The organism is Nocardia sp. CNS-044, from assembly GCF_059570515.1.
Genome location: NZ_JCANSX010000012.1, coordinates 283229 through 340899 on the forward strand (window position 1 = coordinate 283229; position 57671 = coordinate 340899).

53 protein-coding genes and 1 riboswitch (2 of these 54 running past the window's edge) are annotated in these 57671 nt (G+C 68.9%); of the genes, 26 read left to right on the top strand and 27 right to left on the bottom strand.

The annotated features are described in order from the left end of the window. The 3 genes in view from kdpA to T333_RS31825 are tightly spaced (at most 1 nt apart) and all read left to right on the top strand, a layout consistent with a single transcriptional unit that may run on beyond the window. On the top strand, positions 1-438 hold the 3' end of the coding sequence (kdpA, locus tag T333_RS31815) for a potassium-transporting ATPase subunit KdpA (protein ID WP_496426792.1). The gene continues 1233 nt to the left of window position 1, outside the view; the window shows 438 of its 1671 coding nt (coding positions 1234-1671); the start codon falls outside the window, past its left edge; it ends in the stop codon at positions 436-438. Between the two features lies 1 nt (position 439). Further along, positions 440-2593 (top strand): potassium-transporting ATPase subunit KdpB, encoded by a 2154-nt coding sequence (kdpB, locus tag T333_RS31820; RefSeq protein WP_357253774.1) that lies wholly within the window; start codon positions 440-442, stop codon positions 2591-2593. Between the two features lies 1 nt (position 2594). Next, the gene (locus T333_RS31825) at positions 2595-3479 is read left to right on the top strand and encodes a potassium-transporting ATPase subunit C (RefSeq protein ID WP_496426793.1); all 885 of its coding nucleotides are present in this window, start codon (positions 2595-2597) and stop codon (positions 3477-3479) included. Positions 3480-3575: 96 nt separating this feature from the next. Here T333_RS31825 and T333_RS31830 read toward each other — a convergent pair whose 3' ends face one another. Next, positions 3576-4097: a hypothetical protein gene (locus T333_RS31830; RefSeq protein WP_354999296.1), complete on the bottom strand. Its 522-nt coding sequence runs from the start codon at positions 4095-4097 to the stop codon at positions 3576-3578. A 189-nt stretch (positions 4098-4286) separates the two neighbouring features. On the opposite strand from T333_RS31830, the gene T333_RS31835 reads away from it, so the two are divergent. From T333_RS31835 to T333_RS31855, 5 genes are all read left to right on the top strand, one after another. After that, positions 4287-4727: a carboxymuconolactone decarboxylase family protein gene (locus tag T333_RS31835; RefSeq protein ID WP_354999295.1), complete on the top strand. Its 441-nt coding sequence runs from the start codon at positions 4287-4289 to the stop codon at positions 4725-4727. A gap of 61 nt (positions 4728-4788) precedes the next feature. Then, the gene (locus T333_RS31840) at positions 4789-5877 is read left to right on the top strand and encodes a winged helix DNA-binding domain-containing protein (protein ID WP_496426794.1); all 1089 of its coding nucleotides are present in this window, start codon (positions 4789-4791) and stop codon (positions 5875-5877) included. Between the two features lie 291 nt (positions 5878-6168). Further along, complete coding sequence (locus T333_RS31845) at positions 6169-7356, top strand: glycosyltransferase family 4 protein (protein ID WP_496426795.1); 1188 nt, start codon at positions 6169-6171, stop codon at positions 7354-7356. Continuing rightward, positions 7353-9488, top strand: coding sequence for an amylo-alpha-1,6-glucosidase (locus T333_RS31850; protein WP_496426796.1), 2136 nt, complete (start codon positions 7353-7355; stop codon positions 9486-9488). Before T333_RS31845 ends, T333_RS31850 begins: the two co-directional genes overlap by 4 nt. Positions 9489-9558: 70 nt before the next feature. After that, positions 9559-9744 carry a hypothetical protein gene (locus T333_RS31855; RefSeq protein ID WP_141809478.1) on the top strand — a complete coding sequence of 62 codons (186 nt, stop codon included), beginning with the start codon at positions 9559-9561 and terminating at the stop codon, positions 9742-9744. Positions 9745-9765: 21 nt separating this feature from the next. Here T333_RS31855 and T333_RS31860 read toward each other — a convergent pair whose 3' ends face one another. The 8 genes from T333_RS31860 to T333_RS31895 all read right to left on the bottom strand — a co-directional run bounded on the left by T333_RS31860 (position 9766) and on the right by T333_RS31895 (position 16498). Beyond that, complete coding sequence (locus T333_RS31860; protein ID WP_496426797.1) at positions 9766-11316, bottom strand: PstS family phosphate ABC transporter substrate-binding protein; 1551 nt, start codon at positions 11314-11316, stop codon at positions 9766-9768. A 104-nt stretch (positions 11317-11420) separates the two neighbouring features. Further along, a complete protein-coding gene (locus T333_RS31865) occupies positions 11421-12479 on the bottom strand; it encodes a PHP domain-containing protein (protein ID WP_496426798.1) in 1059 nt (352 codons plus the stop codon). A 4-nt stretch (positions 12480-12483) separates the two neighbouring features. Further along, positions 12484-13065 carry a dihydrofolate reductase family protein gene (locus T333_RS31870; protein ID WP_354999291.1) on the bottom strand — a complete coding sequence of 194 codons (582 nt, stop codon included), beginning with the start codon at positions 13063-13065 and terminating at the stop codon, positions 12484-12486. Between the two features lie 66 nt (positions 13066-13131). Beyond that, positions 13132-13992 carry a bifunctional DNA-formamidopyrimidine glycosylase/DNA-(apurinic or apyrimidinic site) lyase gene (mutM, locus tag T333_RS31875; protein WP_496426799.1) on the bottom strand — a complete coding sequence of 287 codons (861 nt, stop codon included), beginning with the start codon at positions 13990-13992 and terminating at the stop codon, positions 13132-13134. Position 13993: 1 nt separating this feature from the next. Then, a complete protein-coding gene (rnc, locus tag T333_RS31880; protein WP_067782039.1) occupies positions 13994-14716 on the bottom strand; it encodes a ribonuclease III in 723 nt (240 codons plus the stop codon). A 22-nt stretch (positions 14717-14738) separates the two neighbouring features. Continuing rightward, positions 14739-14921, bottom strand: a complete 183-nt coding sequence (gene rpmF, locus T333_RS31885) for a 50S ribosomal protein L32 (RefSeq protein ID WP_014987105.1) — start codon at positions 14919-14921, stop codon at positions 14739-14741. A gap of 54 nt (positions 14922-14975) precedes the next feature. After that, positions 14976-15602: a YceD family protein gene (locus tag T333_RS31890; RefSeq protein WP_354999839.1), complete on the bottom strand. Its 627-nt coding sequence runs from the start codon at positions 15600-15602 to the stop codon at positions 14976-14978. Positions 15603-15751: 149 nt separating this feature from the next. Further along, positions 15752-16498 carry a DivIVA domain-containing protein gene (locus T333_RS31895; protein WP_354999838.1) on the bottom strand — a complete coding sequence of 249 codons (747 nt, stop codon included), beginning with the start codon at positions 16496-16498 and terminating at the stop codon, positions 15752-15754. Between the two features lie 382 nt (positions 16499-16880). Here T333_RS31895 and T333_RS31900 point away from each other — a divergent pair, with 382 nt between their 5' ends. Continuing rightward, positions 16881-17393, top strand: coding sequence for a GtrA family protein (locus tag T333_RS31900; RefSeq protein WP_354999288.1), 513 nt, complete (start codon positions 16881-16883; stop codon positions 17391-17393). Positions 17394-17465: 72 nt separating this feature from the next. Here the strand turns inward: T333_RS31900 and coaD are convergent, their stop codons facing one another. From coaD to T333_RS31915, 3 genes are read right to left on the bottom strand one after another with little or no spacing between them, the layout of a single operon-like run. Next, positions 17466-17951, bottom strand: coding sequence for a pantetheine-phosphate adenylyltransferase (coaD, locus tag T333_RS31905; RefSeq protein ID WP_354999287.1), 486 nt, complete (start codon positions 17949-17951; stop codon positions 17466-17468). 20 nt (positions 17952-17971) lie between these two features. After that, positions 17972-18529 carry a 16S rRNA (guanine(966)-N(2))-methyltransferase RsmD gene (gene rsmD, locus T333_RS31910; protein ID WP_354999286.1) on the bottom strand — a complete coding sequence of 186 codons (558 nt, stop codon included), beginning with the start codon at positions 18527-18529 and terminating at the stop codon, positions 17972-17974. Then, positions 18526-21930 carry a pyruvate carboxylase gene (locus T333_RS31915; RefSeq protein WP_354999285.1) on the bottom strand — a complete coding sequence of 1135 codons (3405 nt, stop codon included), beginning with the start codon at positions 21928-21930 and terminating at the stop codon, positions 18526-18528. The genes rsmD and T333_RS31915 overlap by 4 nt, the downstream gene beginning before the upstream one ends. Before the next feature lie 249 nt (positions 21931-22179). Next, a riboswitch (cobalamin riboswitch) is annotated at positions 22180-22389 on the top strand. A 154-nt stretch (positions 22390-22543) separates the two neighbouring features. Here T333_RS31915 and metE point away from each other — a divergent pair. From metE to T333_RS31940, 5 genes are all read left to right on the top strand, one after another. Next, the gene (metE, locus tag T333_RS31920; protein ID WP_496426800.1) at positions 22544-24811 is read left to right on the top strand and encodes a 5-methyltetrahydropteroyltriglutamate--homocysteine S-methyltransferase; all 2268 of its coding nucleotides are present in this window, start codon (positions 22544-22546) and stop codon (positions 24809-24811) included. A gap of 545 nt (positions 24812-25356) precedes the next feature. Next, positions 25357-25899 carry a DUF3558 domain-containing protein gene (locus tag T333_RS31925; protein ID WP_496426801.1) on the top strand — a complete coding sequence of 181 codons (543 nt, stop codon included), beginning with the start codon at positions 25357-25359 and terminating at the stop codon, positions 25897-25899. A gap of 75 nt (positions 25900-25974) precedes the next feature. Next, positions 25975-26415 carry a hypothetical protein gene (locus T333_RS31930; protein WP_496426802.1) on the top strand — a complete coding sequence of 147 codons (441 nt, stop codon included), beginning with the start codon at positions 25975-25977 and terminating at the stop codon, positions 26413-26415. A 14-nt stretch (positions 26416-26429) separates the two neighbouring features. Continuing rightward, a complete protein-coding gene (locus tag T333_RS31935) occupies positions 26430-27620 on the top strand; it encodes a WXG100 family type VII secretion target (RefSeq protein ID WP_496426803.1) in 1191 nt (396 codons plus the stop codon). Positions 27621-27757: 137 nt separating this feature from the next. After that, positions 27758-28528 carry an ESX secretion-associated protein EspG gene (locus tag T333_RS31940; RefSeq protein ID WP_496426804.1) on the top strand — a complete coding sequence of 257 codons (771 nt, stop codon included), beginning with the start codon at positions 27758-27760 and terminating at the stop codon, positions 28526-28528. A gap of 376 nt (positions 28529-28904) precedes the next feature. Here T333_RS31940 and T333_RS31945 read toward each other — a convergent pair whose 3' ends face one another. Together T333_RS31945 and T333_RS31950 are read right to left on the bottom strand one after the other, a co-directional pair. After that, a complete protein-coding gene (locus tag T333_RS31945; protein WP_496426805.1) occupies positions 28905-31151 on the bottom strand; it encodes a WD40 repeat domain-containing protein in 2247 nt (748 codons plus the stop codon). Positions 31152-31248: 97 nt separating this feature from the next. Continuing rightward, on the bottom strand, positions 31249-31626 hold the full coding sequence (locus T333_RS31950) for a nuclear transport factor 2 family protein (protein ID WP_354999282.1): 378 nt from the start codon (positions 31624-31626) through the stop codon (positions 31249-31251). 186 nt (positions 31627-31812) lie between these two features. Here T333_RS31950 and aat point away from each other — a divergent pair, with 186 nt between their 5' ends. After that, a complete protein-coding gene (aat, locus tag T333_RS31955) occupies positions 31813-32550 on the top strand; it encodes a leucyl/phenylalanyl-tRNA--protein transferase (RefSeq protein ID WP_496426806.1) in 738 nt (245 codons plus the stop codon). A 111-nt stretch (positions 32551-32661) separates the two neighbouring features. Next, on the top strand, positions 32662-33060 hold the full coding sequence (locus T333_RS31960; RefSeq protein ID WP_354999280.1) for a DUF4870 domain-containing protein: 399 nt from the start codon (positions 32662-32664) through the stop codon (positions 33058-33060). A 205-nt stretch (positions 33061-33265) separates the two neighbouring features. On the opposite strand, the gene T333_RS31965 is transcribed toward T333_RS31960, so the two are convergent. Beyond that, on the bottom strand, positions 33266-33571 hold the full coding sequence (locus T333_RS31965) for a hypothetical protein (protein ID WP_496426807.1): 306 nt from the start codon (positions 33569-33571) through the stop codon (positions 33266-33268). A gap of 98 nt (positions 33572-33669) precedes the next feature. Then, the gene (locus T333_RS31970; protein ID WP_357253799.1) at positions 33670-34242 is read right to left on the bottom strand and encodes a hypothetical protein; all 573 of its coding nucleotides are present in this window, start codon (positions 34240-34242) and stop codon (positions 33670-33672) included. A 379-nt stretch (positions 34243-34621) separates the two neighbouring features. Between T333_RS31970 and T333_RS31975 the strand changes: the two genes are divergently transcribed. Next, positions 34622-35302 carry a TetR/AcrR family transcriptional regulator gene (locus tag T333_RS31975; RefSeq protein WP_496426808.1) on the top strand — a complete coding sequence of 227 codons (681 nt, stop codon included), beginning with the start codon at positions 34622-34624 and terminating at the stop codon, positions 35300-35302. 622 nt (positions 35303-35924) lie between these two features. Continuing rightward, the gene (locus T333_RS31980) at positions 35925-37346 is read left to right on the top strand and encodes a short-chain fatty acyl-CoA regulator family protein (protein ID WP_354999276.1); all 1422 of its coding nucleotides are present in this window, start codon (positions 35925-35927) and stop codon (positions 37344-37346) included. A 3-nt stretch (positions 37347-37349) separates the two neighbouring features. Here T333_RS31980 and sigJ read toward each other — a convergent pair whose 3' ends face one another. Then, on the bottom strand, positions 37350-38264 hold the full coding sequence (gene sigJ, locus T333_RS31985) for an RNA polymerase sigma factor SigJ (RefSeq protein WP_354999275.1): 915 nt from the start codon (positions 38262-38264) through the stop codon (positions 37350-37352). Positions 38265-38447: 183 nt separating this feature from the next. On the opposite strand from sigJ, the gene T333_RS31990 reads away from it, so the two are divergent. Further along, positions 38448-39917 carry an MFS transporter gene (locus tag T333_RS31990; RefSeq protein WP_496426809.1) on the top strand — a complete coding sequence of 490 codons (1470 nt, stop codon included), beginning with the start codon at positions 38448-38450 and terminating at the stop codon, positions 39915-39917. Between the two features lie 144 nt (positions 39918-40061). Here the strand turns inward: T333_RS31990 and recG are convergent, their stop codons facing one another. Both recG and T333_RS32000 read right to left on the bottom strand, forming a co-directional pair. Next, positions 40062-42338, bottom strand: coding sequence for an ATP-dependent DNA helicase RecG (gene recG, locus T333_RS31995; protein WP_354999273.1), 2277 nt, complete (start codon positions 42336-42338; stop codon positions 40062-40064). A gap of 25 nt (positions 42339-42363) precedes the next feature. Beyond that, the gene (locus tag T333_RS32000) at positions 42364-44046 is read right to left on the bottom strand and encodes a DAK2 domain-containing protein (RefSeq protein WP_496426810.1); all 1683 of its coding nucleotides are present in this window, start codon (positions 44044-44046) and stop codon (positions 42364-42366) included. A 304-nt stretch (positions 44047-44350) separates the two neighbouring features. Between T333_RS32000 and rpmB the strand changes: the two genes are divergently transcribed. The 3 genes from rpmB (at position 44351) to T333_RS32015 (ending at position 46012) form a co-directional block, all read left to right on the top strand. Next, positions 44351-44542 (top strand): 50S ribosomal protein L28, encoded by a 192-nt coding sequence (gene rpmB / locus T333_RS32005; protein ID WP_011210730.1) that lies wholly within the window; start codon positions 44351-44353, stop codon positions 44540-44542. 109 nt (positions 44543-44651) lie between these two features. Further along, on the top strand, positions 44652-45176 hold the full coding sequence (locus tag T333_RS32010; protein WP_496426811.1) for a GNAT family N-acetyltransferase: 525 nt from the start codon (positions 44652-44654) through the stop codon (positions 45174-45176). Positions 45177-45223: 47 nt separating this feature from the next. Then, positions 45224-46012, top strand: coding sequence for an enoyl-CoA hydratase/isomerase family protein (locus tag T333_RS32015; RefSeq protein WP_496426812.1), 789 nt, complete (start codon positions 45224-45226; stop codon positions 46010-46012). 1 nt (position 46013) lies between these two features. On the opposite strand, the gene T333_RS32020 is transcribed toward T333_RS32015, so the two are convergent. The 4 genes from T333_RS32020 to T333_RS32035 all read right to left on the bottom strand — a co-directional run bounded on the left by T333_RS32020 (position 46014) and on the right by T333_RS32035 (position 48975). Beyond that, positions 46014-46895, bottom strand: a complete 882-nt coding sequence (locus T333_RS32020; RefSeq protein WP_357253811.1) for an alpha/beta fold hydrolase — start codon at positions 46893-46895, stop codon at positions 46014-46016. Between the two features lie 58 nt (positions 46896-46953). Further along, on the bottom strand, positions 46954-47208 hold the full coding sequence (locus tag T333_RS32025) for a hypothetical protein (RefSeq protein WP_067781970.1): 255 nt from the start codon (positions 47206-47208) through the stop codon (positions 46954-46956). Positions 47209-47284: 76 nt separating this feature from the next. Beyond that, positions 47285-47968, bottom strand: a complete 684-nt coding sequence (locus T333_RS32030) for a uracil-DNA glycosylase (protein ID WP_496426813.1) — start codon at positions 47966-47968, stop codon at positions 47285-47287. Positions 47969-47979: 11 nt separating this feature from the next. Beyond that, positions 47980-48975 carry a thiamine-phosphate kinase gene (locus T333_RS32035; RefSeq protein ID WP_496426854.1) on the bottom strand — a complete coding sequence of 332 codons (996 nt, stop codon included), beginning with the start codon at positions 48973-48975 and terminating at the stop codon, positions 47980-47982. Between the two features lie 162 nt (positions 48976-49137). Here T333_RS32035 and T333_RS32040 point away from each other — a divergent pair, with 162 nt between their 5' ends. Then, entirely contained in the window at positions 49138-49911 is a 774-nt protein-coding gene (locus T333_RS32040) for a DUF3515 domain-containing protein (RefSeq protein ID WP_496426814.1), read from the top strand. Positions 49912-50225: 314 nt separating this feature from the next. Here T333_RS32040 and T333_RS32045 read toward each other — a convergent pair whose 3' ends face one another. Both T333_RS32045 and T333_RS32050 read right to left on the bottom strand, forming a co-directional pair. Next, positions 50226-51317: a D-alanine--D-alanine ligase family protein gene (locus T333_RS32045; RefSeq protein ID WP_354999266.1), complete on the bottom strand. Its 1092-nt coding sequence runs from the start codon at positions 51315-51317 to the stop codon at positions 50226-50228. An 87-nt stretch (positions 51318-51404) separates the two neighbouring features. Next, the gene (locus T333_RS32050; RefSeq protein WP_496426815.1) at positions 51405-52415 is read right to left on the bottom strand and encodes an NAD(P)H-dependent glycerol-3-phosphate dehydrogenase; all 1011 of its coding nucleotides are present in this window, start codon (positions 52413-52415) and stop codon (positions 51405-51407) included. Positions 52416-52446: 31 nt separating this feature from the next. Between T333_RS32050 and cofC the strand changes: the two genes are divergently transcribed. The 3 genes from cofC (at position 52447) to T333_RS32065 (ending at position 56341) form a co-directional block, all read left to right on the top strand. Beyond that, entirely contained in the window at positions 52447-53130 is a 684-nt protein-coding gene (cofC, locus tag T333_RS32055; RefSeq protein ID WP_496426816.1) for a 2-phospho-L-lactate guanylyltransferase, read from the top strand. A gap of 71 nt (positions 53131-53201) precedes the next feature. Next, positions 53202-55376: an RNA degradosome polyphosphate kinase gene (locus T333_RS32060; protein WP_354999263.1), complete on the top strand. Its 2175-nt coding sequence runs from the start codon at positions 53202-53204 to the stop codon at positions 55374-55376. Positions 55377-55396: 20 nt separating this feature from the next. Next, positions 55397-56341 (top strand): NUDIX hydrolase, encoded by a 945-nt coding sequence (locus T333_RS32065; RefSeq protein ID WP_496426855.1) that lies wholly within the window; start codon positions 55397-55399, stop codon positions 56339-56341. A gap of 121 nt (positions 56342-56462) precedes the next feature. On the opposite strand, the gene T333_RS32070 is transcribed toward T333_RS32065, so the two are convergent. Together T333_RS32070 and leuD are read right to left on the bottom strand one after the other, a co-directional pair. Further along, on the bottom strand, positions 56463-57164 hold the full coding sequence (locus T333_RS32070) for an HU family DNA-binding protein (protein WP_496426817.1): 702 nt from the start codon (positions 57162-57164) through the stop codon (positions 56463-56465). 157 nt (positions 57165-57321) lie between these two features. Continuing rightward, positions 57322-57671, bottom strand: the 3' portion of a protein-coding gene (leuD, locus tag T333_RS32075) for a 3-isopropylmalate dehydratase small subunit (protein ID WP_354999261.1). It continues 259 nt past the right edge of the window; only the last 350 of its 609 coding nucleotides appear in the window; its start codon lies off the right edge, out of view; its stop codon occupies positions 57322-57324.

Here is a 57671-nt window from a genome sequence, read left to right on the forward strand (position 1 = left end):
GAAATCAAGCTGGCCGCTTCGTATTTCCTCATCAGCCCGCTGCTGGTGCTGACGTTCACCGCGATCGCCATGGCGCTGCCCGGCCAGCGCGCGGGCATGCTGAACGGCGGGCCGCACGGCCTGTCGGAGGTGCTGTACGCGTTCACCTCGGCCGCCAACAACAACGGCTCCGCCTTCGCGGGCCTCACCGGCAACACCGAGTGGTACAACACCGCACTCGGCCTGGCCATGGTGCTCGGCCGGTTCCTGCCGATCATCTTCGTGCTCGCGCTCGCCGGATCACTCGCCAAGCAGGGCACCACGCCCGCGTCGATCGGCACGCTGCCGACCCATCGCCCGCAGTTCGTCGGGCTGGTGGTCGGCGTGACCGTGATCCTGGTCGCGCTCACCTTCCTGCCCGCGCTCGCGCTCGGGCCGCTCGCCGAAGGAATCCACTGACATGATCGGTACCGCAACCGAACCCGACATCCGGCCCGAGACAACGCCGGAACGCGGCGACCACAAGGTCGCCCGCGGCGTGCTCGACCCCGCCCTACTGCTCACCTCGCTGCCCGACGCCTTGCGCAAGCTGGACCCGCGCACGCTGTGGCGCAATCCGGTGATGCTGATCGTGGAGGTCGGCGCCGCCTGGTCGACCGTGCTCGCGATCGCCGATCCGAGCGTGTTCGCCTGGGCCATCGTGGCGTGGCTGTGGCTCACGGTGCTGTTCGCCAACCTGGCCGAGGCGGTCGCCGAGGGCCGAGGCAAGGCCCAGGCCGACACGCTGCGCAAGGCCAAGACCGACACGGTGGCGCGCCGCCTGGTCGACTGGTCGCCCGGCGCGCGGGTGGTCGAAGAGCGGGTCGCCGCACCCGAACTGCGTCGCGGCGACCACGTGGTGGTCGAGGCGGGGCAGGTCATCCCGGGCGACGGTGACGTCGTCGAAGGCATCGCCTCGGTGGACGAATCGGCCATCACCGGCGAATCCGCCCCCGTCATCCGGGAATCCGGCGGTGACCGTTCGGCCGTCACCGGTGGCACCACCGTGCTCTCGGACCGGATCGTCGTCCGCATCACCCAGGAGCCCGGGCAGAGCTTCATCGACAAGATGATCGCCCTGGTCGAGGGCGCGAGCAGGCAGAAGACGCCGAACGAGATCGCGCTGAACATCCTGCTCGCCGCGCTCACGATCATCTTCGTGTTCGCCGTCGTCACCTTGCAGCCGCTGGCCATCTTCTCGAAGGCGAACAACCCCGGCGTGCTGGACACGGCGGCGCTGAACGCCGACGGCATCACCGGGATCGTCATGGTCGCGCTGCTGGTCTGCCTGATCCCGACCACCATCGGCGCACTGCTGTCGGCGATCGGCATCGCGGGCATGGACCGGCTGGTGCAGCGCAACGTGCTCGCCATGTCGGGCCGCGCGGTCGAGGCCGCGGGCGATGTGAACACGCTGCTGCTCGACAAGACCGGAACGATCACGCTCGGCAACCGGCAGGCCTCGGATTTCCTTCCGATGCCCGGCATTCCGGACGACGAGCTGGCCGACGCCGCGCAGCTGTCCAGCCTCGCGGACGAAACGCCGGAAGGCCGCTCGATCGTGGTGTACGCCAAGCAGGCCTACAACAAGCGCGAGCGCACCCCCGGCGAGCTGACCGGCGCGACCTGGGTGGAATTCACCGCGCAGACCCGCATGTCGGGCGTCGACCTCGCCGACGGTCATCGGCTGCGCAAGGGGGCGGCGAGCGCGGTGACCGAATGGGTGCGCGCCAACGGCGGTTCGGTGCCCGACGATATCGGCGTCATCGTGGACGGTATCTCCGCCTCCGGCGGCACTCCGCTGGTCGTCGGCGAGATCAACGACGGCGTCGCCCGGCTGCTCGGCGTGATCCACCTGAAAGACGTGGTGAAGCAGGGCATGCGGGAGCGCTTCGACGAGATGCGCAGAATGGGCATCCGCACCGTCATGATCACCGGCGACAATCCGTTGACCGCCAAGGCGATCGCGGACGAAGCGGGCGTCGACGACTTCCTCGCCGAGGCCACCCCCGAGGACAAGCTCGCGCTGATCAAGAAGGAACAGGACGGCGGACGCCTGGTCGCCATGACCGGCGACGGCACCAACGACGCCCCCGCCCTTGCCCAAGCCGACGTCGGTGTCGCGATGAACACCGGCACCTCGGCGGCCAAAGAAGCGGGCAACATGGTCGATCTCGACTCCGACCCGACCAAGCTCATCGAGATCGTGGAGATCGGCAAACAGCTGCTCATCACGCGCGGCGCGCTGACCACGTTCTCCATCGCCAACGACATCGCGAAGTACTTCGCCATCATCCCGGCGCTGTTCGTCGGGCTGTTCCCCGGCCTGGACCTGCTCAATATCATGCGCTTGGCCAGTCCGCAGTCGGCGATCCTGTCCGCGGTGATCTTCAACGCGATCGTCATCGTGGCGCTGATCCCGCTGGCGCTGCGCGGCGTTCGCTACCGACCGTCGCACGCGTCGAAACTGTTGAGCCGCAACCTGACCGTGTACGGCCTCGGCGGCATCGTCGCGCCGTTCGTCGGCATCAAGCTCATCGATCTCGTCGTCCACCTCCTCCCCGGGATGTCCTGACATGCGTATGTCCACTTGGATCCGGCAACACCTTGCCGCACTGCGCGCTCTGCTGGTGCTGACCGCGATCACCGGAATCGTCTATCCACTGGCAGTTTTCGCGATCGGCCAACTGCCGGGGCTGAACGAGAAAGCCGACGGCTCGCTGCTCGAGTCGGACGGAAAAGTGGTGGGCAGCAGCCTGATCGGCCAGTCGTTCACCGACGCCGACGGCAACGCGCTCGCCCAGTACTTCCAGAGCCGCCCGTCCGCCGCCGGTGACGGCTACGACCCGCTGTCCACGGCGGCGAGCAACCTGGGACCCGAGGACATCGTCGACCAGAACGTCTTCGATCCCGAGGGTCGAGCGAGCCTGCTGAGCACCGTGTGCGCGCGAAGCAAGGAGATCGGCGACCGTGAGGGGGTCGACGGTTCCCGTCCGTTCTGCACGAACGACGGTGTGGGCGCGGTGCTCTCGGTGATCGGTCCGCGCGACGCCAATGGCGAGATCTCGCGTCCGGTCCAGGTCATCAGCGTGAACCAGGCGTGCCCCGCCACGCCGTTCGTCGACGCCTACCACGGCGTGCGAGTCGAGTGCGCCGAGGAGGGGGTCGACTACTCGGTCGGCCGCCTCGTGCCGATTCGCGGCGACGCGCCCGCCGACCCGGTGGTTCCCGCCGACGCGGTCACCGCGAGCGGCAGCGGACTCGATCCGCACATCTCCCCCGCCTACGCGGAGCTCCAGGTGCCCCGGATCGCCAAGGAACGCAACGTTTCCGAGGAGGAGGTGCGCGCGCTCGTCGCGGCGCACACCGAGGGAAGGACCCTCGGGTTCCTCGGTGAGCCGCGGGTCAACGTGGTCGAGCTGAACCTCGACCTGGACAGCACGCACCCGTTCCGCGGCTGAGTTCCTGGCTCACCGCATCAGTAGCGGACAGCCCCGGCGCATCTGCGCCGGGGCTGTCCTCGTTTCGGCGGCGGAGCCACCGTCGAACAACCTGTCTCACACCGTGGTTCGAACGGTCAGGTCGTCCAGCAGGATCATGACCTCACCTTCTCGCTTGACGACGTCGGTCAGCCGGATCTTCAGCCCCTGGAGATCGGCGTCGGCGATCGCGTCGGCTGGTTCGTGACCGAGGCGCTGCCAGTCCGGGCCCGCGCTGATACTGCCGAGCGCCAACTCTCGCTCACCGTGTTCGCCACCGAGGCGCGCGGACACCCGGATCGACGCGTGCGGCGAGCGCACCCACAGGTTCACCACCGCCAACCGACCGGCGATCGAGAACGACTGTCCCGGCTTCGCCACGAGCTCGACCTCGAGATCGGCCTCCGCCGACTTGACCAGCAGCACGAGCGCCCGGTGATCCTCGCCCGCGACGCCGTCGGCGTAGACGCCGGGCGTCTTGCTCGGCGCGCCCTCGGCGAACGTGGTGAGGTGCGTCCGGCCCGCCCCGTCCCCCGCGAGCTCCCACTTGTCCTTGTTCTCGAAGTCATCGAGCAGCACCTCGACCGATGCGTCCGACATCCCCGCTGTCCCTTCCCTGCGTCGCATCCCGCCGGACACCCTCCGGCTCGCCATGAACCCTACAAGTTCACCGGGTGCGCCCGCCGCGCGAGGACACGCGGCCGGGTCCGAAGCCCTTTCGATGTCACATTTCTCGGAGCCATCTCGTCTCACCGGGGTAAGGCGAAATCTCGACGAAAGGACGACCGCATGTCACGGATGAAGCTGCCGGAGCTCGCACCCGAGGTCTACCAGGCGTGGATCGCCGCCGAAGGCGCGATCCGGCGTGGGCCGCTGGACCCGATGATCCGGGAACTGGTGAAGATTCGCGCCTCGCAGATCAACGGGTGCCTGTACTGCATCGACATGCACACCACCGACGCGCGCCTGGCGGGCGAGACCGAGAAGCGCATCTTCCAGCTCGACGCCTGGCGCGAATCCTCGCTCTACACCGAGGCCGAGCGTGCCGCGCTAGCCTACGCCGAAGCCGTGACCCGCCTCGGTGAGCACGGCGTGAGCGACGAGATCTGGGCCGAGGTGGAGAAGCACTTCGAGGAGGGCGCGCGAGCGGGCTTGGTCGCGATCACCGCGATGATCAATCTCTGGAACCGGATCGGCGTGCCGCTGCGCATGCGACCCGAGCCGGTCTGACGGGCGAGCCCGACCGGGACGGACCGGTCGGATTGTCGGTGCCATCGGCCAGGATGGGGTCATGACGGAACTATCGCTACGCGAGCTGAACCGGACCCTGCTGCTGCGCCAGAAGCTGGTCGAGCGGGTGGATCTGACGCCGTTCGAGCTCGTCAGGCACCTCGTAGCGGTGCAGGGTCAGGAACCCAACTGGCCCTACATCGGCCTGTGGACGCGCCTGGCCGAGTTCCGGCACGACGATCTCGCCGCCCTGCTGCGCGATCGAGAGCTGGTGCGCTCCACCATGATTCGCCGCACCGTGCACCTGGCCGACGGCGCCGACTTCCGCTGGCTGCGCCCCACCGTGCAGCCGATCGTCGACGCGGCGCTGAAAGCCGCGTACTACCGCGAGGAGATCGACGGCATCGATCTGGTCGAGCTCGCCGCCGCGGGCCGCGAACTGCTGGCCGGAAAGCAGTTGAGCCGCGGCGATTTCGGCAGGCTGCTCGCCGACCGGTTTCCGGATCGGCATGTCCGCAGGCTCGCCGAGACCGTCGAATTGCTCGTCCCCCTGGTGCACGGCCCGGACACCGGGACGTGGGGCCGTTGGCGCAACCGCTACGTCACCGTGGGTCTCGCCGAGGAGTGGATCGGCGCGCCGATGGCAGAGCCCGACCCCGCCGCGCTCATCCGGCGCTATCTCGCCGCCTTCGGTCCGGCGACCGTGGCGGACATGCAGGCATGGGCGGGCATCACCCGGCTCGCCGAGGTGGTCGACGAGATGCGCTCGGAGCTCGTGGTCTACACCGACGACCGGCACCGCGTGTTGTTCGACCTGCCGGACGCGCCGCTGGCCGATCCGGAACTCGACGTCCCGGTGCGCTTCCTGCCCGCCTTCGACAACGCGCTGCTCGGCCACAAGGACCGCCGCAGGGTGATCAGCGAGGAGGATCGCCAGCGCACCGCGAAGGAAGCCTCGGCGGGCGTGCCGATGTACCTCGTCGACGGATTCGTGCACGGCCGCTGGGCGCTCGAGGACGACACCGTGCGCATCACGCCCTGGCATCCACTCTCCGCCGCGGACGAGGCCGCCCTCCGGGCGGAAGCTGTAAGTTTGCTGGAGTTCGCCACGCCCGACGGGCATGGAAAAATTTTTGTGGAGAGCGCATAAAAGCTCCGAAAAAACCGCTGCCGATAAGCACAAATTCGAGATGGAACTATCAGTCCGGTAACAGATCGAAGAAGATTTCCAGCAACTCCTTGGTTTGAGCCTCGCCAAACGAGGTACAACCCCTTCGGCCTCCCCTGACACGTTCCACTGTGACAGGCCAACCAAAGCCCCATGGACGGCGGTGAAGTTTTCGCTCCACCTCCGCCGGCGGCGGCCACCACGTTAGGCACCCGGCGCATCGGTGTGCTGGGTGGATGCGAGTGCAATGGTTGTGTCCCTGGAAGGAGGGTCATGAGCGCAGTGTTCTCGGCGCCGGTTTCGGCGCAGCGTGTGGCTTCGGATCTTCTGTCGATCGATCACCCTGGTACCCGATTCCGCATTGCCATGGTTGTTCCGCCCTATTTCGACGTGCCGCCGAAGGCTTACGGCGGCGTCGAGGCGGTAGTCGCCGATCTGGTCGATTCGTTGGTAGCGCGTGGCCATGATGTGACGCTGTTCGGTGCGGGCGAGCCCGGTACCAAGGCTCGCTTCGTTCCCCTCTGGGATCGGGCATTGCCCGAACGGCTCGGAGATCCGTTCCCCGAGGTCGTGAACGCGCTGAAGGCGCGAAGGGCGATCGAACGCCTGCACGCGACACACGGCGTCGATCTCGTGCACGACCACACCTTCGCCGGTCCGCTCAACGCACCGGCGTACTACGGCCTCGGCCTGCCCACCGTGGTGACCGTGCACGGGCCGGTGCAGGACGACTGCTACCGGTACTACCAGGCCATGGGCGACGAGGTGTCGCTCGTCGCGATCAGCGACCGCCAGCGCGCGCTCGCCCCCGACCTGCACTGGGTCGGGCGGGTGCACAACGCGCTACAGGTGCAGGACTGGCCGTTCCAGACCGAGAAAGAGGACTACGCGCTGTTCCTCGGCCGGTTCAACGAGTGCAAGGCGCCGCATTTGGCGCTGGAGGCCGCGCACGCCGCCGGAATTCCACTCATCCTGGCTGGCAAGTGCAGCGAACCACCTGAGCTGGCGTACTTCGAGGAGAAGGTGCGTCCGCTGCTCACCGACCGCGATCACGTCTTCGGGATGGCCGACGCCAAGGCCAAGCGCAAGCTGCTCGCCGGTGCGCGCTGCCTGCTGTTCCCGATCCTCTGGGAGGAACCCTTCGGCATGGTGATGATCGAATCGATGGTGTGCGGCACACCGGTGGTCGCGCTGCGCGGCGGCGCGGTCGAGGAGGTGGTCGTCGACGGCGTCACCGGACGCATCTGCGACGATCCCGCCGAACTGACCGCGGCGATCGCCGAGGTGCAGACGATGGATCCGGCGGCGTGCCGGGCCCACGTCGAGGCGAACTTCGGCGCCGACGGCGCGGGCCGCGGCTACGAGCAGGTCTACCGCAAGCTCCTGCGGCCGAAGACCCGGGTCGCCACCCGTGTTCCCGAGACCACCGTCCCCGTGGCGGTCGCGGGCAGGCTCGCGTGACGGGAGCCTCCGCCGCGAGCGGCCCGACGCCGCTCAACTCGGGTGAACCCGCGGGCTTCGGCGGAGCCGGGTCGGTGACCCTGGTGGAAGGTGGCACCTTCTGCCTGTCGAACCGGCTCGGCGACGTCGAGCCCGGCCGCCCGCACGGGCTGTTCTTCCGGGACGCGCGCGTCCTGTCGCGGTGGGAACTGCTCGTCGACGGCAGACCGGCGGAGCCGCTGTCGGTCCTCAGCCCGGAGGCGTTCATCGCGCGATTCGTCATGCGCAGGCCGCCGCATGCCGGGCTGGCCGACAGCACCCTGCTCGTCGTGCGCGAGCGCATCGTCGCCGACGGCATGCACGAGCTGCTCACCTTGGAGAACATGGGCCGCGAACCCACCGCGGTCACCTTGGAGCTGCACGTCGACGCCGATTTCGTCGACCTGTTCGCGGTCAAGGAGGGCCGCGCGGGACATTCGCGCGCCGATGTGACCGTCGCCGAAGGCGAACTGCTGCTGCACGATCGCTCCGACCGGATGCGGGGTATCACGATCTCGGCCACCGTGGAACCCTCGGTGCTGCCCGGCACGCTGGTGTGGCGGGTCGTCGTTCCGGTCGGCGGCAAGTGGCAGACCGAGGTCATCGCGCAGCCGACGCTGGGCAACCAGCAGGTGCAGATGCCGCTCATGCCGGGCGAGCACATGGGTTTCAGCGCACCGTGCCGCAAGATCGCGGCGTGGCGCGACACCGCCACCGACATCTCCTCGGCGGACCCGGTGCTCACCCAGGTGCTGCGCCGTACCGAAAGCGATCTGGGCGCGCTGCAGATCCACGACGACACCGGCGAGAGCAGGCCGTTCGTCGCGGCGGGCGCGCCGTGGTTCATGACGCTGTTCGGGCGCGACAGTCTGCTCACGGCGTGGATGGCGTTGCCGCTCGCCGTCGACCTCGCCCTCGGCACGCTGCAACAACTGGCGGAACTGCAAGGCCAGGAACTGAATCCGCTCACCGAAGAAGAGCCGGGCCGGATCATGCACGAGATGCGGCGCGGACCTTCGGGCGGGCAGGTGCTCGGCGGCAACATCTACTACGGAACCGCCGACGCCACACCGCTGTTCGTGATGCTGCTCGCCGAATGCCATCGGTGGGGCGCTGATCCGGCGGCGATCGAAGATTTGCTGCCCGCCGCAGACGCGGCCCTGGAGTGGATCACCGAGTACGGCGACCGCGACGGTGACGGGTTCGTCGAGTACCGTCGCGCCACCGATCGGGGTCTGATCAACCAGGGCTGGAAGGACAGCTACGACGGAATCAACGACGCGGGAGGACATCTCGCCGAGGCTCCGATCGCGCTGTGCGAGGTGCAGGGCTATGTGCACGCCGCCCTGCTCGCCAGGGCCGAGCTGGCCGAAGCCTTCGACGAGATGCGCCTGGCCGGGCGCCTGCGCGAGCGGGCGGCCGAACTGCGCGGCAAGTTCACCGAACAGTTCTGGATGCCCGATCGCGGCTGGTACGCGGTCGCTTTGGACGGCACCAAACGGCACGTCGACGCGATGACCAGCAATACGGCGCACTGTCTCTGGGCGGGTATCGCCAGCGACGAGCACGCCGAGGAACTGGTGCGTCAACTGGCCAAGGAGGAGATGGACACCGGATTCGGGCTGCGCACGCTGGCCTCCAACATGGGCGCCTACAACCCGATGAGTTACCACTGCGGCTCGGTCTGGCCGCACGACACCGCGATCGCCGTCGCCGGCCTGCTGCGCTACGAGCACGTGCCGGGCGCGACGAAGCTGGCCACCCGGCTGGCCACCGGATTGCTGGACGCCGCAGCGGCTTTCGACGGGCGCCTGCCCGAGCTGTTCTGCGGATTCCCGCGCTCTCGGTTCGCGGTACCGGTGCCCTACCCCACGTCCTGCTCGCCGCAGGCGTGGGCGAGCGCCGCGCCGCTGCTGTTGGTGCGCGCTTTCCTCGGCTTGAATCCCGATGTGCCGCGACGCACGCTGACGGTGCGACCGCGGCTGCCCCAGTCCTGGGGCCGGGTGACGCTCACCGCGCTGCGCCTCGGCGACGTCAGCGTCGACCTGGAAGCCGAGGGTCATCAGATTCACGCGGCACGACTGCCGGACGATTGGCAACTGATCACGCTATGAAACGCTCATAACGGCCCGCGCACGGGAAACGGGCGTCCCGCAACGCACTGTCGCGGGCTGGAGGTGCACGATGCAGACATCGCTGGACAAGCGGGATCTGTGGAGCACTCAGCACAGAGACTGCGGTATCGAACCGACCGACCTGGACATGGAACTCGCGCAGTTCCTCCGCAGCGTCCACGCCGGGCACGGGCCGGACTGTCGCCAGTATCTGGCGGCCGCCGCCTACTGTTTCGGCCACACCGAAACGGACTGACCCGCAACGCGCGACGACCGTTCAGGAAGCCGGTGCGCAGCGGCCTCGTTCGAGCAGATCGCTGGCACATGGCTCATTGCCGTGCGCGCGAAGCACTTCCGCCCCCACGTCCGCGGTCAGGTAGTGCAGGAAGCTCGCCGCGAGCGAATCGCCGGGTAGATCGCCGTTGCTGTAGGCGTATTCGACGCCCCAGAAGGGGTAGGAGCGATCGATCGCGGCCTGTCGTCCCGGCGCGACGCCGCCGAGCGTGAGCACGCGCATCTCGGCCCTGCGCGCCTCGGACAGCTCCGAATAGCCGATCGCACCGGGAATCTCCCCGACCGCCTTGTGCATGTCCTTGGTGACCGGCACGTCGCAGTAGGTTCCCGCGGTGTCCTTGATGGCAGTGCAGCTGCGGTGCGGGCGGGCCGGTTGCGCTCCGCCGAGCAGCGCGTTCTCGAAGATCACCCGAGTGCCCGATCCCGGCGCCCGATCGATCAGCACGACGGGCAGATCCGGACCACCCACTTCGCGCCAGTTGGTGATTCGACCCTGATAGAGATCCCTCACCTGGGCGACGGTGAGATCGGTGATGCCGAGATCTTCGTGCACGACGACGGCGAACGCCGACAGCGCGAGCGGACGAGCTTGCAGCGCGGTGTAACCCGGACCTTTCGCACCGTCGCTGATCGTCAGGAGGCTGTAATCCGGCCCGGCCTCGGCCAACCGGTCGAGACCCCGTTCGGTGCCCTCGAAGTCGAAGGCGAATTCCGCTCCGGTGCAGCGCTTCTCGTACTGCGCCGCAGCGTCGCGGATCACCGGATCGAACGCCGAGGAGCCGACCAGCGTGAGCTTTCCCGCGGCGCAGTCGAGCGGCGGCGGCGGTGGCTGTAGCGCGTCGACGACGAACTGCCCGATGATCACCGACACCAGGAACACGGTGAGCAGCAGCATCACGCGGGAGATGCCGGTGCGGCTGCGCGTCTCCACGACGCTCCCGCCGCGAATGTCGCCACGCAGCACGGGGTCCGGAGTCTGATCGTTGGTGTCGCCGTTGCCCTCCCCACGCTGCAGGATGGCGAGGATCTTGTAGTGCGCGTTCCGGGTCAGCGGCACCTTCGGCAGATCGATGACGCCCGTACGCCCATCGGCTCCCACAGTGATGGCGATGCCCGAGGTGGGACCGAGTCTCGAGGCCAGGTCCGTGTCACTCAGCTCGGTCACGGCCATGCCGATCACCCGGCGCTGCGGGAAGTGCAGATGCAGGCCGACCTGTTGGGAGGGCGACAGATAATCCGACTCGGAGATCGCGGTGTTGCCGCTGTTCTCGATGCGGACCAGCACCACCGACAGCCCGCGAAGCTGTTCCCGCAGTTCGGCTTCGGTACCTGCGGGGTCGGGATGCAGCCGCTCCAGCACACCGGGATACACCGATCCGATCTCGCCGGTGACGGGCGTGTCCATCTGCACGCGGTAGCCGAGCCGCCTGCGGCCGACGAAGACGAATTCCCACAGGAAGGCCGCGAGCGGCACCACGATACCGATGAACGCGAGGACGGTATCGAGCGGAAAATCGGCCAACGCTTGCCCCACCCCTGAGTATCCTTTCGCCCCTCATTCTGCTGTGCCGCACCGCGATTCGTCCGCGCGACCCCCGAGTATTCGCCGAGCGTTCACCGGCCGACCATCCGGCTCGGTCAGTGCGACGCCGCCCAAGCCAGCAACTCGTCCACCGGCCAGGTGTTGATCACCCGGTCCGGATCGACGCCGTTGGCGACGGCGCGCTCGCAACCGTAACCCTGCCAATCCAATTGGCCCGGTGCGTGCGCGTCGGTGTCGACGGAGAAGTGGCAGCCGATCTCGACGGCCAGCCGCAGCAGCCGGGAGGGCGGGTCCAAACGCTCCGGGCGGCAGTTGATCTCGACCGCGGTGCCGTACTTCTTGCACGCCTCGAAGACGAGTTCGGCGTCGAAGGTGGATTCCGGGCGGGTGCCGCGGCCACCGGTGACCAGCCTGCCGGTGCAGTGGCCGAGCACGTCCACGTTCGGATTCGCGACCGCGTAGACCATGCGCTTGGTCATCGTCTCGCTGTCGGCGCGCAGGTGCGAATGCACGCTGGCCACTACGATGTCCAGCTCGGCGAGCAGGTCGGCTTCCTGATCGAGGGTGCCGTCGTCGAGAATGTCGACCTCGATGCCGGTCAGGATGCGGAACGGCGCGAAGTGCTCGTTCAGCTCGGCGACCAGGTCCAGCTGGCGGCGCAGCCGCTCGGCGGACAGGCCGTTGGCGACGGTCAGGCGCGGCGAATGATCGGTGAGCGCGCAGTACTCGTGCCCGAGCGCCGCGGCGACGCTCATCATCTCCTCGATCGGGCTGCCGCCGTCGGACCAGTCGGAGTGGGTGTGCAGGTCGCCGCGCAGCCGGGTGCGCAGCGGCTTGCCCGGCACGCCGATGGGCTGCGCGGCGCGGCGCAGATCGGTCAGGTAATCGGGCACCTGACCCGCGCAGGCCTGCGCGATGACGGCGGCGGTCTTCGGTCCGATGCCCGGCAGATCCTGCCAGATCCCCGCCGCCTGGTACGTGGCGAGCTCATCGGCCGACAACCCCGCCACCACATCGGCGGCACCGCGGTAGGCCTTGACCCGGTAGCTCTTGGCGCGTTCGCGCTCGAGCCAGAAGCCGATCTCGCGCAGCGCTTCCACCGGACCGGGCGTGTCGGCCCTGTCCGGTTCGGCGATGCGATCGGCGTCCGTCACGCGGCTAGTGGATCCGGCTGTACTTCACGAATGCCACCCCGTCCTCGAACACCCGGCTGGTGATCACCCGGAACCGCGCCGCCTCCGGCAGGCGTGGCCCGGAGCCGAACAGCGAGCGGCCGCGGCCGAGCACGATCGGATACAGCTTGAGGAAGATCTGGTCGATCTCCGGAAGCAGTACCTGAGCCAGCTCGCCGCCGCCGCACAACCAGATGCCGAGTCCCCTGTCCCGCTTGAGTTCTCGGACCCGCCCCAGCGGATCGTCCGAGATCAGCTCGACGGCCGGGTCCGGGCTCTCCGGCAGCGTCGTGGAGACGACGAACTGCCGCAGATGCGCGTACGGGCTCGAGGTGCCGGTCCGCACCCCGAAGTCGTGCGTCTTGCGGCCCATCAGCACCGTGTCGAAGTTGGCATTGCGCTTGTCGATGCCGCGCGCTTCCCGCACCTTGGTCGGCAGGGTCTCGGGATACTGCGCGGTGATCGCCGGGCCGTGGTCGCCGCCGACCGGGAAGAAGTCGACCGACCCATCCTCGGTGGCGATGAACCCATCGATCGTCGACGCGACGTAATAGGTGAGCTTGCGCATATGTCCTTCCTCCAGGCGACCGGGCGGGGGTCCCGGACCGCATGAGGAAACGGTAGCTCGCTCGGCTCAGCGGTGGCGCGGCTTCGGCTGGCAGCGCGGACAGTAATAGGAGGAACGGTTCATGAAACGCTCGCGGACGATGGGCGCGCCGCAGCGCGGGCACGGTTCGTCCGCCCTGCCGTAGACGGCGAGCGCGCGTTCGAAGTAGCCGGACTCGCCGTTGACGTTCACGTAGAGCGCGTCGAACGAGGTGCCGCCGGCGACGAGCGCCTCGCCCATCACGGCGGCAGTCGCGTCGAGCAGCGCGCGGACCGTGGGTCGGGTGAGACCGGAAGCCGGACGACCGCCGTGGATACGGGCACGCCAGAGGGACTCGTCGGCGTAGATGTTGCCGATGCCGGAGATCACCGACTGGTCCAGCAGCACCCGCTTGATCTCGGACTGCTTGGCCCGGATCGCCGCCACCGCCGCCTCGCGATCGAAGCGCGGGTCCAGCGGATCCCTGGCGATATGGGCGACCGGCTCGGGCACCAGCGTTCCGTCGACCTCGACGAGCGGCGCGAGCGCCCAGCCGCCGAAGGTGCGCTGGTCGATGAAACGCAGCTGGGTGCCGTCGTGCAGGGTCGCCTGGATGTGCGCGTGCTTCTCCAGCGGCGCGTCGGCGGGCTGCACCAGCATCTGGCCGCTCATGCCGAGATGCACGACCAGCGCGTCGTCGCCGTCGTCGAAGGTGAGCCAGAGGTACTTGCCGCGTCGTTCGGCCGAGGCCACCCGCTGCCCGGCCATGCGGGCGGCGAGATCGGCCGCGCCCTCGAGGTGGCGGCGCACCGAGCGCGGGTGCGTGACGGTCACCGATTCGATGGTGCGGCCGACGACGTGCTCGGCGAGTCCGAGCCGGACCGTCTCGACCTCGGGGAGTTCGGGCACGTCAGGCTTCGGCGGTCAGCGCCTGGTAGGCGGCGCCCGCGGCCTTCTGCTCCGCTTCCTTCTTGGACCGGCCGATGCCCTGCCCGTAGGCACGGCCGCCGATCACCGTGGTCGCGGTGAACTCCTTGTCGTGGTCGGGCCCCGTCGAGGTGATCTCGTAGCTGGGCACGCCGAGTCCGCGTTCGGCCGTGAGTTCCTGCAGGCTGGTCTTCCAGTCGAGACCGGCGCCCATGCGGGGACCGCGCTCGAGCAGTTCGGCGAACAGCCGCAGCACAACGCCGCGCGCCACGTCGATGCCGTGCTGCAGATGCACCGCGCCGAGCAGCGACTCCATGCCGTCGGCGAGGATGCTCGGCTTGTCCCGGCCGCCGGTGAGCTCTTCGCCCTTGCCCAGGAGCAGGTGGACGCCGAGCCCGCCCTCGCCGAGCCCGCGCGCCACCTCGGCGAGCGCGTGCATGTTGACCACGCTCGCCCGCAGCTTGGCCAGTTCGCCCTCGGACTTGTCCGGGTGCTCGTGGTACAGCCGCTCGGTGATGCTGAGGCCGAGGACGGAGTCGCCCAGGAATTCCAGGCGCTCGTTGGTCGGCAGCCCGCCGTTCTCGTAGGCGTACGACCGGTGCGTCAGCGCGAGGCGTAGCAGATCCGGTCGCACGTCGACGCCGAGAGCTTCGAGCAGGCTGGCATGTTCACCGGACGAGCCGGCTTCGTCCTTGCTGACGGTCACGTCGATACGACAGGTCGAACTGTCAGACGGCGGCGGTGACCTGGCGGCCCTTGTAGGTGCCGCAGGACGGGCACGCGATGTGCGGCAGGGTCTTCTCGCCGCAGGCGCGGTTCGGGCAGGTGATCAGGGTCGGCGCGGTGGCCTTCCACTGGCTGCGCCGCGACCTGGTGTTGGAACGGGACATCCGGCGCTTGGGAACGGCCACGACTAACTCTCCTCTGTGCTAATTGCTCTGCCGGTTCGGCTGACGGTCTTGCGTTTATCGGTCTGGGTCGGCGTCCGCGTCGGGACTGCCGTTGCCGGGCGATTCGGTGGCGAACTTCGCCAGCCCGGCCCAGCGAGGGTCAAGTATCTCATGCCCATGATCGGAACCCGCAATCGCCATCCGCACGCCACATTCCGGGCACAGCCCGGCGCAGTCCGGCGTGCACAGCGGCTGCAGCGGCAGCTCGAGGCCGATGGCGTCGACGATCACCGGTTCCAGGTCGATGAGGTCGTCGTCCATCCGGTAGACCTCGTCGTCCTCGGTGGTCTGCTCGGTGGTGCTGTCGGGGTAGGCGAACAGCTCCGTGACCTGAAGGCGGACCTCGTCGGTGAACGGCTCGAGGCAGCGCGAGCACTCCCCCGCCGTCGGCGCGGTCACCGTCCCGGTGACCAGCACACCTTCGGACACCGCCTGCAGCTGCAGGTCGAGTTCGACCTCCGACCCCTCCGGGATGTAGATCAGGTCCAACCCGATCCGCGCGGCGGTGGTGACCGTGCGCTGCTGCTCCCGCATGGTGCCGGGGCGGCGCCCCAGGCTGCGGGTGTCCAGCACGAAACCCGCGTCCACCTTGCGGTGCGAGGCCGCACGGTGACGCGACGCGGAACCGGAACCGGCGGGCATCACGAACTCACTCACGATCGAAGGGAAATGGGCAACCACTCAACAATACGCGAGGGGTCGGCCGAACCTCAAAACGCCGACGGCCCTGGGGCGTCGGTTCCGCGGGCCATCCGCGGTGGCGTCGGCGCGGCGACGGGCCGCGGCCGGGGTCAGCGGCGGAATTCCGCCGCGTAGTCGGGCACGCCCGCACCGCTGCGCAGCTGCTGCCGTCCGCGACCGACGACGCGCAAGGTGCCGTTGAGCGTCTCCTCGAACTGCGCGAGCGTCGAGTCCACGTAGTGGTCGCACTCGTCGCGCATCCGGTCGACCTCCTCGTGCGCGCTGTCGATGAGCCGCGCCGATTCGGCGTGCGCGGCCCGCACCACCTCGGTCTGGGTCACCAGGCGTTCCTGTTCGGCGAGGCCCTCGGCCACCGAGCGCTCGTAGGACGCCTTGCCCGCCTCGATCATGCGCTCCGACTCGGTGCGCGCCCGGCCCGTCACCGCCTCGTACTCGGCATTGCCGTCGGCCACGATGCGCTCGGCCTCGGCCTGCGCGGTGGCGACCAGGTGATCGGCGTGCGCGCTCGCCTCGGCGACCATGCGGTCGGCGTGCGCCTTGGCGTCGGCGAGAATGCGATCGGCCTCCTCACGGGACGCGCCGATGGTCTGCTCGGCCTGTTCGTTGGCGGTGGTCACGGTGAACTCGGCGGCCGCGCGGGCGTCCGAGACGATCTTGTCGCGGTGGTCCAGCACGTCCTGGGCGTCGTCGAGTTCGCCGGGCAGCGCGTCGCGCACGTCGTCGAGCAGTTCGAGCACGTCACCGCGGGGCACGATGCAGCTGCGGGTCGGCGGGATCCCGCGCGCCTCTTCGACGATGGCCACCAGCTCGTCGAGTGCCTCGAATACGCGATACATGCTCACTACCCCGCTCTCCTGCTGACTCAGGCGAAACTCTCCGCCGACGCCCAGTGTGCCCCTCATCACGGCGGATGCCGAGTCCTCTTTCGGTGTGTCGTGACAGTGTCTCGCACACCACAAAATCAAGTGGAGGAAGACCCTCCACTTCGTGCTACATTTTTTCAGAAGAGGGTCGCGACAAGATCTTCTTAAGCAGACCGCAGGCCCGACGCCGGACTGTGGGAGCACAGGAGGCCAACGGAACGGACTCCTACCCGGGATGTTGACCAGTTTCAGTTGTTCAGTACATACTGAACATAAGGAACATAGGCACTCGGGAAGGAAGGCGGCGACCGCCGCGGTTGTCCATACCGAAGGCTCAGGTTGGATCGGAAGAACAATGACGGTTCTGGAAGTACCGCACTCGGCAGGAGTGCCGATCGGCATCTACTCGCCGTGGGCCTTCCCGTACCCCACGGTGCGCACGGTGTCGGTCGCCCGGTTCGGGCAGCTGCTGCAGTACCTGCGCGGTGATCGCGCCTTCGCCCAGCTCGTGCGTTTCGCGCTCGTCGGCGGTTCCAGCAATGTCGCCTACGTCCTGCTCTTCTTCGCCATGCACGGCGTCGGCCCGATCATGGCCAACATCGCCGGATCGGTCGTCAGCACGATCATCGCCAACGAGCTGCACCGCCAGCTCACCTTCCACGCCGCGGGCCGGGTCGGCTGGTTCACCGCGCAGTGGGAGGGCGGCGGACTCGCTCTCGTCGGCCTCGGCATCACCACCGCGGCGCTGGCGGGGCTGGAGATCTGGGCACCCGGCCTCGGCGACACCGCTCAGGCGGCGGCCGTCCTCGCCATCACCGCCGCGGTCGGCGGCATGCGCTTCCTCGCGCTGCGCGGCCTGGTCTTCTGACTTCGGGCCCCGAACGACATCCGCCCCGGTTCCGAAGGATTCGGAACCGGGGCGGCTTCTTTGTCCGTGGGCTCAGCCGCGCCGTTCGGCGAGGCGGTCGAGCAGGCGCTTGTGCACCGATGGCGGGAGCATGTCGCTGACGTCGCCGCCGTAGGTCGCCACCTCCTTGACCAGCGAGCTGGACAGGAAGCTGAAGGTCGGGTTGGTGGCGATGAAGAAGGTGTCGACGCCGGAGAGCTTCTTGTTCATCTGGGCCATCTGCAGCTCGTAGCCGAAGTCGGTGGCGTCGCGCAGGCCCTTGACGATGGCGGTGATGCCCTGCTCCTTGGCGAAGTCCACGGTCAGGCCCTGCCAGGAGGCGACCCGCAGGTTCGGCAGGTGCGCCGTCGCCTCGCGCAGCATCTCCATCCGCTCCTCGACGGTGAACATGCCCTGCTTCTTCGGGTTCACCATGACGGTCACCACGACCTCGTCGAATTGCGCCGCGGCGCGGGCGAATACGTCGAGATGCCCGTTGGTGACCGGATCGAACGACCCGGGACACAGTGCTCCAGCCATGAGGCGACGCTACCACCCGGTCACGGCCGGTAGTCGGCCAGTTCCAGACGGGTTTCGCCGTAGCGGCGCGGCTTGGCCGGGACGAAGGCTGCGGGCCAAGCGATTTCGGGGGAACGACTGGACCGCTCCACGACGATCAGCGCGTCGGGGTGCAGCCAGCCACCGTCGGCCAACGCGGTCAGGTCGGCGGTCACCGCCGCCGTGTCCACGTCGTAGGGCGGGTCGGAGAGCACCAGATCGAACCGGCCCGCGCCGCCTTGGGCGAGCACCGCGGCGACCGACCCGACGCGCAGTTCCGCGCCGGGCAGGCCCAAGTCGGCGATATTGCCGCGCACCACGGCCGCAGCCTTGCGATCCGACTCGACCAGTAGCGCGTAGGACGCGCCGCGAGACAGCGCCTCCAACCCGAGCGCGCCGGATCCCGCGTACAGGTCGAGCACCCGGACGCCGTCCAGATCCATCCTGGCGTCGAGCGCGCTGAACAGCGCCTCGCGCACCCGGTCGGAGGTCGGCCGGGTGCCCGCGGGCGGCACCCGAAGGCGCCGCCCGCCCGCCGCACCGGCGACGATCCGGGTCATTCCGCGGTGGACTCGCGCACGGCGAGTTCGACCAGCAGGTCACCGCCCTCGACCTGCTGCACCTTGCCGATCGCGACACGGGCGACGGTGCCCGCGCGCGGCGCGGTGATGGCGGCCTCCATCTTCATGGCCTCGATGGTGCCGATGGTGTCGCCGGTCTCGACGGTGTCGCCCTCGGCGACCGCCAGGGTGACGACACCGGCGAACGGCGCGGCGAGATGGCCGGGGTTGGTCTTGTCCGCCTTCTCCGCGACCGGGATCTCCGTGGCGATGGACCGGTCCCGCACCGCGATCGGCCGCAGCTGGCCGTTGAGGATGCACATCACCGTGCGCATGCCGCGCTCGTCGGGCTCGGAGATGGCCTCCAGACCGATCAGCAGGGTGACGCCCTTCTCCAGCTGCACGCGGTGTTCCTCGCCGCGGCGCAAACCGTAGAAGAACTGGTTGGCGCTCAGACCCGAAGTGTCACCGTACTTTTCGCGATGGGTGAGGAATTCCGCCGTCGGGCCGGGGAACAGCAGCCGGTTCAGCGTCGCGCGCCGCTCCAGCGAATCGCCTTCCAGCCCGGCCTGATCCGTCGCCGAAAGCGGGGTCTCCGGCTTGGCCGCGCCGCGTCCGGCCAGCGCCTTGCTGCGGAACGGTTCGGGCCAGCCGCCCGCCGGGGTGCCGAGTTCGCCGCGCAGGAAGCCGATCACCGAGTCGGGGATGTCGTAGCGGCCGGGATCGGCGGCGAAGTCCTCGATGTCGACGCCGGTGCCGACCAGCGCGAGCGCGAGGTCGCCGACGACCTTCGACGACGGCGTCACCTTCACCAGGCGGCCGAGCAGCCGGTCGGCCGCCGCGTACTTGGCCTCGACCTCCTCGAAGCGATCGCCGAGGCCGAGCGCGATGGCCTGCTGGCGCAGGTTCGACAGCTGACCACCGGGGATCTCGTGGGTGTAGACGCGTCCGGTCGGCGCGGGCAGCCCGGATTCGAAGGGCGCGTACACCTTTCGCAGCGCCTCCCAGTACGGCTCCAGATCGCAGACGTTCTGCAGATCGAGTCCGGTGTCGTGCTCGCTGTTGGCCGCGGCCGCGACGATCGCCGAGAGCGCGGGCTGGCTGGTGGTGCCCGCCATCGCGGCGCTCGCGCCGTCCACCGCGTCGGCGCCCGCCTGCCAGGCCGCCAGGTAGGTGGCCAGCTGACCGCCGGGGGTGTCGTGGGTGTGCACGTGCACGGGCAGGTCGAAGTTGCTGCGCAGCGCGGTGACCAGGGTCGCGGCCGCCGGGGCGCGCAACAGACCCGCCATGTCCTTGATCGCGAGCACGTGCGCGCCCGCGTCCACGATCTGCTCGGCCAGCTTGAGGTAGTAGTCGAGCGTGTAGAGCGTCTCGTTCGGGTTCGACAGGTCGCCGGTGTAGCTCATCGCGACTTCGGCGATGGCGGTACCGGTTTCGCGCACCGCGTCGATGGCCGGACGCATCTGGTCGACGTTGTTGAGCGCGTCGAAGATACGGAAGATATCGATGCCGGTGGCCGTCGCCTCGGAGACGAAGGACCTGGTCACCTGCTCCGGGTACGGGGTGTAGCCGACGGTGTTGCGTCCGCGCAGCAGCATCTGCAAGCAGATGTTCGGAATCGCCTCACGCAGCGCGGCGAGCCGCTCCCAGGGGTCCTCGTAGAGGAAGCGCAGCGCCACGTCGTAGGTCGCGCCGCCCCAGCATTCGACCGAGAGCAGCTCGGGGGTCATCCGCGCGACGTGCCCGGCGACCTGCAACAGGCCGTTGGACCGCACGCGAGTGGCCAGCAGCGACTGGTGCGCGTCACGGAAGGTGGTGTCGGTGACGCCGACCGCCTTCTGCTCGCGCAGCGCCTGCGCGAAACCCTCCGGGCCCAGGCGCAGCAGCCGCTGGCGTGAACCGTCCGGCGGCGGCACGCTCAGGTCGATGGCGGGCAGCTTGTCGTGCGGGTACACCGTGGTCGGGCGGTCACCGTGCGGCTTGTTGACGGTGACGTCGGCCAGGTACTCGAGGATCTTGGTACCGCGGTCGGCGGACTGGCGCAGCGTCAGCAGCTGCGGACGTTCGTCGATGAACGAGGTGGTGACCCGGCCCGCCTTGAAGTCGGGGTCGTCGAGCACCGCCTGCAGGAACGGGATGTTCGTGGTGACGCCGCGGATGCGGAACTCGGCCAGCGCGCGCCGCGCACGGGCCGCCGCCGCGGGCAGGTCCCGGCCGCGGCAGGTCAGCTTCACCAGCATGGAGTCGAAGTAGGCGCCGATCTCCGCGCCGAGGTTCGCGCCGCCGTCCAGGCGGATGCCCGCGCCGCCGGGGGTGCGGTAGGCGGTGATGCGACCGGTGTCGGGACGGAAGCCGTTGGCCGGGTCCTCTGTGGTGATGCGGCACTGCAGCGCCGCGCCGCGAATGGCGACGGAGTCCTGGCTCAGGCCGAGGTCGGCGAGGGTCTCGCCCGCCGCGATGCGCAGCTGCGACTGCACGAGGTCGACGTCGGTGATCTCCTCGGTCACCGTGTGCTCGACCTGGATGCGCGGGTTCATCTCGATGAAGACGTGGTTGCCGCGCTCGTCGAGCAGGAACTCCACGGTGCCCGCGCAGCTGTAGCCGATCTGGCGGGCGAAGGCCACCGCGTCGGCGCAGATGCGTTCGCGCAGTTCGGGATCCAGGTTCGGTGCGGGCGCGAGCTCGATCACCTTCTGGTGGCGGCGCTGCACCGAACAGTCCCGCTCGAACAGGTGCATGACGTTGCCGTGCTGGTCGGCCAGGATCTGCACCTCGATGTGGCGCGGGTTCACCACCGCCTGCTCGAGGAACACCGTCGGGTCGCCGAACGCGGACTCGGCCTCACGCGAGGCCGCTTCGATGGATTCGCGCAGCTGCTCCGGCGCGGCGACCCGGCGCATGCCGCGCCCACCGCCGCCCGCGACCGCCTTGACGAAGATCGGGTATTCGAGTTCGTTTGCGGCGGTGAGCAATTCGTCCACGTCCGCCGACGGCGCGCTGGACTTCAGCACCGGAAGGCCCGCCGCCCTGGCGGCCTCGATGGCGCGTGCCTTGTTGCCCGCCAGCTCCAGCACCTCGGCCGAGGGGCCGATGAAGGTGATGCCCTCGCGCGCACAGGCCGCCGCCAGGTCCGGATTCTCGGAGAGGAATCCGTAACCCGGGTAGATGGCGTCGGCGCCCGCGGTCTTGGCCGCGTCGATGATCGCCTCGATGGAGAGGTAAGCCCGGACCGGGTGGCCCTGCTCCCCGATCTGATAGGACTCCGCGGCCTTCAACCGATGGACCGAGTTGCGATCCTCGTGCGGAAAGACGGCGACCGTCCCGATGCCGAGTTCGTAGGCCGCGCGGAAGGCGCGGATAGCGATCTCGCCGCGATTGGCAACCAAGACTTTCGAGAACATTGCCCCAAGGTACCCGGCTCTCGGTACAGCACCGACAGGGAAGTCCCCTTCGCAGCAATCTTCACAACCAGACCTAGCAGGCTTGCGAAGTTGCGTTCATCAGGGCGTCACATCTCACCACCTGCCCGGCCGGTCTGTGCGTGGCCTTGCCGGGGGCGCGCACGGAATATCCCGTCGTCCGTTTATGCTGGACAACGCAGCTGGTTCTCCAGTGCGCCCGACGAGATGGAGCCCCGACGTCGAGCGCCGGAGTCGAAGTCCGCTCCCGGTTTGCCGGGCGGCGGGCGAGAGGGAACCCGGTGGGAATCCGGGACTGTCCCGCAGCGGTATGCAGGAACGAACACCGTCATCACGCACTGGGTGCAGACCTGGGAAGCGACGGTCAGTAGGTCGGCGGGAGGAAATTCTCCCCAACCGGTGCCCGCGAGTCCGAAGACCTGCCAGCCGTGCCGGATACGCCGTATCCGGCGGCCACCGCCTCGTGGATTGGGCGCGCGGACCATCAGCGCCGACTTTTTGGGCTCCGTGTCTCTTCGGTTGCCCAACGACGTCCGCTGGTCGCCGCGTGCTCGCATGGCGATGGCTCACGTCCTGAAAAGCACTGGAGCACACCGTGACTGTTTCCGAACACACACCATTCACCGCGACGGTTCTCGGGCTACCGCGCGTGGGGCCGCGACGCGAGCTCAAGCGCGCCACCGAGTCGTACTGGGCCGGGCGCATCGACGCCGAGCAGCTGCACACCGTTGCCCGCGACCTGCGCCGCGCCCAGCTGACCGAGCTGCAGGCGGCCGGACTGGACTCGATCCCGGTCGGCACCTTCTCCTACTACGACCAGGTGCTCGACACCGCCGTGCTGCTCGGCGCGCTGCCCGAGCGGGTGGCCGGGATCGCCGATCCGCTGGACCGGTACTTCGCCGCCGCCCGCGGCACCGACTCCGTGGAACCGCTGGAGATGACCAAGTGGTTCGACACCAACTACCACTACCTGGTTCCCGAGATCGGCTCGGAGACGACCTTCGCGCTGCACCCGGAGAAGCTGCTCGCCGAACTCGCCGAGGCGATCGAGCTCGGCGTGCCCGCGCGTCCGGTGGTGGTCGGGCCGGTCACCTTCCTGAAGCTGGCCAAGGCCACCGGCGGCGCGGCGCTCGACCGGCTCGGCGAGCTGGTGCCGCTCTACCGCGAACTGCTGCGGCAGCTGGCCGCCGCGGGTGCGGCGTGGGTGCAGATCGATGAGCCGGTGCTGGTCACCGACCTCACCGAGGACGAGATCGAGCTGGTCCGGCGCACCTACACCGAGCTGACCGAGGCGAGCGAGCGGCCCGCGATCCTGGTCGCCACCTACTTCGGCACGCCGGGCGACGCGCTTCCGGCTTTGGCGGGCACCGCCGTCGAAGGCATCGCACTGGACTTCACCTCGGCGCTGGAGCTGTCCGCGGTGGCCTCGCTGCCGTCACTGGCGAACAAGCTGCTGGTGGCGGGCGTGGTCGACGGGCGCAACGTGTGGCGCACCGACCTGGATCGCGCGCTGACCACCCTCGGGACGCTGCTCGGCAGCGCGTCGTCGGTGGCTGTGTCGAGCTCCTGCTCGCTGCTGCACGTGCCGTACTCGCTGGCGCCCGAGACCGGGCTGGACGACCGACTGCGCTCCTGGCTCGCCTTCGGCGCCGAGAAGGTAGCCGAAGTGCGGCTGCTGGCAACGGCTTTGGCGCAGGGCACCGGGGCCATCGCCGACGAGCTCGCCGCCGCGCGCGCCGCGGCGGAGTCGCGAACCACCGACCCGCGGCTCTCCGACGCGCAAGTTCGGGCCCGCCTCGACTCGCTCGGGCCGGACGCCACCAAGCGCGCGCCCGCCGACGAACGCCGCGCGCTGCAGGCGCAGCGACTGGGTCTGCCCGCGCTGCCCACCACCACGATCGGCTCCTACCCGCAGACCCCGGAGATCCGGCTGGCCAGGGCGGCGCTGCGCAAGGGCGATATCGACCAGGCCGAGTACGTGCGCCGGATGCGTTCCGAGATCGCCGATGTCGTTGCGCTGCAAGAAAAGCTGGACATCGACGTGCTCGTGCACGGCGAGCCCGAGCGCAACGACATGGTGCAGTACTTCGCCGAGCAGCTCGACGGCTTCGCGGCCACCGAGAACGGCTGGGTGCAGTCCTACGGCACCCGCTGCGTGCGGCCGCCGATCCTGTTCGGCGACGTCACCCGGCGCGCGCCGATGACCGTCGACTGGATCACTTACGCCCAATCGCTGACCGACAAGCCGGTCAAGGGCATGCTGACCGGCCCGGTCACCATCCTCGCCTGGTCGTTCGTGCGCGACGACCAGCCGCTGGCCGACTCGGCGCGCCAGGTGGCGCTGGCCATCCGGGACGAGACGGTGGATCTGCAGTCCGCGGGCATCCGCATCATCCAGGTCGACGAACCCGCGCTGCGCGAGCTGCTCCCGCTGCGCGCCGCCGACCAGCCCGCATACCTGGACTGGTCGGTCGGCTCGTTCCGCCTGGCGACCTCCGGCGTCTCCGACGCCACCCAGATCCACACCCACCTGTGCTACTCGGAGTTCGGTGAGGTCATCGACGCGATCGCGGGCCTGGACGCCGACGTGACCTCCATCGAGGCGGCTCGCTCCCGCATGGAGGTGCTCGACGACCTCAATGCCGCGGGCTTCGACCTCGGCGTCGGCCCGGGTGTCTACGACATCCACTCCCCGCGCGTCCCCAGCGTCGAGGAGATCACCGCCTCGCTCCGCGCCGCCCTGAAAGCCGTTCCCGCCGAACGGCTCTGGGTCAACCCGGACTGCGGTCTGAAGACCCGCGGCCCGGTCGAGGTGGAAGCCTCGCTGCGCAACATGGTCGCGGCGGCCAAGGCCGTGCGCTAGAACTCCGGCCGGGCCGCGCTCCCCGCGCGGCCCGGCCGCTGTGCACTGCCCTACGCCGGACGCCGATCGCAGCGGTCCGACGGACACGAACTCGAACCGCCCTCCGCCGAACCTGATCTCATCACCTCTCCGGCAGAAGCGATTTCAACCGCGAGACACGCGATCACTCACCCTCCGGCGAACGCCCCAGCTGCCGCTGCCTTCGCGACGTATAACTCTCGCAAGCCTCCCCCGCCCGCCGCACCGGACGCCTCCGAGGTTTCGGACTCAGCCCCTGCCGCCACGACGGCGCACACCTCGACCGTTCTTTCATGCGCTACCCCTCCTCACACGTCGATGAACAATTACTCCCCTGCTGTCTCTATTCGACGCGCGCAGTGTGCATTCGGTTCCCCTTGGGTCGATATGTCCATAGATTCGGTCGCGAGGGAGAACGGGCTCAGGCGACCGGGATCCATGGGCGATGTCCGATATAGTCGTTTCACGATCACAGCGGTGGAGAGGAATCGGCGGTGAGCATGCGCAGGGTCGCGGGCGTGTTTCTCATGGTCGGCGGACTGGCCGCTGCGATGGCGCTGGCCGGATGCAGCTCATCGACCGGCGGGGATGCCCAATCCACCCAAGCTGCGACGAGCACGGGTCCCACGCTGGCTGCCGATGCTCCGCGCGGCTACGACCCGTGCACGGACGTTCCGCAGAGCGTGCTGGACTCGGAGAAGCTGCACAGCAAGGACCCTGCCAATCGCGAAGCGAGCGGTGGGGTGAAGTGGCGCGGCTGCGCGTGGGTTCGGTCGAGTAGTTACTCGGTGAGCATCCGCACCACGAACCTGACCATCGACATCATCCGCAGCCGCAACTTTCCCGAGACCACCGAGTACACCATCGATGGACGACGGGCGATCTCGACCCGGCAGTTCGACGGCCCCTTCATCAAGGACGCCTGCACGGTCGACGTCGAGATCAAGGGCGGCAGCGTCGAGTTCAATCTGAACAATCCGAAATCGACCGACACCGGCCATCTCAACTCATGTGACTTGGCTCGAGACCTGGCGGAGAAGGTGGTCCCCAGCCTGCCCGCCAGCGTTTGACAACCGACGGGCCGATCGAAGCTTTCCTGGGAGGGGGAACGAATGGCAAACGACGACACAGCGCCACCGAGCCCGTTGGCGAACCTGATCAATGAAGCTCGTGAAGGCCGACTCTCGGTGCGGATGGATCTCGAGAAGTTCGTCTACCTCGACCGCGACTGCGAATATTTCAAGAACGAGATCCTGAAGATCCAGCGAACCATGACCGAGATCTCGCAGCAAGACGCCTGGGGTCTCGGCGAGAAGTTTCCAGCCCAGGGAGACAAAGACCTGGTTTCAGGCAAGACCATGGTCGATCGGTGGCGCAAGAAGTCCCGCGGCTCGGAGAACAGCGTGTACGCGGTGATGGAGTCGCACTACCAGGTCGTCGAAGACTTCCAGACCCTGTTCCGCACCGTCCGCGAGCGCATCACCGGCGTCGATACCGATCAGGCTGCCCGCTACCGGGATCTCGAGGCGAACCTGCCCCAGCAGCCCCCGGCTCAGCCGAAGATCTTCTCCTGGCCGGGCTTGTAGTAAGGGTCGATCCATTGAGCACCGCCAACGAACCCGGGCAGATACCCCCGCGCGGGGAGAACGTCTTCGCCTGGGAACGCACCGAGATCGAAGAAGCTTTCACGCCATTGGATCCCGCCAACGCCCGCAAAGCGGCCATGGACTACTCGAACGTGGCCACGCAGTGGGATCAGGGACTCGAGACCTTCTCCCGGTCGATCAAGGCCTCGATCGCCGAGGCGTGGGAAGGGACGTCCGCCGACGCGGCCAAGGACGCGATCACCCGCTACACCACCGACGCCCACCAGCTGACCGCGCTCATCACGCGGATGTCCAACGACATGGAGGCCGCTGCCGACGCGATCCCCGCGGTCGTCAACGGCATCCCGGAGGCAAACCATCACTCGTGGACCGCGAACGTGTGGCCGCCCCGCGCCGCTGAGGAAGAACGCACCCGCAACGAGGCGACCGCAGGCGCCCGGGCCGCGATGCTCGACAACTACGTGAACAGGTTCGCCGCGATCGACGGCCGCGTCCCAGTGCTGTCCACCGCGCTCGACCCGACCAACCCGCTGGACATCCCGGCAGTGGGCCCGGGGAACGACGGCGGTGGCGGCGGGGGTGGCGGCGGAAACGGCGGCGGCGGAAACGGCGGCTCGAATCCCACCGGCTCGCAACCTACGGATCCGACTGAGCCCGGCGATGATCCTGCCAAGACGGAGGAACCCGGCGAGAACAACCTCGAAGACACCGCCACCGATCCGGCCACCACGACCTCGCCGCAGACCCAGCCGAGTTCGACGACCCCGAGCCCGGCCAACCCGGGCCTCACCGCACCGACCACACCGAGCACCACCACGACACCGAGCGCGGCGGTCCCGGGCTCGCCGTCGTGGCCCGGCGGTCCGTCCGGTTCGGGCAGTCCGAGCTCGACCCCGAGTCCCGGCCGCAGCGTTCCCGGAGTCCCAGGCGCTCCCGGTGCGACCACCCCCGCGCCGGCCGCGGCCAATGCGGCCGCCGCCACCCGTGGCGGAATGCCCGGCATGGGCGGAATGGGCGCCGGCGCGGGCCGTGGCAAGGGCGATGAGGAAAACACCCGCCAGACACCGGATTACCTCGTCAACGCCGAAAACGCCGCCGAACTCATCGGAGACCTGCCCCGAACCGTCCCCGGCGGCGTAATCGGCGAGGACCCCGCTCCGACGCCCACCTCCGCCCGGGACTGACCGCTCCAGCGCATCCGGCCAACAGGTCGGCGCCGCGCACGGACACAAGGGTCCGCGCACAGCAATTCCACTCCCCCAGGCGAATCTCGCTTGGCGGGTGCACGTTACTACCTGGCTCGACTCGATTGGACCGCTTCATGGCTGAATGGACTTGGGAACCCGATGATTTCGCGGCACTATGGTTCAGCCCCGCCAACGACCGGTTCCCCAATCCACTTCGCTTCACCAGCCGCTTCGCGTCCCGCGACGACTTCGACATGCACAAAGTCACCGTGCGCGAGCGCTATTCCCGCGACGAACTCGAAGAGATCCAATTCGCCCTGCACACCCTGAGCGCCGCCCCTGTTCGCATCGAAATATTCGGCGGCACAACGCAGCACAACAATCCCCATGGAGGCATCCGCGTCTATCGGGTGGTCGGCGCCCGTTCCGGCCACCATGCGATGACCCTGGCGCAAGCCACCTTCGGCGACGTCAACGGCCCGATTCGCTGCCGCTGCTTCCCCGCCGAACACCTCCCCGCGGAACTGGCCGGCTGCCTACCCCGATGCAAACCCGGCTCCCAGCCTCCAGCCACCTTCCACCCCGAGGACCTCGGCGGCCGAACCACTGGACACCTCGAGAGCATTGCCCGCAACACCCCACGCGAACGCTACCAACGCCTCTTGCACCGACCAGCCGACGGCGGCGGCTCGGCCCTCCTCTACACCGGACCCGTCAACGCACTGAACCGGCCCCTCACGACCGTCCAATGGCACGACATCACCGACGACGGCCGCTACACCGAAACTCGCGGCGAGCACATCGCCGTCCGTCCCACCAACCCCGCCGACCTCACCGCCCACTTCACCACCTGGATAGATCGCGTCCTGCGACGCCTCCACGAAGCTGATGAAGACCGGTGGTGAACCAGCTCAGCACCCCCTCGAGTGCAGATCCCCCATAGTGCGACCGTCCGCCGACTCAGGCATCGAATCATCCTCGGCTCGAATAGGCGGTCCCGGCATCCGTTTTCGTCCTCACTCGAACTCTCGGCGGATCCGATAGCACCGCAGGGGGCTTGTATAGGCGACCGTTTCGCACCACGCGCGTCGGCGGCGAGCTGGCCGTCTCGGACGAGTCGCATGATGTCGCGTAGTTTTCGCCGGAGGAGATCGACGACCTACCGATGGTCGGGGTATCCCGCGGCCCGTCGATGACTGGCACACAGGGGAATTCGGATCGTTCGCCGATCAAGCCGCGGTCGCCCAACCGTTTGCGACAACAGCTCTGCGGAGGACGCGGTCAGCTAAAGGCCAAAATGGCCAGCTCCGTGCCGAATCCGACCGCCAGGCGCCCATCCGGCGTCACTGCGACCGCGTTCACCATGGCGGGGAACACCAGCTTCTCGCCGATCTGTTCGCCCGTCATGATGTCCCACACGCACACCGTGGTATCCCAGCTCCCGGTGACGGCGACCGGGCGGCCGTCCACCGTGCCCGCGGCCACCGTGCACACCACGTCGGCGTGGCCGCGCAGCGGTTCGCCGATCGGCTGGCCTGTGGTCAGGTCTGCTGTTCGTGCTGTCTTGTCGTCGCTGCCGATGACCACGATCGGGCGACCTTCCACCGTTGCCGTGGCAACTGCCCGCACCGAGCAGTCATGGTCGATCAGGGGCTCACCGATCTGCTTCCCAGTTGTCGCGTCCCACAACCGAACTGTCCGGTCGTCGGCGCCCGTGACGGCGACAGGCCGCCCGTCCAACTGTCCCAACGTCACCGCGATCACCTTGTCGGCGTAACCGCGGCGGCGGCCGGCGGGAAATCCGCCGATCGGCGCGCGGGTGGCCAGGTCCCATACCCGCATGGGTCTGCCGCTGCGATGTCCGCCGCTGGTGACGGCCAGTAGGCGGCCGTCCACCATTGCCATGGCCCGCGCGAGGGTGGGTCCGTCGGGGTCGGTCAGCGGTTCGCCGATGGGATCACCCGTGGTCAGGTCCCACAGCCGGAGTGCGTCGTAGCCGCCGGTGACGGCGACCGGGCGGCCGTCCACCGTCCCGGCTGCCACCTTGTGCACCTCACCGGTGTGGCCGTCGAGGGAGACGCCGATGCGCTCACCTGCGGCGAGATCCCAGATGCGGGCCGTGCCATCGCCGCTGCCGGTGACGGCGACCGACCGCCCGTCCACCATCGCCGTCGCCACCGCGACGACGGCGCCCCTGTGCCCATCCGAGGGTTCGGTGTTCCTGCGACGCTCCGTCAGGCTCCACGCGCGGACCGTGTGATCGGTACCGGTGACCGCACCGGCGGTGACGGCAACGGGGACACCGCCCACGTGCGCCACCGCCACGGCGCCAATCTGGTCGGTGTGGCCGGTCAGCGGATCGCCGAGTTGCTCGCCGGTCGTCAGGTCCCATACCCGGGCCGTGCCGTCCCCGCCGCCGGTGAGGGCTACCGGGCGGCCGTCCACGGTGGTTGTCGCGACGGCCCCCACTTTGTGGGAGTGGCCGATCAGCGGATCACCAGCCGGTTTACCGGTGGTGAGATCCCATATCATCGCCGTCTTGTCATTGCTTCCGGTGACGGCGACCGGCCGACCGTCCACCACGGCCGTCGCCACCGCAAGCACCTGATCGGTGTGGCCGGTCAGTGGATCGCAGACCTGTACGCCTGTACCGAGATCCCACAGCCGGATCGTGGCATCCCAGCTGCCGGTGACGGCGACGGGACGATCGTTCACCACGGCTGTCGCCACCGCCACCACCCACCGACTGTGGCCGGTCAAGGGAACACCGATCTGTTTTCCGGTGCCGAGGTCCCACACACGCGCCGTGTGGTCGGTACCGCCGGTGACCGCGACGAGGCGGCCATCCACCACGGCCGTCGACACGGAGAGCACCCAGCCGTCGTGGCCAGCCATGGGTTCGCCGATCTGCTCATGGTCGACCAGGTCCCACACACGCGCCGTGCCGTCCTCGCTTCCGGTGACGGCGACCGGGCGCTCGTTCATCACTCCCGTCGCCACCGCACGAACCGGACCGTCGTGGCCGCCCAAGGGCTCGCCGACCTGCTCGCCGGTCATCAAGTCCCACATCCGAATTGCCCTGACGTTGCCGCCGCTCCACGACGGGCCCACGGCGACGGCACGGCCGTCCACCACCGCTGTCGCCACGGACGGCGCCTTCCACCCGGTCAGGGCGTATCGAAAACGGGAATCGACCTGGCTGGCAGTCGCCCACTCCACGCCCCACCGCGCGTGTCCGCCCCCGTCCACAGGCACGGCGGTGATCCGGCCGGCCAGCCCCCGGTGTCCGTACCGGGCGGCGTCCAGCGCCAGCAGTTGCCGACGAACTACCGGCGAGGCGTCGCGGTACAGATGTGCCGAGGCCCGAAACACCGCCGCCACCAAACGAGCCTGAGCGTCCGGCGCGGAATCCAGCATTCCCCACACACGCTCGAACTCCCCGCGCACCAGCAACGCCGGATCCATCCACCAGGCGCCCTGCCCGACCGGCTCGGCACCCGAATCACCGTCGCGCACATCGAAAGACACGATCAGCATCGTAGGTGCGCCGCACCTTCCACACCCACGATCCACTTCCCGGTCGTCCGCTGATCGAACCGTGGCGGCCACGAGCGGACGGATCGGCTCAGCTGGGGAGGCCGAAGGCGCGGTTGATGGCGGCCATGTCGAAGTAGTCGCGCCAGGCGGTGATGGCGCCGTCGCCGACTTCGAAGACGCCCATGACGGGGAGCGGGGTGTCGCGGCCGTTGCCGCGCAAGGTGTCGGTGCGTTCGTTCATGACGACGTTGCCGGAGGTCACCTGGTGGTGGATGTCGAAATCGATGGCGTCGAAGGTGGTGAGGAACCCGGCGATGAAATCGCGGATGGCGGTGCGGCCGACGATCGGTTCCATCGGAATGTTGTGGTAGACAGCGTCTTCGGCGAAGTACGAGGCGATTCGATCGGGGTCGGGATCGGACCAGCTTCGGCACATCGCGCGGACGAGTTCGTCGGGACCGGTCATTGGCGCGCTCGTTTCCTAGGGCGGGGCATCGGGTCGCACCGATTCAACCAAACAATTGCTTGGTAGAACAGGGGTGACGCTCGGCAGCAGGTAGGGGTTGCCGACTCCGCGGACCGATCCCCGTGCGACGGTTCGTCCCGTCGTCGCGGCCCGAGGCTGTTCGCTCAGGTCGGTAATGTCTGTCCGGTGACCGACGCCAGCGACCTGATGCGGATGTATCTGGTCGATCCAGACCAGCCTTTCCCACCTGTCGAGCTCGCGGATCCGACCGGACTGGTCGCTTTCGGCGGGGATCTGTCGTCAGAGCGGCTGTTGAGCGCCTATTCCGCGGGCATCTTTCCCTGGTACAACCCCGGCGAAACGATCCACTGGTACTGCCCGGACCCGCGGAGCATTCTGGTGCCGACCGACCTGCGGGTGACCAAGTCCTATCGTCGATCTGTCACGAAAGCCGACTACGGGGTGACCATGGATCGCGCCTTCGCCGATGTGATGTCGAATTGCGCCGGACCGCGTGACAAGGAGGACGGAACCTGGATCGGCTCCGACATGATGGCGGCCTACCTGCGGTTGCACCACCTCGGTCATGCGCACTCGGTCGAGGTATGGCGCGACGGCGACCTTGTCGGCGGCCTCTACGGCGTCGCATGCGGTCGCTCCTTCGCCGGCGAGTCCATGTTCTCCCGCGCCCGTGACACCTCCAAGGTCGCGCTGTATTGGCTCTGCGCCCAACTGGCCGCGTGGGATTTCGCCCTCGTAGACTGCCAGGTCACCTCCAGCCACCTCACCTCCCTCGGCGCCATCGACCTCTCCCGTGTGGACTACCTGCACCTACACACCCAGGCCGCCGCCCTCCCCGGCCTCTCGGGTCCCTGGCAGTTCGAAATCCCGGTCCCCAACTCCCCCAACCACCTACCGGCGTGAACGATCAAGGGAGAACCACGTCCACGATCCCGGTCGCCGGCTGACCCGCGACCTGGGGGTTCGGGCGAAACTTGGGATCGGTAGGTGGCGCGCGCAGCGTCTACTTACCTCATGACAACTTCTCAACCTCCCACGAACCAACCGCAGTCCGCCGGCTTGGACAAGAAGACCAGCGCGATCCTGTCCTACGCACTGGGGTGGCTCACCGGAGTCATCTTCCTGTTCGTCGGCAAGAACGACCCCGACGTGAAATTCCATGCCTCGCAATCGATCGTCTTCTTCGGAGCGGTCTCGGTGGTCAATATCGTTCTGAGCATCGTCGGCTCGCTCCTCGGAGTCGTGGGGATCATCTTCAGCCTCGCCGGACTCGCGGTCGCGGTCTTCGCGGTCGTCGTCTGGGTCATGGCCATGGTCCAGGCGAACAACACCGGCGGTGTCCGCGCAGAACTTCCCCTGGTCGGAAAACTCACCGCCCCATATGCCGATCGGCTGGCCAACTCGGTCGAGTAGCGGCATATTCGAAGTCCGCAACGAGATTCGCAACCCTGCGGGCAACCAGCTGCGACAGTCCGAAGACCGACGGCCCGAGTTGTCTCGGGCCGTCGGCGTCCGCGCGGAACGTCCGATATCGCCGCGATCCGGGCGGTCTTCGGGGCAGCCGCAGGCCGCGAATGCCGCCTCCCGTGCTGACCGAAACGGTCCGGGCCGTCCGTGCTCACCCCGCTCGGCTGGCGGTCCCATCACCTCCGCGATGCCGAGCCTTCGGATTGATGTAGAGCCGAACACCCTTGTACATCACCGTGTTCGGCACATCGTCGTCGTTATCCGGGTCGCCGGTGCCCCCCGGATCCGGCAGTTCCGCCCTCTCCTCGATGACGATCTGCGCCCGCGCCGCACCAGGATCGAACATCTCCTGAAACGGCCCGGCGAACGACCCCCCGAGCCCGCGGCGCTTCGCCCGAACAGCCGCCCACCCGAACAACCCCAATGGGCCGCCGATGGTGGCGATCAGCAGCAACAAGTCCCCACCCATGCCCACGAGCGTACCGATGCCTTCGAATATGGACCTGGCCTGCAGCACTCGTGGCGCCGTCCAGACCGCACCGCCCGTTGTGCCTACTACTGCTTGCCGGGGTGCACCCCATCCCCGTCGGACCCAGTGGAAGCGCTGTCGTTTCGCCGGGCATGTCGGATGCCCGCCCACCCCAGCGGGAATTGGACACGACCGGTTCTGATGTCGCCGATGAGTTGCGCGTAGCCGTCGCGGACCTCGCCGAGATGGACCCATGCGGAGTGCCGAAGCTCCTCGCAGTCGGTGTGCAGCACCGTCCACCATGCCTCGGCGTAGGACTTCGCGACGTGACTGATCACCTCACCGAAGGTGTGGGTGTGGCGGCGGGCGCACCGGCTGTGCCGGACGTAGAACGCCGCCCACGAGTTGATCTTGTCGACGACCTTCGCGATTTCCGCGTGCAGGGCCGCCTCGGTGACGTCGGGCCGCGGCGGATTCAGAACCGTCGAGATCAGAGCGGCGTGTAGATCGCCCAGTTCCCGTGCCCACGCGACGAGCGGCAACGGCTCGGCGAGACGACCACCGATCGCGGCCAATAGTTGTTCCGGCGACAGCAGAGCTCCCGCGTCCGTCGCGGGATCCTCCGGCGCCTCCGCCGTACCCGCGTCCAGGGGACTCACTTGTTCTCCATCGCGGGCCGACGCTTCGAGCAGGCCGGACTATCCGACCATGTGGTGGACTTCGCGGACGTTACGTGCTCGGACTCACGGGCCGCGAGGCGGTGGATGGTGACCATCTGACAGCGAGGGCTCATGGCGCGGGGTGACCACAGGTTATGGCTGATGACGACGTCGTGGTCACCGCCTTGGCGGGATAAGCGCATGGTTGATTGCCCGAAGGTAGATGAACTATTGATACCGGCGAGTGCACCGCTGTGACTCGGCGCATAATGCTAATACTGACTGCACACTCAGTCAACGCCGGGGTAACGCCGTCACTGGGCGCTAGAGTGTGCGGGAAAATTTGGACCGAAGAGGGGTGGTATCGGTGGGTAGGCGTGTGGCTGAGCCGGGCAAGTCGGGTGCGATCCTCGATATCTTCACGCGCCATGTTGCCGAGAAGGGCTACGACGGGACCAGCTTCAGTGGCGTCGCGAGCGAGTTGGGCATCTCGCAGGGCTTGATCGTGCACCACTACGGCACGAAGGCGCGGTTGCTGGAAGCCCTGCACATTTCCTATATGCGGCAGCGGATCGATGAGGCAGAGCGCATCGTAGCGGAGTTTCCTGCGCCTGCCGAACGGATGGCCGCGCTGTTGTTCGCGTCCATGCTCTATCAGGTGCATGATCGAAATCGGACCGTCGCTTTCCAGCGCGAGGTCGCGCGGTTCGCCCAGCAAGAGGAGACCTCCGAGGGGCGTAAACTGCGACGGCGCTACATCGAAATGCTGCGCAATGTGCTCGAGTCGGGCGTTGTTTCGGGTGAGTTCCGGCCTGTCGATGGAAGTATCCGGACCCTGCTCATCTTCGGTGCCGCGCAATGGGCGTGGACGTGGTTCGAGCCGGAAGGGCGTAGGTCCGCCGAACAGGTCGGCGCCGAACTGGTCGATTTCACTCTTGGCTCTTTACTGGTGGATCGGAGTTCGTTGCGGCGTCTCAGCGATCCCGACGGCCCGATTGTCGCCGCGGTAATCGAAATCATCACCGCAGAAGGGACGCCGAAGGAACTGCCGGACATCTGACCACGCACTCGGCTCGCCGGGCCACAACCACCGCGCCGGAGACGTGCACCGCTCTCGAAGCCCAGTTGCCGGATCAGCGTGGCCACCGCCGGATCGAACGCGGCGGGCAGGCGCTGGACGCGACCGGAGTTCAGTCCAGCGCGGAAGCCCGACCACTTGTCGGCGTGGCGGTGGCGGCCGTCGGGCCGGAACGGAGTCGGTCGGGCAACAGAAGATCCCCTCACGAACCTCCGGTGCCCGGCCGAGGACCTCGGGCGCCGCGGTGAATGTCAGCTGATCGAGTTCGCCCGCACCGTGTTTCGCGGTGCCTCGCGCCGCGTCGAGGAAACGGTCCTGCTCCGCACGATCTACTACCCCGTCGGCCCGCGTCCGAAACTTCTCGATGTCGTGGGCGCGGGGAACGGGCGCGCGCCGCGCGGAAACGCCTCGTCGGCGGCGCGAGCGCGTACGATATGGGTCTTCATGCACCCTTCGGGTTCCAGACGGCTACCGGCCCAAGGGCCTCTCTTCGCACGCTACGCAGCGGACGCCGAAGCAAGAATCCCGTGCAAATGCCGATTTCTGTGGGCGAGAAGTACCGGTTATGCGATGTTTGCGAAGACGAAGCCGCTAGGATTCGCCCGTGCGCAAGATGTATGCGGGCGCCCGGCTGCGGCGACTGCGCGAGGAACGACGGATGACGCAGGCGGCACTGGCGAAATCCCTCGATCTCTCGCCCAGTTATCTCAACCAGCTGGAACGCGACCAGCGACCGCTCACCATTCCGGTGCTGTTGAAGCTCAACTCCACCTTCGACCTGGACGTTCAGTTCTTCGCCGCCGACTCCGACGCCCGTCTGGTCTCCGACCTGCACGAGGTGCTCGTGGACGCGGCGGGCGGCGACAGCGCCCCGCTGACCGAGGTCGAGGAGCTGGCCACCCGCCAGCCTGAGGTGGCCCGCATCCTGGTCGCCATGCACCGACGGTTGCGCGCCGCCACCGACCAGCTCGATCTGCTCTCCTCCCGGGTGGCCGCGCCCACCGGCGGGCCCGGCGTCCCGATGCCCTACGAGGACGTCCGCGACTTCTTCTACGACCACCACAACCACATCCCGCACCTGGATCACCTCGCCGAACAGCTCTTCGAGGAGTGCGGTCTCACCATCGGCTCGCTGGACCGCCAGCTCGCCAGGATCGCCGAGGAACGAGCAGGGGTGACCGTTCTGGTGCGCGGCGACGGCGCCGATCCGTCGATCCCGAAGCGCCACTACGACCCCGAGAGCCGCACGCTGACCCTGGCCCGCAGGCTGCGCCCCGGGCAGCGCGCCTTCCAGATCGCGACGACCCTGGGCTTCCTGCTCTTCGGCCCCGAGCTCGACGCGGTGCTCAGCGAAACCCCCTCGCTCACCGGCGAATCCCGCGCGCTGGCCCGAATTGGACTGGCCAACTACTTCGCGGGCGCGCTGATCCTGCCCTACGGCCGGTTCCTGCGCTCTGCCGAGGAACTGCGCTACGACATCGACCTGCTGAGCCTGCGTTTCGAGGTCGGTTTCGAGACCATCTGCCACCGCCTGAGTACGCTGCAACGGCAGGGCCAGCGCGGGGTTCCGTTCTTCCTCGTCCGCACCGACCGCGCGGGCAATATCTCGAAACGCCAGTCCGCCACGGCTTTCCACTTCTCTCGTGTCGGCGGCAGCTGCCCGCTGTGGGTGGTGCACGAGGCGTTCGCCCACCCGGGCCGCATCCTCACCCAGATCTCCGCCATGCCGGACGGCAGGCGCTACCTGTGGATCGCCCGGACGGCGTTCATCGCGCCGCACGGATTCGGCACGGCGACGAAGAATTTCGCCATCGGGCTCGGCTGCGACATCGAATACGCCGACCGCCTGGTGTATTCGACCGGGCTGCACTTGGACGACCCCGGCGCCGCGGTGCCGATCGGCGCGGGATGCAAGGTGTGCGAGCGGCCCGCTTGCCCGCAGCGGGCGTTCCCGCAGATCGGCAGTCCGCTGGCGGTGGCGGAGAACACCAGCACCGATCTGCCTTATCCGCGGATGCTGCGCTGACCCTCACCCGCGCAGGTGGGTCAGCTTCTCCGGATTGCGAATCGCGTAGACCGTGCGCACCTTTCCGGTGTCGGCGTCGACGTCCAGCAGCAGGACGGCCGCAGGCGCACCGCCGGAATAGACGACCGCGGACGGCTCGCCGTTGGTCCACCCGTACCGGATCGTCATGTCGGGGACCGAGGTCAACACCATAGGACTGGTGAGCAGGCGCGCGACCTTGTCCGGTCCGTGCACCGGCCGCAGCGCCGCGCGAAGCAGGCCGCCGCCGTCGGACAGGAACGTGACGTCCGGCGCGAGCAGTTCCAACAGACCCGTCACGTCCCCGCTGAGCTGGGCGGCGAGGAAGCGCTCGGTCACCGCCCGCTGGGTGCGCGCGTCGGCCTGGTAGCGCGGACGCTTGGCGCGCACGTGGTCCCTGGCTCGGTGCGCGAGCTGGCGGATCGCCGGGGTCTCCCTGCCCAGCATCGCGCCGATCTCGGCGTGCGGATAGCCGAACACCTCGTGCAGCACGAACACCGCGCGCTCGAGCGGGGTGAGCGTCTCCAGGACGACGAGCATCGCCAGCGACACCGACTCGCCGCGCAACGCGATCTCGGCGGCGTCCGCGCTGTCCCTGACCTCCGGGGTGTCGGCGACCAGCGGCTCGGGCAGCCAGGGCCCGACGTAGGTCTCACGCCGACGGGCCAGCGTCTCCCGGCGCGAGAGCGCGTTGTTCACCGCGATCCGCACCAGGTACGCGCGCGGGCTGGTGATCTCGCCGAGGTCCGAGCGGTGGCGCGACTCCCAGGCCAGCCAGGTGTCCTGCAGGACGTCCTCGGTGTCGGTGACGGTGCCCAGCATGTTGTACACGATCGAGAAGAGCAGTTCGCGATGCTCGGCGAAGACGTCCGTCGCCTGTTCGTCCATGGTCTCGATCATCGTTCCTCCTGTGCCGGAAAGCTCGCGCGGCTGTCGTACCCCGAGAGTGTTTCGAGGCGCGGAACGTGACATCGGGGCCGCGGAATGTGATCTGACTCTCGCCACGTCACCTCCCCTCGGCGCCTCCGCTCTTGGTTGGCGACAGGACGAAAACCGTCCGGATTCGCAGAGAAGGACCCGACAGTGCGATCACCGACCGAAATACCCTCGTATCTGGCGACCCGTCGCGGCAAGCTCACGCTGGCGCTGCTGTGCACGGTCGCCTTCCTCGACTTCGTCGACGGCTCGATCGTCAACGTCGCGCTGCCGACCATTCAGCGCGAACTCGGCATGGACGTCTCGACGCTGCAATGGGTCACCAGCGGCTACCTGCTGACCTACGGCGGGTTGATGCTGCTCGGCGGCCGCCTCGCCGACCTGCTCGGCCGCCGCCGCGTGCTCGTGGCGGGCACGCTGCTCATCGCCGTGGCCTCGGCGGTCGGCGGTCTCGCCGACGACAGCGGGCTGCTGATCGGCGCGCGGCTGGCCCAGGGCGTCGGCGCGGCGCTGATGCTGCCCGCCGCGCTGTCCATCCTCACCACGACCTTCCGCGAGGGCTCCGACCGCACGACGGCGCTGAGCGTGTGGGGCGGAGCCGCGGGCCTGGCGTCGGCGGCGGGCGTCTTCCTCGGCGGCGTGCTGGCCGAGGGACCCGGCTGGCGCTGGGTGTTCTACGTCAACACCCCGGTCTGCCTGCTGGTGCTCGCGGCCATCCCGGCGCTGGTTCCCAACGATCGGCGCAACGAGATCCGCGGTGGCTTCGACCTTTTCGGCACCGCGCTGGGCACCGGCGGCCTGATGCTGCTGGTGTACGGCCTGGTCAAGGCGCCGGAGCACGGCTGGGGCGACGCGACGACGCTGGCGCTGCTCGGCGGCGCGGCGGCGCTGCTCATCGCGTTCGTGGTCAACGAACACCGCTCGGCCGATCCGCTGGTGCCGCTGTCGATCTTCCGTATCCGCGGTCTGGCCGCGGCGAACGTCACCCACCTGATCGTCGCGGCGGGCATGCTCGCGATGTTCTTCTTCGTGACGCTGTACATGCAGTCGGTGCTCGGCTACGGCGAATTCAAGGCCGGTGTGGCGTACCTGCCGGTGAGCCTGACCATCGGTGTGGCGGCGGGACTCTCGGCGAAGCTGTTCACCAGGGTGGGCACCCGGCCGGTCATCGTGGGCGGCGCGGCGATCACCGGGCTCGGCATCGTGTGGCTGTCGTTCATTCCGACCGACGGGTCCTACCTGGCGCACCTGCTGCCCGGCATGCTGGTCATGTCGGTGGGCGCGGGCGCGGTGTTCGTCGCGAACACCACCGCCGCCAACGCGGGCGTGCCCGGCGAGCAGGCCGGACTGGCCGCCGCCCTGCTCAACACGGCCCAGCAGATCGGCGGCGCGCTCGGCATCGCCGTGCTGACCGCGATCGCCACCTCCCGCACCACCGCGCAGTTGGCGGCGGGCGAGCCGCAACTGGACGCGATGACCGACGGCTTCCAGCGCGCGCTGCTGGTCGGCGGACTGATCGCGGTCGCCGGGGCGATCATCGGGCTGTGGACCGCGGACTCGCGCGGTGAGAACGACGCCGACTCAGCCGAGGACCAGCCGAAAGTCTTTGCGGCATAACAGCATCGAACGCCAGGGACGGACCAGGGAGGTCCGTCCCTCGGTCGTGTCATGACTTGGCCAGGTACGCCAGTCGCTCACGGCGGCGTGCATCACGCCAGCCGCGCCCGGGTGCTCGCGGGACGGGGCCGTCCCGCGGTGGCGTCACGACTTCGCCAGATACTCCAGCCGCGCACCATCGACGGCGGCGCGCATCATGCTCGCCAAGCCGGGATGCTCGCGCAATCCGGGATCGGCCTCGACCAGTTGCCTGGCCAGATCCTGCGCCGTGGTGATGACTTCCAGGTCGTCGAGCAGGGACAGCAGCTTGAGCGAACTCGCCGTACCGGACTGCGCCGCGCCGAGCACATCGCCCTCGCGGCGCTGGCGCAGATCGAGCACGGAGAGCTCGAAACCGTCGGTCGTCGCGGCCACCGCTTCCAGCCGGGTCATCGCCGAACCGCCGGGCGCGGCGTCGGTGATCAGCAGACACAGGCCCGGGTGCTTGCCGCGACCGATCCGGCCACGCAACTGGTGCAGCTGGCTGACGCCGAACCGGTCGGCGTCCACGATCACCATCACCGTCGCGTTCGGCACGTCGACGCCGACCTCGACGACCGTGGTGCACACCAGCACATCGATCTGCGCGTCGTTGAAGGCGCGCATGACCTGGTCCTTCTCGTCCGCGGGCAGCCTGCCGTGCAGCAGGCCGACCCGGACGCCCGCCATCGGCCCGGCGCGCAGCATGTCGAAGACATCGACCACGGCCTGAGTGGTCGGGGCCTCCTTCTCCTCGGCCGCCTTGGCCTTACCGCGGCCTTTGCCGGAGCCGCCGTTCTCCTCGTCGTCGCCGATGCGCGAGCACACGACGTAGGCTTGGCGGCCCTCTTTCACCTCTTCGAGAATGCGTTCCCACGCCCGGTCCACCCAGTTCGGATGTAGTTTGCGCGGAACGACTTTCGACGTGATGGGCGAGCGGCCGCGGGGCAGCTCGGTGAGGGTGGAGGTCTCCAGATCGCCGAGGGTGGTCATCGCGATGGTGCGCGGAATCGGGGTCGCGGTCATCACCAGCAGGTGCGGGCTCGTCCCCGCTTTCGCCTTGGCGCGCAACGCGTCCCGCTGTTCGACGCCGAAGCGGTGTTGTTCGTCGACCACCACCATGCCGAGGTCGAAGAACTCGACGTTGTCCTGGATCAGCGCGTGCGTGCCGATGACGATGCCCGCCTCACCGGTGACGGCCTCGAGCAGCGCGGCCTTCTTCGCCGCGGCCGACATGGAACCGGTCACCAGCACCACCCGGGTGGACTGCTCGGCAGCGCCCAGCTCGCCCGCCGTACCGAGCTCGCCGAGCATCGCGCGCAGCGACCGATAGTGCTGGGCGGCAAGCACTTCCGTCGGCGCTAGCAACGCGCACTGCTGACCGGCGTCGACCACCTGGAGCATGGCGTGCAGCGCGACGATCGTCTTGCCCGAGCCGACCTCACCCTGTAGCAGCCGGTGCATCGGCTGGGTGCGGCCGAGATCGGCGGAGATCTCCGCGACCACCTGCCGCTGACCGGCGGTGAGCTCGAAGGGCAGCTGCCGGTCGAAGGCCGCGGCGATGCCGTCGGTGCGCGGCGGGCACGGCCGCGCGACCCGGCCCGCGACCTCGTGCCGCCGCTCGGCGAGCACCAGTTGCAGCGCGAGTGCCTCGTCGAAGCGCAGCCGGTCCTTGGCGCGGTCGATATCGGTTTTGCGCTCCGGCAGATGGATCAGCCGCAGCGCGTCGGAGACCGGCATGAGGGCGCGGTCCTCGCGAATGTCCTCCGGCAGCGGATCGTCGATCGGGTCGAGCTGTTCGAGCACCTGGCGCACGCAGGCCAGCAGATCCCAGCTCTGCACCTTCGCGGTGGCCGGGTACACCGGGATGAACTCGCGCTCCATGAACGAGACGTCCACTCCCCCTGCGCCTTTCGCGCTCTGCGCCAGACCGCGTAGATCGCCGCCGCCGCGCACCTTGGTGAAGGTGCCGACCGAATCGTCCTCGGTCTCGGGCAGGATCAGGTAGCCGGGATGGCTGAGATTCCAGCTGCCGGGCCGCCAGTAGCTGACCGTGCCGGACATCATGGCCCGAAGTCCTTCTTTGACAACGTATTTCACCTTGTCGCCGTTGAAGAACGTGACGTCGACCGGGCGTCCCGACCCGGTGTCGAGCAGAACCTTGAGCAGCGATCCGCGCCGGTTGCGCATCGGTTTGAGCTCGGTCTTGGTGATCCGGCCGATGACGGTGATGTGCGAACCGTCCTCGGGCGCTTCCTCCGTGAGCGGCTGGCCCTGGGTGGCGTAACGCAAGGGGTAGTGCCGCAGCAGATCCTCGACGGTGTTCATGTCGAAGGCCTCGGACAGCGAATCCGCGGCCTTCGCACCAAGGATGTGGTCCAGCCGATCGCTCAGTGTCGCCATGTCTCCACCCTTGTACTGATGCCTCTCATTCCACCCCGATCTGCGCCAGATCCCCTTGCTGGCCACCGGAATACACCGTGACCTCGACGCCGGGAAAACCTTGGGCGATGTGCGCGCTCAACTCCTCGGCCAGCCCGGCGGGCGCGTCCGCGCCCATCAGCAGGGTGACCAATTCGCCGCCGAGGCCGAGCATCCGGTCCAGCAGCGTCAGCGCCGCGCCGCGCACGTCGCGGTCGATCACCACCACGTCGTGGCCGACCAAGCCGAGCCCGTCGCCCGGCTCGCAGGTGCCGACCATGGTCAGCGCGCGCTCGGTGGCCGCGCGCAGCGAACCCCACCGGGTCGCCGCAGCGGCCTCCGACATCGCGAACGCGTCGTCCACGGCGATCCGGCCGCGATCGTGCACCGCCAGCGCCGCCAGGCCCTGGACCATGGAACCGCTCGGCAGCAGCAGCACGTCGCGGTGCGCGTCGCGCGCGGCGACACCGACGGCGACCAGTTCGTGCGCGGGCAGCGCGCCGTTCGGAAGCACGAGCACCTCGCGGTGCGGCATCCGCCGGATCGCGGTGAGCAGTGCGGTCGAGGTCACCGGGTGCGCGCCGAGCACGACCGCGCCCGCCGCCTCGAACAGCGCGGCGGCTCCCGATCCCGCGGCGACGGCGAGCACACCGCGATCGGCGGGGCCCTCGGCACGGTCTCGATCTACGCCGGTTTCGCCGACGCGCGCCCGGCTCTCTCCGGAAGACCGCTGCGGCTCGAGGTGGTCGCGGCCGACCGGGGCCGTGATGGCGAAGCTCTCGATGCGGATATCGCGCACGACGCCCGCCGCGAGCCCGGCCTCCACCGCCGCGCCCGCGTCGGCGCAGTGCACGTGCGCGGACCAGCTCCCGCTGCCGTCACCCACCACCACTACCGAATCGCCGAGTTCGGCGAGGCGCTCACGCAGTCGGGCGACGCGCGCCAGGTCGGTTCCGGTCAGCAGGTACATGACCTCGAAGTGCGCGCCGTCGAGCTCGGTGCCATCGTCCGAAACGCCTGCCACTGCGGCGAATTCACCCGGCAGGTAGTCGGGTCTCGTCGGAGTCTCGCCGAGGGCGACGGCGACCAGCGCGTCCAGCAGCACCACCAACCCGCGCGCGCCCGCGTCCACCACACCGGCCGCCCGCAGCACCTCGAGCTGGGACGGGGTGTCGCCGAGCGCCTTGGCCGCGCCGTCGGCGGCCGCGACGGCGACCTCGGCGAGTGTGTCCTCCGGGCAGGTCACCGCGCAGTCGGCGGCGCACTCCAGCACGGTGAGCAGCGTGCCTTCGACCGGATCGCTCAGCGATTCGCGGACCAGCGCGGCGGCGCGGCGCAGGGCGGAACGCAGGGTCTCGGCGGTGAGCGGTCCGTCCGTCGTCGCTTCGGCGATGCCGCGCAGCACCTGCGAGAGGAGGATGCCGCTGTTCCCTCGCGCGCCCGCGGTGGCGCCGCGCGCCAGGGCCGCGGCGACTCGGTTCGCGCTCGTTTCGTCCGGCGCGGCGTCGGCCGCTCGGACCGCCGCGCGCATGGTGGCGAGCAGGTTGGTTCCGGTGTCGGCGTCGGCGATGGGGAAGACATTGAGCGCGTTGATCTCCGCGCGCCGCTCTTCGAGACCGTCCAGACAGAGGCGGCTCCAGTCCCGCAGCGCCGCGCCGTCGATCTCCTCCCGCTGCCCCGGCACCGTCACCTCGCTCCCTTCGCACCGCCCGCACAACACCGCCGTCCGCCAGGTTAGCTGGCGATACCGACAGCGGCCGCGTGACACCGAATCGGTATGCTGGCGGGGTGTTCGACGGCTGGGACGGCCCGTCCGACCGGGTCCCGGTTTGGCGGATCGGCGTGGCATTGGCTACCCTTGCTGGGTTGCTCGTGCGGCCTGAAGCTGGCCTGCGCTGGTCGACGTCAGTCGGCAGGGCACATCACGACATTGTTTCCGGACATGCCGCATCATTGTGCGGCGGTCCCCACATGACATGAAGGAGTTCGCGACTATGGCTGCCGTCTGCGACGTCTGCGCCAAGGGCCCCGGCTTCGGGAAGTCGGTCTCGCACTCGCACCGGCGCACCAACCGTCGCTGGAACCCGAACATCCAGACCGTGCGCGCGCAGGTTGCCCCGGGCAACACCCGCCGTATGAACGTGTGCACCTCCTGCCTGAAGGCAGGCAAGGTGGTTCGCGGCTGATTCGGCCCCCGGTCGATCAGCATCAAGACAAACGCCCCGGCGCCCGACAAGGGTGTTCCGGGGCGTCGTCGTCGGTAGGTGTTCCGAGATACCGATCCGAGGGCAGCGCATGGCAGAGGTGAGCACGCGAGCATGGCGGGTCACGCCGCTCGCCGCCGAACACGTCCAGGGCCTGGCCGAATGCCATATCGCCTGCTGGCGTGAGGCCTACCGCGGCCTGGTCCCCGATCACGTCCTCGACGCCTTCGACGTGGACCGGCGCGCCGAAGCGTGGGACCGCGTCCGCCGCGCGCATCCCGACAGCACGCACGTGGCTGTCGTCGGCGACAGCGTCGTCGGCTTCGCCAGTTCGGGCCCGCCCAGGGACCGGGCGCCGGTCGCACCGCTCGAACTCAACGCGTTGTACGTGCGCGCCGACTGGTACGGCACCGGTCTGGCGCGCGAGTTGCTCGACACCGTTGTGGCCCCCGGCCAGCCGTGCTCGCTGTGGGTGTTCGAGGACAATCCGCGCGCCCAGGCCTTCTACCGCAAGCACGGTTTCGCGCTGGAGGGCGCGCGCAAGGTCGAGGATTTCACCATCGCCATGCAGGTGCGGATGGTGCGTCCGGCGCGCACGACCGAAACCACCCGGTAGCGGGAACGAGCGTCGAGGCGAGCCCGAGCAAACGATAGGGTTCCCTCATGACCTCCACCGCGCAGACCGAGTACGTCACGACCACCGACGGCGTCCTCCAGATCACGATCGCCACCGCCGCCAATGGCACCTCGATGGATTTCGCCGGAATCAACGCGGGCACCGCAGCGCTGACGGACCTCGGCCCGGAGATCGGCGCGGTCGTGCTCACCGGGTCGGGCGCGAACTTCTGCGCGGGCGGCAACGTGCGCGGCTTCGCCGCCGCCGAGGACCGCGCCGCCCACATCCACGGACTCGCGACGGATCTGCACGCCTTCGTGCGCGCACTGGACGAGACCCGCGTCCCGGTGCTCGCCGCGGTGCAGGGCTGGGCGGCGGGCGCGGGCATGAGCCTGGTCTGCGCCTCCGACATCGCACTCGGCGGCCCGTCCACCAAGCTGCGGCCCGCCTACCCGGGCATCGGCCTGAGCCCCGACGGCGGCATGTCGTGGACGCTGCCGCGCATCGTCGGCGCGGGGCGCGCCGCCGAGATCCTGCTCACCGACGCCGTCCTGGACGCGGACGAGGCCGTCCGGCTCGGCATCCTCAGCCGCCTCGTGGCCGACGCCGACGTGCGCGCCGAGACGCTCGCGCTCGCACAGGAACTGGCGCGCGGCCCCCGCTCCACCTATGCCAGCATCAAATCACTGCTGGCGCAGTCGAATTCGGCGTCGCTGAGCGAACAGCTGGACTTGGAGCGCGATTTCATCGCCGCAGCGGCGAACAGCCGTACCGGCCGGGAAGGCGTGGACGCTTTCGTGGCGAAGCGCAAGCCGGACTACGACAACCCGGCCTGACCTACTTCAGGTTCTCCACCACGAACTTCGCGACCGCGTCGGTGAACGAGTCGTTGTCGTCACCGGCCGCGGTGTGCGCCGCACCGCCGATCTCGACGAGTTCGGCGTGCGGCACCAGCGCCTGGAACGCCGCCGCGCCCTCGGCGCTCACCACGTCGGACTGCGCGCCGCGCACCAACAGCACCGGGACGCGCAGGGCGCTGGCCGCCGTCTCCATCTGCTCGACCATCGCGCTCGGATCCTCGACGCGGTCGCGCAGCATGTCCGGGTCCCAGTGCCAGTACCAGCGGCCGTCCCGCTGGCGCAGATTGCGCCGCAGGCCGTCGGTGTTCTCCGGCCGCGGCCGGTGCGGCAGGTACTCGGCGACCGCGTCGGCGACCTGGTCGAGGGTGTCGAAGCCGTCGCGGTGCTTGCTGAGGAAGTCGATGACCCTGGCGACGCCCTCGGGCTCGGGCCGGGTGACGATGTCGACGAGGACCAGGGCGCGAATCGACGCACCGCCCGGCGTCGCCGTGGTCAGCAAGCCGGTGATGCCGCCCATGCTGGCGCCGACCACGACCGCGCCCCCGCCCGGTGCGCTCGCGGCGTCCAGCTGTTCCAGCACGAGCGTCAGGTCCGCGACCATCGTCTCGCGCGTGTAGTCGCGGTCCGGCGACCACTGGCTGTCGCCGTGGCCGCGTGCGTCCAGGGTGACCACCCGCATCCCGGCCGCGGCCAGCTTCGCGCCGGTCTGCTTCCACGAGTGCCTGGTCTGTCCGCCGCCGTGCAAGAAGACGACGAGCGGGCCGCCGACCGGGCCGAATTGGTCGGCAGCGAGCTCGAGCCCACCCGAACCGCGCAAGCGCAGCCGAGTGGGCTCGAGAAGATTGTTCGCATTACTCACGATCTGAGCATCGCACAGGGCGCCTACGCCTCGTCGTGAGCCTCGGTGAACGCGGTGCTCAGCAGTCCAGGCGCATGGCGCTGAAGGTGCGCTGGAACAGGCAGGCGACCTTCGCGTTCACCGACGCGGAGATGGTGGAGGAGCCGGTCGAGGTGAACTCCTCGGCCACCGGCGCGGTCTCGCTGGTCGCCGTGGCGGGCTCCAGGGGAAGCGGCGCGGCGGTCGCCGCCGACGTCGCGCCCGCGATAGCGGCGGCCATGGCCAGCGTGGCGGTGGTGCCGCGCAGGGCCCCGCGAACGGTGTTGTGCTGCATTGCAGTGCTCCTCATCTGGTTTTCGTGCGGTGATGCGGGTGGTGCTCGTTCCCGGCGGGCCGGGAGGAAAGAAGGATCAGGGCAGGCGCCAGTCGACGGGTTCGGCGCCCAGTTCGTCGAGCAGCTCGTTGACCCGCGAGAACGGCCGCGAGCCGAAGAAGCCGCGAGACGCGGACAGCGGCGAGGGATGCGCGGACTCGATGTAGGGCACCTCGGCCTCGCTCAGCAGCGGCTTCAGCGTCGAGGCGTCGCGGCCCCAGAGAATCGCCACCAGCGGCTCGTCCCGCGCGACGAGCGCGCGAATGGCTTGCTCGGTGACCGCCTCCCAGCCCTTGCCGCGGTGCGAGGCGGGCTTGCCCGGCGAGACGGTGAGCACGCGGTTGAGCAGCAGCACGCCCTGGTCCGACCACGGGCTCAGATCGCCGCAGGAGGGCGTCGGGTGGCCGAGGTCCTTGTGCAGCTCGGCGAAGATATTGGCGAGGCTGCGCGGCACCGGCGAAACGTCCGGCGCCACAGAGAAACTCAAACCCATGGGGTGACCGGGCGTCGGGTACGGATCCTGGCCGACGATCAGCACGCGAACTTTGTCGAACGGTCGCTGGAAGGCGCGTAGCACGTTCTCGCCCGCGGGCAGGTAGCCGCGTCCCTCGGCGTTCTCGATCCGCAGGAATTCGCCCATCTCCCTGATCCGGTCCGCGACCGGTTCCAAGGCCTGTGCCCAGCCAGGAGCCATGATTTCCGACAGTGGTTTCGCACCCATGACCGCACAACCTATCGTGGGTCGGGGCCGGACGCAGAGTCCGCCCCACGGAACGATTCCCAACCGTTGCCGCCCTCGTGCCGCGCGCCCTCCACGGTGACCCCGGACCCGGACGTCACCCGGCCGATCGCGCGCCAGCCTTCGGGCAGCTCAGCGCCACACGGCCAGGTTCCGGCGAAGGCGTGATCCTCGCCTCCGGCCAGAATCCATTGCGCCGCATCGGTATCCAGTCGGCGGGCCAGCGCGTCGAGGGCGGGGTCGCGCAGCGCGGCCGCGTCGAGATCGATCCCGACTCCCGAGGACTCGGCGATGTGGCCGAGATCGGCGAGTAGTCCGTCGGAGACATCGGTGAGCGAGTGTCCCGCCCGCCAAGCCGATCCGAGCACCGCCTCGTACGGTGGTTGCGGGACCCGGTGGGCGGCAAGCGCTTCGGCGAACTCCTCGGCGTCGGCGCCCGCGGTGAGCGCGGCGAGCCCCGCGGCCGACCAACCCAGCCGACCGGCCACCGCCACCGTGTCGTCCACGCGCGCACCGGCTCTGGTGACCGGCGCGTGGCCGCGCAGATCGCCGAACGCGGTGACCGAGACGACCAGTTCGGGACTGCGCACCAGGTCGCCGCCCGCGATCGAGCCGCCCGCGCGCGCCGCTTCCGCCCACATGCCGTCGGACAGTTCGTCGATGACGTCGACGGGCGTCTCCGCGGGGCAGCCAAGCGCCACCACGAAAGCCGTCGGCGCCGCGCCCATGGCGACCACGTCGGCGGCGTTCTGCGCGATCGCCTTGCGGCCGATCTCGCGCGGGCTCGACCAGTCGCGCCGGAAGTGCCGCCCCTCGACCAGCATGTCGGTGGTCACCACGAAGCGGCCGTCGGGCGCGGCCACCAGCGCCGCGTCGTCGCCGGGACCGAGCAGCACGGCGGGCGCCTGCACCCTGCGGGCGTTGATGCGCTCGATCAGCGCGAACTCGCCCAGCTCACGCACCGTCCGCGGCGCCGCGCTCTCGCTGATGACCGGTCCCTTCCCGAGGTAGTGCCAGCTGGAATCGGCTCGACGGTACCCTGTGCTGGGCAATCGAGACCACCGAGCCGGTCCGCGGCACCCGCCGCGACGCAGCCCGCGCGACCCGCGCCGACCGGCTCCAGCGAGCGCGAAGAGGAAGGACCGGTACGCATGGCGGCGGACTCGTCGGACAGCGACTCGGCGAAGGGGCAGGAACCCACCGAAGGCGAGAAGCCGACCGACCTCGGCAAGGGCGAGGCCGCCTCGGGTCCCGCGGAGAAGATCAGCGCCACCGAGCAGTCCAAGACAGCCGAGACGTCCGACACCGACGGCACCCCAGGGGCCAGCGGTGAGACCGAACCGGCGGAAAAGCCCAGCGCCGCCGAGGAACCCGAGAGCGGAAGCGACGAATCCCGCTATCCCCCGGCATTGATCGCGACCGCGGTCGCGCTGCCGGTCGTCCTCGTGGTCGCCGTCTTGGTCGCCGCCGTCCTCGCCCGCCGCCTGCCGGTGGAACGCGAGCCGCTGGTGCTGGGCCCCGTGCCCGCGCCCGCCGCTACCGGCGAGGCCTGCACCAAGCTGCTGCCCGCGTTGCCCGCCGACCTCGGCGAGTTCACCAAGTCGACCCTGGTCGAACCTGCTCCGCCCGCCACCCGCGCCTGGCAGCGCCCGGACGGCGGAGACGCCATCGTGCTGCGCTGCGGCCTGGACCGGCCGCTGGAATTCCACCGCGCCTCACCGTTGCAGATCGTCAACGACGTGCAGTGGTTCGAAGCGCGCGACGACGCCGCCAAGGCGAGCACCTGGTTCGCCGTCGACCGCGAGACCTACATCGCGCTGACGGTGCCGGACGGTTCGGGACCGACCCCGCTGCAAGAGGTCTCCGACACCATCACCGCGAACCTGCCCGCCAAGCCGCTGGACCCCGGCCCGCTGCCGAACTGATCCGCACGCCCGGAATCGGCGCCGTCGCGACCACGGACTTCGGCGCCGATCGAGACTGCGCTGAAGCACCAGCCGCGTCGGCCCGCCGCTCGGATACCCGCCGATAGCAGCGGCATTCGCACCCACCGAGACAACCGACCACAGCCACGCCGAAGCGGGCAGTCTCGTTCCGCCTGCCCGCTCGGAATTCGCGCCGCCGTCAACGGCCCTCGCACCGGCCCGGAACGGTCGACCTCAGCCACGCCGAAGCAGCCAGCCGCCTTCGACCCGCCCGCGCGATCCCGACGAACGCGCAGCGGACCAAGGCTTACCGCTCAGCGCAGGCCGGTCCCGCGAGCCAGCGCGGTCTCGATCAACGTCGAGACCAGCGCGCCGTACTCGACCCCGGTCGCCTCCCACATGCGGGGGTACATGGAGATCGCCGTGAACCCCGGCATGGTGTTGATCTCGTTGATCACCGGCCCCTGGTCGGTGACGAAGAAGTCCACGCGGGCCAGACCCTGGCAGTCGAGCGCGCGGAAGGCGCGGACCGCCAGTTCCCTGATCTGCTCGGCCACCTCGTCGTCCAGCTTCGCCGGAACGTCGAACTCGCAGACGTCGTCGAGGTACTTGGTGTCGAAGTCGTAGAACTCCGGAGCGTCGTCGTCGGGCATCCGGATCTCGGCGATCACGCTGGCCTCGATCCGGCCGTCCGGGAATTCCAGCACGCCGCACTCCACCTCGCGACCGACGATGCCCGACTCCACGATCACCTTCGGATCGTGCGCGCGCGCCGTCGCGATGGCGGTGTCCAGCTCGCTCCAGTCGTCCACCTTCGTGATGCCGAGCGAGGAACCGGCCCGCGCGGGCTTGACGAACACCGGAAGTCCGAGCCGCTCCCGCTCGGCGGCGGACAGCGTCGCGACACCGGGACGCAGCACGACCTGCGTGCCGATCGGCAGGCCGTCGGCCGCGAGCAGTTTCTTCGTGAACTCCTTGTCCATGCCCGCCGCGCTGGCCAGCACGCCGGGGCCCACGTAGGGGATGCCCGCGAGCTCGAGCATGCCTTGCAAGGTGCCGTCCTCGCCGAACGGGCCGTGCAGGATCGGGAAGACCACGTCGACCGAGCCCAGGGCGGCGGAAGGATCGTCGAGGGCGACCAGCGACCCCGCGCGCTGCGGGTCCGCGGTCAGCGTCAGTGCGGTGCCGGAGGCGTCCACGGCGGGCAGTTCGTCGTCCTTGCGGCGCAGCGCGGCGACGTCGGCTCCGCCGAGCACCCAGGCGCCCTCGGCGGTGATGCCGATCGGCACGGCCTCGTACTTCTCCGGATCGAGGTTGCGCAGCACACTACCGGCCGACAGACACGAGACGGCGTGCTCACTGCTGCGCCCGCCGAACACCACGGCCACCCTGATCCGGTTCGTCATGCACCGAACCGTACCCGCACCGAGCACCGCCGCGAGCGCGGACCGGCCCGCCGCGCGGTGGTCATAGCGACCGTTACCCTGCGGCGATCACTCCGGCTTGACCCGCCGCCCGAGCAGATTGCCGACGGCTTCGCGCACCGAGAGGCCCTCGTGACACACCTGGTGCACCGCGTTGGTGAGCGGCATTTCCACGTCGTGCGCGGCGGCCAGCGCGCGCACCGATGTGCACGATTTCACACCCTCGGCGACCTGTCCCTGGGTGGCCTCCTGCGCCGCCTCCATCGATCCGCCCGCGCCGAGCACGTGCCCGAAGGACCGGTTGCGCGACAGCGGCGAGGTGCACGTGGCGACCAGGTCGCCGACACCGGCCAGGCCCGCGAGCGTCACGGGTTCGGCGCCGAGCGCGACGCCGAGCCGGATGATCTCGGCCAGACCGCGGGTGATCAGGCTGGCGATGGAGTTGTCGCCGAGCCCCATGCCGGAGGCGATGCCGCAAGCCAGCGCGATGACGTTCTTGCAGGCGCCGCCGATCTCGCAGCCGATCACGTCGGTGTTGGTGTATGGCCGGAAATAGCCGGTGTAGCTGGCCTGCTGAACGGCCTCGGCGCGCGCGGCGTCGGAGCAGGCGATCACGGTGGCGGCGGGCTGTCCCGCGGCGATCTCCTTGGCCAGGTTCGGTCCGGACAGCACCGCGATGCGGCTGGACTCCGTGCCGGTCACCTCCGCGATGACCTGGCTCATCCGCAACAGTGTGCCGGTCTCGATGCCCTTGGCCAGGCTCAGCAGCGTCGCGTCGTGCTCGGTGATCGCCGTGTGCAGCGCGGGTTTCCACGTCTCGAGATTCGCCCGCAAGGACTGGGACGGCACGGCCAGAACAACGAGCTGCGCCCCCCCGAGCGCCCGTTCGGGATCGTTGGTGGCGGCCACCGCGGGCAGCTGCACGTCCGGCAGATAGAACGGGTTGCGGTGCTCGGTGGCGAGAGCCTCGGCCACCTCGGCCCGGCGCGCCCAGATGGTGACCTCGGTTCCGGCGTCTGCCAACACCTTCGCGAACGCCGTCCCCCACGATCCCGCACCAAGTACTGCCGCCCTCGTCATCTGCCCAATATGCCATGGAAGGATTGGTGCCATGCGCCCGCACGCCGTGCACGCCGTGATCGCGGTGAAGAGCCTCGATCTGGCCAAGAGCCGACTGGCCGAGCGGCTGCGCCCGGAGCACCGGGCGCGGCTGGTGCTCGCCATGCTCGCCGATACCGTGTCGGCCGCCGCGGCGGTCCCGCAGGTGCGTTCGGTCACCGTCGTCACCCCGGATCCCGCGGTCGCCGAGCTGGCGGACGGGCTCGGCGCGCACGTCCATCCGGAACCGCGCATCACCGACTCCGACGGACTGAACACCGCGCTGTCGGACGCGGCGGCCGCGTTGCGCCGTCGCCACGGGGCGGTCGAACTGCTGGCGCTGCAAGCGGATCTGCCCGCGCTGCGCACGGAAGAACTCGCCGACATGCTGACGGTCGCGCCCGTCGGGCGGCGCGCGGTGGTCATCGATCATGCGGGGACCGGCACGGCCGCGCTCGTCGTCCGCGACGGCGCCGCGCCGCTGGATCCGCGATTCGGCGCCGACTCCGCGCGGCGGCATATCGCGGCGGGCGCAGCCGAGCTGACCGGCCACTGGCCCGGGCTGCGCCTGGATGTCGACACCGCCGTGGATCTCGACCTGGCCGTCGAACTCGGCGCGGGCGACGCCACCCGCGCTGTCCTGCGCGACATCGGCTGGTCCTGCCGTGTTCACGAACCTGTTCGCCGCGTGTGCTAGCCGGTCGCCGAAACGGCGTGATCCGCCCGGCAATCCCGATGTCGACCTGCACACCACACCGCTAGTAGGGGATGATCGGTGACGTGAGCGATACGGAAACCGTCAAGCAACAGCAGCTGCTTCCCACGCCTCCGCCCGCCGTGACTCCGCTGCGGGCCGAGCAGGCGACGCAGCAGTTGCCACGCGATCGCTACTTGAACAGGGAGCTGAGCTGGCTCGACTTCAACGCCAGGGTGCTGGCGCTGGCCGAGGACGCGTCGCTGCCGTTGCTCGAACGCGCGAAATTCCTGGCGATCTTCGCCTCCAACCTCGACGAGTTCTACATGGTCCGGGTCGCCGGGCTGAAGCGCCGCGCCGAGACCGGATTGTCGGTGCGCTCGGCCGATGGTCGCTCGCCGAGCGAGCAATTGGAACTGATCGCCGTCCGCACCCAGGAGATCGCGGACCGGCACGCGCGGGCCTTCCTGGATTCGGTGCTGCCCGCGCTCACCGCCGAGGGCATCGCCATCATCGAGTGGCGCGACCTGAACGAGGATGAGCGCCAGCGTCTCTCGGCCTACTTCCAGGATCAGGTCTTCCCGGTGCTGACCCCGCTCGCGGTGGATCCGGCGCATCCGTTCCCCTACATCAGCGGGTTGAGCCTCAACCTCGCCGTGACGGTGAAGGACTCCGCCACCGGCGGCGAGCACTTCGCCAGGGTCAAGGTCCCCGACAACGTGGACCGGTTCGTGCGGGTCCGGCGCAATTCGTCGGGCAACCCGGTGGCCGCCTTCCTGCCGATGGAAGAGCTCATCGCCGCACACCTGGATCAGCTGTTCCCCGGCATGGACGTGGTGGAGCACCACTCCTTCCGCATCACCCGCAACGCCGATTTCGAGGTCGACGAGGACCGCGACGAGGACCTGCTGCAGGCGCTCGAGCGCGAACTGGCCCGCCGCCGCTTCGGATCACCGGTGCGGCTGGAGGTCTCCGACGACATGACCGAGCACATGCTCGATCTGCTGTTGCGCGAACTCGACGTCGATCCCGGCGACGTGATCCAGGTGCCCGGCCTGCTGGACCTGTCCTGCCTGTGGCAGGTGTACGGCGTCGACCGGCCGAACCTGAAGGACGCGCCGTACGTTCCGGCCACTCCGCCCGCCTTCGGCGAGCGCGAGACCCCACGCAATGTCTTCCAGGCGCTGCGCGAGGGCGACGTGCTGGTGCACCACCCGTACGACTCGTTCTCCACCAGCGTGCAGCGTTTCATCGAGCAGGCCGCGGCCGACCCGCAGGTGCTCGCGATCAAGCAGACCCTCTACCGCACCTCCGGCGACTCCCCCATCGTCAACGCGCTCATCGACGCCGCCGAGGCGGGCAAGCAGGTGGTCGCGCTGGTGGAGATCAAGGCCCGCTTCGACGAGCAGGCCAACATCAAATGGGCACGGGCGCTGGAGCAGGCGGGCGTGCACGTGGTGTACGGCCTCATCGGTCTGAAGACGCACTGCAAGACGTGTCTGGTGGTGCGGCGCGAGGGTTCGACCATCCGCCGCTACTGCCACATCGGCACCGGCAACTACAACCCGAAGACGGCCCGACTATACGAGGACGTCGGATTACTCACGGCGGCACCGGAAATCGGCGCCGACCTCACGGATCTGTTCAACTCGCTGACCGGCTACTCGCGAAAAGCCAACTACCGCAACCTGCTTGTCGCACCACAGGGCGTACGCGCGGGCATCATCGATCGCATCCAGCGCGAGACCGAACTGGCGCTGCAGGGCGCCGAAGCGCGAATCCGCTTGAAGGCCAACGCGATCGTGGACGAGCAGGTGATCGACGCGCTCTACCGCGCCTCGCAAGCCGGCGTGCCGGTGCAGATCGTGGTGCGCGGCATCTGCGGGCTGCGCCCCGGTGTGCCGGGCATGAGCGACAACATCGAGGTGCGCTCCATCCTCGGCCGCTTCCTCGAGCATTCGCGGATCATGCACTTCCAGGCCCAGGACGAGTACTGGATCGGCAGCGCCGACATGATGCACCGCAACCTGGATCGTCGCGTCGAGGTGATGGCCCAGGTGAAGGATCCGAGAATCTGCGAGCAGTTGGGCGGTGTCTTCGACTCGGCCCTGTATCCGACCACCCGCTGCTGGGTACTCCAAGCGGACGGCAGCTGGCATGCCGCACCGGCACGCACCGGCGTGGACGGTGAGCAGGTCCGCGACCACCAAGAATTCCTCATGCGACTGCGGAGACCGGAACAGCAGTGAAAGCGACGACGGGATACGAGATGGACGGGGGACCGTTCTGGGATCCCCGAGTGACGGCCAATATTCACGCCGCTGGCGCCGTGCTCTGGCGCCGCGCCCCCGGGAAGCCCGGCGGTGTGGAGATCGCGGTCGTGCACCGGCCCAAGTACCAGGACTGGTCGCTGCCCAAGGGCAAGATCGATCCGGGTGAGACCCCGGTGCTCGCCGCCGTACGCGAGGTGCGCGAGGAGACCGGCCTGGATTCGCGCCTCGGCCGGTACCTCGGGCACGTCACCTACCCCATTCCGGGGCACCGCAAACTCAAACGCGTCGATTATTGGGCGGCGGAAGTGGCGGGCGGCGAATTCACCGCCAATACCGAAGTGGATGTGCTGACCTGGCATCCGCTGGACCGGGTGATGGACGAGCTGTCCTATCCGATGGATCGGCAGGTCGTGCGGGCCTTCAGCCGAGTCCCCGCCGCCACCGAGACCCTGTTGCTGGTGCGGCACGCGAAAGCCGGCCACCGCTCTCGTTTCGAGGGCCCGGACGACGAACGGCCGCTGGAGCGGGCCGGGCGCGACCAAGCGCAGGCGTTGGTCCCGCATCTGCTGGCCTTCGGCGCGAGCGAGATCTATTCGGCCGATCCGGTGCGCTGCGTGCAGACGATGCAGCCGCTGGCCGAGAAACTCGGCGCGGAGATCCATCTGGAGCCGCTGCTGTCCGAAACCGGTTACGCGGCAGCGCCGGACGAGGCCCGCGAACGCGCCGTCGAGCTGGAGCCACAAGGCGCGGTGCGGGTTCTGTGCAGCCAGGGCAAGGTGATTCCCGATCTGCTGAATTGGTGGGCGGGCCGGTCCGGACTCACCGTTCCGCCTGCCCGTAATCGCAAGGGCAGCGTCTGGGTGCTGTCCTTCGCCGACGGCCGGATGGTGGCCGCGGACCACCTGGACCGGTCGCTGTCGACAGGCTTGGTGAAGCCGTAGAACGGGGGTTTCCGGCCCCCGAAAACCGGACGCGGACAGACCGAAACGGCCCCGGGATCGAACACCGGGGCCGTTTCCGGTCCGTATGGGTGGGGTAGTCGGCCGGGCCGCCGACTACGCCTCAGCGCGCGCGGCGGGCCGGAGCCTTCTTGGCCGCGGTCTTCTTGGCCGGAGCCTTCTTGGCCGCCGTGGTCTTCTTCGCGGCGGTGGCCTTGGTGGCCGTCTTCTTGGCCGCCGTGGTCTTCTTCGCGGCGGTGGCCTTGGCGGCCGTCTTCTTGGCCGCCGTGGTCTTCTTCGCGGCGGTGGCCTTGGCGGCCGTCTTCTTGGCAGGTGCCTTCTTCGCGGCGGTGGTGGTCTTCCGGGCGGTGGTCTTCGCCGGAGCCTTGGCCGCGGCCTTCTTGGCCGTCGTCTTGGCGGGCGCCTTGGTGGCGGTCGCCTTCTTGGCGGCGGCCTTCTTCGCCGCCGTCTTCTTGGCGGCCGCCTTCTTCGCCGCCACAGGGGCATTCACGCCACGCTTGACCGCAGGACCGGTCGCCGCGAGCTTCTGCTTGCCCGCGATGACCGCCTTGAATTGGGCGCCGGGACGGAACGCGGGCACCGAAGTCGGCTTCACCTTGACGGTTTCGCCGGTGCGCGGGTTCCGAGCCACACGGGCGGCACGCTTACGCTGTTCGAACACACCGAATCCGGTGATCGTGACGCTCTGGCCTTTGTGCACCGCGCGCACGATGGTGTCCACAACATGCTCGACTGCCGCGGTAGCCGTGCGCCTGTCCGTACCCAACTTTTCGGTCAGAACGTCGATCAGTTCCGCCTTGTTCATTGAATCCTCCGCAGACTAATGGCCCGTCGTCGGACCGACTAGGTACCACGGTAAACCCACTTTGAGCAAGAGTCTATGTGCCACGCCAAAATTCATGGTGGTTTAGCACACGTCTAGCTACCGCTCGCCATGACGTCCAGCTATCGCACCTGATTGATTACGCCTGCGAAATATGGGCGGGCAGGGTGGTGGGCTTCCAAGTCGGCCTTGCCTTTTCGAACTCGGCGATGACGTCGCTACGCCGCAGTGTCAGACCGATGTCGTCCAATCCCTCGAGCAGGCGCCACCGGGTGTAGTCATCAATATCGAACGGCAACACGACGGTTCCCGCCGTCACGGTGCGCGCCTGGAGATCCACTACCAATTCGAGACCCGGCTGTTCCTCGATCATCTTCCAGAGCAATTCGACATCGTTCTGTGACATCTGCGCCGCCAACAGGCCGCCCTTGCCCGCATTGCCACGGAAGATGTCGGCGAATCGAGGCGAGATGACCACCCGAAAGCCGT

Excerpts from the sequence above, each read along its gene's own strand:
- T333_RS31940 (WP_496426804.1), top strand. The coding sequence starts at position 27,758 with ATGGCTGAATGGACTTGGGAACCCGATGATTTCGCGGCACTATGGTTC.
- T333_RS32030 (WP_496426813.1), bottom strand. The coding sequence starts at position 47,968 with ATGGGTGCGAAACCACTGTCGGAAATCATGGCTCCTGGCTGGGCACAG.
- T333_RS31890 (WP_354999839.1), bottom strand. The coding sequence starts at position 15,602 with ATGCCCGCCGGTTCCGGTTCCGCGTCGCGTCACCGTGCGGCCTCGCAC.
- rpmB (WP_011210730.1), top strand. The coding sequence starts at position 44,351 with ATGGCTGCCGTCTGCGACGTCTGCGCCAAGGGCCCCGGCTTCGGGAAG.
- T333_RS32065 (WP_496426855.1), top strand. The coding sequence starts at position 55,397 with ATGGACGGGGGACCGTTCTGGGATCCCCGAGTGACGGCCAATATTCAC.
- T333_RS31960 (WP_354999280.1), top strand. The coding sequence starts at position 32,662 with ATGACAACTTCTCAACCTCCCACGAACCAACCGCAGTCCGCCGGCTTG.
- T333_RS31925 (WP_496426801.1), top strand. The coding sequence starts at position 25,357 with ATGGTCGGCGGACTGGCCGCTGCGATGGCGCTGGCCGGATGCAGCTCA.
- rsmD (WP_354999286.1), bottom strand. The coding sequence starts at position 18,529 with ATGACCCGGATCGTCGCCGGTGCGGCGGGCGGGCGGCGCCTTCGGGTG.
- T333_RS32050 (WP_496426815.1), bottom strand. The coding sequence starts at position 52,415 with ATGACGAGGGCGGCAGTACTTGGTGCGGGATCGTGGGGGACGGCGTTC.
- T333_RS32010 (WP_496426811.1), top strand. The coding sequence starts at position 44,652 with ATGGCAGAGGTGAGCACGCGAGCATGGCGGGTCACGCCGCTCGCCGCC.
- T333_RS32060 (WP_354999263.1), top strand. The coding sequence starts at position 53,202 with ATGATCGGTGACGTGAGCGATACGGAAACCGTCAAGCAACAGCAGCTG.
- T333_RS31840 (WP_496426794.1), top strand. The coding sequence starts at position 4,789 with ATGACGGAACTATCGCTACGCGAGCTGAACCGGACCCTGCTGCTGCGC.
- T333_RS31870 (WP_354999291.1), bottom strand. The coding sequence starts at position 13,065 with ATGCGCAAGCTCACCTATTACGTCGCGTCGACGATCGATGGGTTCATC.
- sigJ (WP_354999275.1), bottom strand. The coding sequence starts at position 38,264 with ATGATCGAGACCATGGACGAACAGGCGACGGACGTCTTCGCCGAGCAT.
- T333_RS32025 (WP_067781970.1), bottom strand. The coding sequence starts at position 47,208 with ATGCAGCACAACACCGTTCGCGGGGCCCTGCGCGGCACCACCGCCACG.
- T333_RS31900 (WP_354999288.1), top strand. The coding sequence starts at position 16,881 with ATGACGGTTCTGGAAGTACCGCACTCGGCAGGAGTGCCGATCGGCATC.
- T333_RS31855 (WP_141809478.1), top strand. The coding sequence starts at position 9,559 with ATGCAGACATCGCTGGACAAGCGGGATCTGTGGAGCACTCAGCACAGA.
- T333_RS32040 (WP_496426814.1), top strand. The coding sequence starts at position 49,138 with ATGGCGGCGGACTCGTCGGACAGCGACTCGGCGAAGGGGCAGGAACCC.
- coaD (WP_354999287.1), bottom strand. The coding sequence starts at position 17,951 with ATGGCTGGAGCACTGTGTCCCGGGTCGTTCGATCCGGTCACCAACGGG.
- cofC (WP_496426816.1), top strand. The coding sequence starts at position 52,447 with ATGCGCCCGCACGCCGTGCACGCCGTGATCGCGGTGAAGAGCCTCGAT.
- T333_RS32015 (WP_496426812.1), top strand. The coding sequence starts at position 45,224 with ATGACCTCCACCGCGCAGACCGAGTACGTCACGACCACCGACGGCGTC.
- T333_RS32070 (WP_496426817.1), bottom strand. The coding sequence starts at position 57,164 with ATGAACAAGGCGGAACTGATCGACGTTCTGACCGAAAAGTTGGGTACG.
- T333_RS31845 (WP_496426795.1), top strand. The coding sequence starts at position 6,169 with ATGAGCGCAGTGTTCTCGGCGCCGGTTTCGGCGCAGCGTGTGGCTTCG.
- kdpB (WP_357253774.1), top strand. The coding sequence starts at position 440 with ATGATCGGTACCGCAACCGAACCCGACATCCGGCCCGAGACAACGCCG.
- T333_RS31835 (WP_354999295.1), top strand. The coding sequence starts at position 4,287 with ATGTCACGGATGAAGCTGCCGGAGCTCGCACCCGAGGTCTACCAGGCG.
- T333_RS31950 (WP_354999282.1), bottom strand. The coding sequence starts at position 31,626 with ATGACCGGTCCCGACGAACTCGTCCGCGCGATGTGCCGAAGCTGGTCC.
- T333_RS32045 (WP_354999266.1), bottom strand. The coding sequence starts at position 51,317 with ATGACGAACCGGATCAGGGTGGCCGTGGTGTTCGGCGGGCGCAGCAGT.
- recG (WP_354999273.1), bottom strand. The coding sequence starts at position 42,338 with ATGGCGACACTGAGCGATCGGCTGGACCACATCCTTGGTGCGAAGGCC.
- T333_RS31825 (WP_496426793.1), top strand. The coding sequence starts at position 2,595 with ATGCGTATGTCCACTTGGATCCGGCAACACCTTGCCGCACTGCGCGCT.
- T333_RS31895 (WP_354999838.1), bottom strand. The coding sequence starts at position 16,498 with ATGTATCGCGTATTCGAGGCACTCGACGAGCTGGTGGCCATCGTCGAA.
- T333_RS31830 (WP_354999296.1), bottom strand. The coding sequence starts at position 4,097 with ATGTCGGACGCATCGGTCGAGGTGCTGCTCGATGACTTCGAGAACAAG.
- T333_RS31915 (WP_354999285.1), bottom strand. The coding sequence starts at position 21,930 with ATGTTCTCGAAAGTCTTGGTTGCCAATCGCGGCGAGATCGCTATCCGC.